61 protein-coding genes and 1 tRNA gene (1 of these 62 running past the window's edge) are annotated in these 55,718 nt (G+C 64.4%); 27 read left to right on the top strand and 35 right to left on the bottom strand.

What is annotated here, in order from left to right; translation table 11 throughout:
* From AB0N05_RS32545 to AB0N05_RS32515, 7 genes are all read right to left on the bottom strand, one after another.
* Positions 1–236 carry the 5' end (the start) of a salicylate synthase gene (locus tag AB0N05_RS32545; RefSeq protein WP_364701060.1) on the bottom strand. 1,093 nt of this gene lie to the left of the window's left edge, so 236 of the gene's 1,329 nt are visible here — the first part of the coding sequence; the start codon lies at positions 234–236; its stop codon lies beyond the left edge, outside the window.
* 184 nt (positions 237–420) lie between these two features.
* Positions 421–1,449 (bottom strand): ketoacyl-ACP synthase III family protein, encoded by a 1,029-nt coding sequence (locus AB0N05_RS32540; protein ID WP_364701058.1) that lies wholly within the window; start codon positions 1,447–1,449, stop codon positions 421–423.
* A gap of 44 nt (positions 1,450–1,493) precedes the next feature.
* Positions 1,494–1,991, bottom strand: coding sequence for a hypothetical protein (locus AB0N05_RS32535; protein WP_364701056.1), 498 nt, complete (start codon positions 1,989–1,991; stop codon positions 1,494–1,496).
* The gene (locus AB0N05_RS32530) at positions 1,981–2,373 is read right to left on the bottom strand and encodes a carboxymuconolactone decarboxylase family protein (RefSeq protein WP_364701054.1); all 393 of its coding nucleotides are present in this window, start codon (positions 2,371–2,373) and stop codon (positions 1,981–1,983) included. Before AB0N05_RS32530 ends, AB0N05_RS32535 begins: the two co-directional genes overlap by 11 nt.
* A 231-nt stretch (positions 2,374–2,604) precedes the next feature.
* Positions 2,605–3,117 (bottom strand): aromatic-ring-hydroxylating dioxygenase subunit beta, encoded by a 513-nt coding sequence (locus AB0N05_RS32525; protein WP_364701052.1) that lies wholly within the window; start codon positions 3,115–3,117, stop codon positions 2,605–2,607.
* Positions 3,117–4,409: an aromatic ring-hydroxylating dioxygenase subunit alpha gene (locus tag AB0N05_RS32520; protein WP_364701050.1), complete on the bottom strand. Its 1,293-nt coding sequence runs from the start codon at positions 4,407–4,409 to the stop codon at positions 3,117–3,119. The genes AB0N05_RS32525 and AB0N05_RS32520 overlap by 1 nt, the downstream gene beginning before the upstream one ends.
* Before the next feature lie 499 nt (positions 4,410–4,908).
* Positions 4,909–5,289, bottom strand: coding sequence for a response regulator transcription factor (locus tag AB0N05_RS32515; protein ID WP_364701048.1), 381 nt, complete (start codon positions 5,287–5,289; stop codon positions 4,909–4,911).
* 735 nt (positions 5,290–6,024) lie between these two features.
* On the opposite strand from AB0N05_RS32515, the gene AB0N05_RS32510 reads away from it, so the two are divergent.
* Together AB0N05_RS32510 and asnB are read left to right on the top strand one after the other, a co-directional pair.
* Positions 6,025–7,122 carry an oxygenase MpaB family protein gene (locus AB0N05_RS32510; protein WP_364701046.1) on the top strand — a complete coding sequence of 366 codons (1,098 nt, stop codon included), beginning with the start codon at positions 6,025–6,027 and terminating at the stop codon, positions 7,120–7,122.
* A 149-nt stretch (positions 7,123–7,271) separates the two neighbouring features.
* Complete coding sequence (gene asnB, locus AB0N05_RS32505) at positions 7,272–9,104, top strand: asparagine synthase (glutamine-hydrolyzing) (protein WP_364701043.1); 1,833 nt, start codon at positions 7,272–7,274, stop codon at positions 9,102–9,104.
* 12 nt (positions 9,105–9,116) lie between these two features.
* On the opposite strand, the gene AB0N05_RS32500 is transcribed toward asnB, so the two are convergent.
* The 3 genes from AB0N05_RS32500 to AB0N05_RS32490 all read right to left on the bottom strand — a co-directional run bounded on the left by AB0N05_RS32500 (position 9,117) and on the right by AB0N05_RS32490 (position 11,558).
* Positions 9,117–9,983 (bottom strand): alpha/beta hydrolase, encoded by an 867-nt coding sequence (locus AB0N05_RS32500; RefSeq protein WP_364701041.1) that lies wholly within the window; start codon positions 9,981–9,983, stop codon positions 9,117–9,119.
* Between the two features lie 84 nt (positions 9,984–10,067).
* A complete protein-coding gene (locus tag AB0N05_RS32495; RefSeq protein WP_364701039.1) occupies positions 10,068–10,616 on the bottom strand; it encodes a carboxymuconolactone decarboxylase family protein in 549 nt (182 codons plus the stop codon).
* 84 nt (positions 10,617–10,700) lie between these two features.
* Positions 10,701–11,558, bottom strand: coding sequence for a helix-turn-helix transcriptional regulator (locus AB0N05_RS32490; RefSeq protein ID WP_364701037.1), 858 nt, complete (start codon positions 11,556–11,558; stop codon positions 10,701–10,703).
* Positions 11,559–11,652: 94 nt separating this feature from the next.
* Between AB0N05_RS32490 and AB0N05_RS32485 the strand changes: the two genes are divergently transcribed.
* The gene (locus AB0N05_RS32485; RefSeq protein ID WP_364701035.1) at positions 11,653–12,765 is read left to right on the top strand and encodes a hypothetical protein; all 1,113 of its coding nucleotides are present in this window, start codon (positions 11,653–11,655) and stop codon (positions 12,763–12,765) included.
* Positions 12,766–12,855: 90 nt separating this feature from the next.
* Here the strand turns inward: AB0N05_RS32485 and AB0N05_RS32480 are convergent, their stop codons facing one another.
* The 5 genes from AB0N05_RS32480 to AB0N05_RS32460 all read right to left on the bottom strand — a co-directional run bounded on the left by AB0N05_RS32480 (position 12,856) and on the right by AB0N05_RS32460 (position 17,125).
* Positions 12,856–13,350, bottom strand: a complete 495-nt coding sequence (locus AB0N05_RS32480; RefSeq protein ID WP_364701033.1) for a hypothetical protein — start codon at positions 13,348–13,350, stop codon at positions 12,856–12,858.
* 9 nt (positions 13,351–13,359) lie between these two features.
* A complete protein-coding gene (locus tag AB0N05_RS32475; protein ID WP_364701031.1) occupies positions 13,360–13,995 on the bottom strand; it encodes a class I SAM-dependent methyltransferase in 636 nt (211 codons plus the stop codon).
* A gap of 105 nt (positions 13,996–14,100) precedes the next feature.
* Entirely contained in the window at positions 14,101–14,460 is a 360-nt protein-coding gene (locus AB0N05_RS32470) for a MazG nucleotide pyrophosphohydrolase domain-containing protein (RefSeq protein WP_364701029.1), read from the bottom strand.
* Positions 14,461–15,771: 1,311 nt separating this feature from the next.
* Positions 15,772–16,626, bottom strand: a complete 855-nt coding sequence (locus tag AB0N05_RS32465; RefSeq protein WP_364701027.1) for a helix-turn-helix transcriptional regulator — start codon at positions 16,624–16,626, stop codon at positions 15,772–15,774.
* Positions 16,607–17,125: a DUF6879 family protein gene (locus tag AB0N05_RS32460; RefSeq protein WP_364701025.1), complete on the bottom strand. Its 519-nt coding sequence runs from the start codon at positions 17,123–17,125 to the stop codon at positions 16,607–16,609. Before AB0N05_RS32460 ends, AB0N05_RS32465 begins: the two co-directional genes overlap by 20 nt.
* Positions 17,126–17,594: 469 nt before the next feature.
* On the opposite strand from AB0N05_RS32460, the gene AB0N05_RS32455 reads away from it, so the two are divergent.
* From AB0N05_RS32455 to AB0N05_RS32445, 3 genes are all read left to right on the top strand, one after another.
* A complete protein-coding gene (locus AB0N05_RS32455; protein ID WP_364701023.1) occupies positions 17,595–18,128 on the top strand; it encodes a hypothetical protein in 534 nt (177 codons plus the stop codon).
* Positions 18,129–18,205: 77 nt separating this feature from the next.
* Positions 18,206–18,703 (top strand): hypothetical protein, encoded by a 498-nt coding sequence (locus tag AB0N05_RS32450; protein ID WP_364701021.1) that lies wholly within the window; start codon positions 18,206–18,208, stop codon positions 18,701–18,703.
* Complete coding sequence (locus AB0N05_RS32445; RefSeq protein WP_364701019.1) at positions 18,700–19,596, top strand: aminoglycoside phosphotransferase family protein; 897 nt, start codon at positions 18,700–18,702, stop codon at positions 19,594–19,596. The genes AB0N05_RS32450 and AB0N05_RS32445 overlap by 4 nt, the downstream gene beginning before the upstream one ends.
* A 25-nt stretch (positions 19,597–19,621) precedes the next feature.
* Here AB0N05_RS32445 and AB0N05_RS32440 read toward each other — a convergent pair whose 3' ends face one another.
* Both AB0N05_RS32440 and AB0N05_RS32435 read right to left on the bottom strand, forming a co-directional pair.
* A complete protein-coding gene (locus tag AB0N05_RS32440; protein WP_364701017.1) occupies positions 19,622–20,500 on the bottom strand; it encodes a GNAT family N-acetyltransferase in 879 nt (292 codons plus the stop codon).
* 63 nt (positions 20,501–20,563) lie between these two features.
* The gene (locus AB0N05_RS32435; protein ID WP_364701015.1) at positions 20,564–21,286 is read right to left on the bottom strand and encodes a metalloregulator ArsR/SmtB family transcription factor; all 723 of its coding nucleotides are present in this window, start codon (positions 21,284–21,286) and stop codon (positions 20,564–20,566) included.
* A gap of 172 nt (positions 21,287–21,458) precedes the next feature.
* Between AB0N05_RS32435 and AB0N05_RS32430 the strand changes: the two genes are divergently transcribed.
* A complete protein-coding gene (locus AB0N05_RS32430; protein ID WP_364701013.1) occupies positions 21,459–21,905 on the top strand; it encodes a nuclear transport factor 2 family protein in 447 nt (148 codons plus the stop codon).
* Between the two features lie 26 nt (positions 21,906–21,931).
* On the opposite strand, the gene AB0N05_RS32425 is transcribed toward AB0N05_RS32430, so the two are convergent.
* Both AB0N05_RS32425 and AB0N05_RS32420 read right to left on the bottom strand, forming a co-directional pair.
* Positions 21,932–23,371 (bottom strand): carboxylesterase family protein, encoded by a 1,440-nt coding sequence (locus tag AB0N05_RS32425; RefSeq protein ID WP_364701011.1) that lies wholly within the window; start codon positions 23,369–23,371, stop codon positions 21,932–21,934.
* Between the two features lie 25 nt (positions 23,372–23,396).
* On the bottom strand, positions 23,397–24,317 hold the full coding sequence (locus tag AB0N05_RS32420) for an MBL fold metallo-hydrolase (protein ID WP_364701009.1): 921 nt from the start codon (positions 24,315–24,317) through the stop codon (positions 23,397–23,399).
* Positions 24,318–24,418: 101 nt separating this feature from the next.
* On the opposite strand from AB0N05_RS32420, the gene AB0N05_RS32415 reads away from it, so the two are divergent.
* The 3 genes from AB0N05_RS32415 to AB0N05_RS32405 all read left to right on the top strand — a co-directional run bounded on the left by AB0N05_RS32415 (position 24,419) and on the right by AB0N05_RS32405 (position 27,309).
* Positions 24,419–25,321 carry a helix-turn-helix transcriptional regulator gene (locus tag AB0N05_RS32415; protein ID WP_364701007.1) on the top strand — a complete coding sequence of 301 codons (903 nt, stop codon included), beginning with the start codon at positions 24,419–24,421 and terminating at the stop codon, positions 25,319–25,321.
* Between the two features lie 244 nt (positions 25,322–25,565).
* Positions 25,566–26,318: a tRNA(His) guanylyltransferase Thg1 family protein gene (locus AB0N05_RS32410; RefSeq protein ID WP_364701005.1), complete on the top strand. Its 753-nt coding sequence runs from the start codon at positions 25,566–25,568 to the stop codon at positions 26,316–26,318.
* A 61-nt stretch (positions 26,319–26,379) separates the two neighbouring features.
* Positions 26,380–27,309, top strand: a complete 930-nt coding sequence (locus AB0N05_RS32405) for a hypothetical protein (protein ID WP_364701003.1) — start codon at positions 26,380–26,382, stop codon at positions 27,307–27,309.
* Positions 27,310–27,327: 18 nt separating this feature from the next.
* On the opposite strand, the gene AB0N05_RS32400 is transcribed toward AB0N05_RS32405, so the two are convergent.
* Together AB0N05_RS32400 and AB0N05_RS32395 are read right to left on the bottom strand one after the other, a co-directional pair.
* A complete protein-coding gene (locus AB0N05_RS32400; RefSeq protein WP_364701001.1) occupies positions 27,328–28,191 on the bottom strand; it encodes a hypothetical protein in 864 nt (287 codons plus the stop codon).
* A 198-nt stretch (positions 28,192–28,389) separates the two neighbouring features.
* Positions 28,390–28,785 carry a helix-turn-helix domain-containing protein gene (locus AB0N05_RS32395; RefSeq protein ID WP_364700999.1) on the bottom strand — a complete coding sequence of 132 codons (396 nt, stop codon included), beginning with the start codon at positions 28,783–28,785 and terminating at the stop codon, positions 28,390–28,392.
* Positions 28,786–28,834: 49 nt separating this feature from the next.
* Between AB0N05_RS32395 and AB0N05_RS32390 the strand changes: the two genes are divergently transcribed.
* The 6 genes from AB0N05_RS32390 (at position 28,835) to AB0N05_RS32365 (ending at position 32,611) form a co-directional block, all read left to right on the top strand.
* Positions 28,835–29,191, top strand: a complete 357-nt coding sequence (locus tag AB0N05_RS32390) for a DoxX family protein (RefSeq protein ID WP_364700997.1) — start codon at positions 28,835–28,837, stop codon at positions 29,189–29,191.
* A 144-nt stretch (positions 29,192–29,335) separates the two neighbouring features.
* Positions 29,336–29,737: a heme-binding protein gene (locus AB0N05_RS32385; RefSeq protein WP_364700995.1), complete on the top strand. Its 402-nt coding sequence runs from the start codon at positions 29,336–29,338 to the stop codon at positions 29,735–29,737.
* Between the two features lie 77 nt (positions 29,738–29,814).
* A complete protein-coding gene (locus tag AB0N05_RS32380; protein ID WP_364700993.1) occupies positions 29,815–30,405 on the top strand; it encodes a WHG domain-containing protein in 591 nt (196 codons plus the stop codon).
* Positions 30,402–31,238, top strand: coding sequence for an alpha/beta hydrolase (locus tag AB0N05_RS32375; RefSeq protein WP_364700990.1), 837 nt, complete (start codon positions 30,402–30,404; stop codon positions 31,236–31,238). Before AB0N05_RS32380 ends, AB0N05_RS32375 begins: the two co-directional genes overlap by 4 nt.
* 52 nt (positions 31,239–31,290) lie before the next feature.
* Positions 31,291–31,650 carry a VOC family protein gene (locus AB0N05_RS32370; protein ID WP_364700988.1) on the top strand — a complete coding sequence of 120 codons (360 nt, stop codon included), beginning with the start codon at positions 31,291–31,293 and terminating at the stop codon, positions 31,648–31,650.
* A 130-nt stretch (positions 31,651–31,780) separates the two neighbouring features.
* A complete protein-coding gene (locus tag AB0N05_RS32365) occupies positions 31,781–32,611 on the top strand; it encodes an NAD(P)H-binding protein (protein WP_364700986.1) in 831 nt (276 codons plus the stop codon).
* Here AB0N05_RS32365 and AB0N05_RS32360 read toward each other — a convergent pair.
* From AB0N05_RS32360 to AB0N05_RS32350, 3 genes are all read right to left on the bottom strand, one after another.
* Complete coding sequence (locus AB0N05_RS32360) at positions 32,572–33,771, bottom strand: DUF418 domain-containing protein (RefSeq protein WP_364700984.1); 1,200 nt, start codon at positions 33,769–33,771, stop codon at positions 32,572–32,574. The genes AB0N05_RS32365 and AB0N05_RS32360 overlap by 40 nt on opposite strands.
* Positions 33,772–33,990: 219 nt before the next feature.
* Complete coding sequence (locus tag AB0N05_RS32355) at positions 33,991–35,037, bottom strand: ParB/Srx family N-terminal domain-containing protein (RefSeq protein WP_364700982.1); 1,047 nt, start codon at positions 35,035–35,037, stop codon at positions 33,991–33,993.
* Between the two features lie 130 nt (positions 35,038–35,167).
* Entirely contained in the window at positions 35,168–36,754 is a 1,587-nt protein-coding gene (locus AB0N05_RS32350; RefSeq protein ID WP_364700980.1) for an FAD-dependent oxidoreductase, read from the bottom strand.
* Between the two features lie 105 nt (positions 36,755–36,859).
* On the opposite strand from AB0N05_RS32350, the gene AB0N05_RS32345 reads away from it, so the two are divergent.
* On the top strand, positions 36,860–37,561 hold the full coding sequence (locus tag AB0N05_RS32345) for a TetR/AcrR family transcriptional regulator (RefSeq protein ID WP_364700978.1): 702 nt from the start codon (positions 36,860–36,862) through the stop codon (positions 37,559–37,561).
* On the opposite strand, the gene AB0N05_RS32340 is transcribed toward AB0N05_RS32345, so the two are convergent.
* From AB0N05_RS32340 to AB0N05_RS32320, 5 genes are all read right to left on the bottom strand, one after another.
* Entirely contained in the window at positions 37,542–38,516 is a 975-nt protein-coding gene (locus AB0N05_RS32340) for a hypothetical protein (protein WP_364700976.1), read from the bottom strand. The two genes, AB0N05_RS32345 and AB0N05_RS32340, sit on opposite strands and share 20 nt — an antisense overlap.
* 6 nt (positions 38,517–38,522) lie before the next feature.
* Positions 38,523–38,741, bottom strand: a complete 219-nt coding sequence (locus tag AB0N05_RS32335) for a hypothetical protein (RefSeq protein ID WP_364700974.1) — start codon at positions 38,739–38,741, stop codon at positions 38,523–38,525.
* Between the two features lie 202 nt (positions 38,742–38,943).
* Positions 38,944–39,510, bottom strand: a complete 567-nt coding sequence (locus tag AB0N05_RS32330; RefSeq protein ID WP_364700972.1) for a DUF308 domain-containing protein — start codon at positions 39,508–39,510, stop codon at positions 38,944–38,946.
* A gap of 96 nt (positions 39,511–39,606) precedes the next feature.
* Positions 39,607–40,557 carry a MerR family transcriptional regulator gene (locus AB0N05_RS32325; RefSeq protein ID WP_364700970.1) on the bottom strand — a complete coding sequence of 317 codons (951 nt, stop codon included), beginning with the start codon at positions 40,555–40,557 and terminating at the stop codon, positions 39,607–39,609.
* A gap of 80 nt (positions 40,558–40,637) precedes the next feature.
* Entirely contained in the window at positions 40,638–41,795 is a 1,158-nt protein-coding gene (locus AB0N05_RS32320; RefSeq protein WP_364700968.1) for a transposase, read from the bottom strand.
* A 336-nt stretch (positions 41,796–42,131) separates the two neighbouring features.
* Here AB0N05_RS32320 and AB0N05_RS32315 point away from each other — a divergent pair, with 336 nt between their 5' ends.
* Entirely contained in the window at positions 42,132–42,791 is a 660-nt protein-coding gene (locus AB0N05_RS32315) for a maleylpyruvate isomerase family mycothiol-dependent enzyme (RefSeq protein ID WP_364700966.1), read from the top strand.
* Positions 42,792–42,849: 58 nt separating this feature from the next.
* Here the strand turns inward: AB0N05_RS32315 and AB0N05_RS32310 are convergent, their stop codons facing one another.
* Entirely contained in the window at positions 42,850–43,500 is a 651-nt protein-coding gene (locus AB0N05_RS32310) for a 1,4-alpha-glucan branching protein (RefSeq protein ID WP_364700963.1), read from the bottom strand.
* A gap of 44 nt (positions 43,501–43,544) precedes the next feature.
* Positions 43,545–44,681, bottom strand: a complete 1,137-nt coding sequence (locus AB0N05_RS32305; RefSeq protein WP_364700961.1) for an epoxide hydrolase family protein — start codon at positions 44,679–44,681, stop codon at positions 43,545–43,547.
* 177 nt (positions 44,682–44,858) lie between these two features.
* Here AB0N05_RS32305 and AB0N05_RS32300 point away from each other — a divergent pair, with 177 nt between their 5' ends.
* The 4 genes from AB0N05_RS32300 (at position 44,859) to AB0N05_RS32285 (ending at position 48,383) form a co-directional block, all read left to right on the top strand.
* Positions 44,859–46,181 (top strand): cytochrome P450, encoded by a 1,323-nt coding sequence (locus AB0N05_RS32300; RefSeq protein ID WP_364700959.1) that lies wholly within the window; start codon positions 44,859–44,861, stop codon positions 46,179–46,181.
* Positions 46,182–46,259: 78 nt separating this feature from the next.
* Positions 46,260–46,332 (top strand) — tRNA-Glu (locus AB0N05_RS32295).
* Between the two features lie 376 nt (positions 46,333–46,708).
* A complete protein-coding gene (locus AB0N05_RS32290; RefSeq protein WP_364700957.1) occupies positions 46,709–47,161 on the top strand; it encodes a VOC family protein in 453 nt (150 codons plus the stop codon).
* A gap of 61 nt (positions 47,162–47,222) precedes the next feature.
* Positions 47,223–48,383: a DUF5925 domain-containing protein gene (locus AB0N05_RS32285; protein WP_364700955.1), complete on the top strand. Its 1,161-nt coding sequence runs from the start codon at positions 47,223–47,225 to the stop codon at positions 48,381–48,383.
* 61 nt (positions 48,384–48,444) lie between these two features.
* Here AB0N05_RS32285 and AB0N05_RS32280 read toward each other — a convergent pair whose 3' ends face one another.
* Entirely contained in the window at positions 48,445–48,861 is a 417-nt protein-coding gene (locus AB0N05_RS32280; protein WP_364700953.1) for a MerR family transcriptional regulator, read from the bottom strand.
* Between the two features lie 103 nt (positions 48,862–48,964).
* On the opposite strand from AB0N05_RS32280, the gene AB0N05_RS32275 reads away from it, so the two are divergent.
* The gene (locus AB0N05_RS32275; RefSeq protein WP_364700951.1) at positions 48,965–49,918 is read left to right on the top strand and encodes an MBL fold metallo-hydrolase; all 954 of its coding nucleotides are present in this window, start codon (positions 48,965–48,967) and stop codon (positions 49,916–49,918) included.
* 4 nt (positions 49,919–49,922) lie between these two features.
* Positions 49,923–50,537: a GNAT family N-acetyltransferase gene (locus AB0N05_RS32270; RefSeq protein WP_364700949.1), complete on the top strand. Its 615-nt coding sequence runs from the start codon at positions 49,923–49,925 to the stop codon at positions 50,535–50,537.
* A gap of 18 nt (positions 50,538–50,555) precedes the next feature.
* On the opposite strand, the gene AB0N05_RS32265 is transcribed toward AB0N05_RS32270, so the two are convergent.
* Positions 50,556–51,641 carry a serine hydrolase domain-containing protein gene (locus tag AB0N05_RS32265; RefSeq protein WP_364700947.1) on the bottom strand — a complete coding sequence of 362 codons (1,086 nt, stop codon included), beginning with the start codon at positions 51,639–51,641 and terminating at the stop codon, positions 50,556–50,558.
* A 224-nt stretch (positions 51,642–51,865) separates the two neighbouring features.
* On the opposite strand from AB0N05_RS32265, the gene AB0N05_RS32260 reads away from it, so the two are divergent.
* Positions 51,866–52,906, top strand: a complete 1,041-nt coding sequence (locus AB0N05_RS32260; RefSeq protein ID WP_364700945.1) for a methyltransferase — start codon at positions 51,866–51,868, stop codon at positions 52,904–52,906.
* Between the two features lie 349 nt (positions 52,907–53,255).
* Here the strand turns inward: AB0N05_RS32260 and AB0N05_RS32255 are convergent, their stop codons facing one another.
* Entirely contained in the window at positions 53,256–54,104 is an 849-nt protein-coding gene (locus tag AB0N05_RS32255) for a VC0807 family protein (RefSeq protein WP_364700943.1), read from the bottom strand.
* Between the two features lie 66 nt (positions 54,105–54,170).
* Between AB0N05_RS32255 and AB0N05_RS32250 the strand changes: the two genes are divergently transcribed.
* Complete coding sequence (locus AB0N05_RS32250) at positions 54,171–54,662, top strand: MarR family transcriptional regulator (RefSeq protein WP_364700941.1); 492 nt, start codon at positions 54,171–54,173, stop codon at positions 54,660–54,662.
* 103 nt (positions 54,663–54,765) lie between these two features.
* On the opposite strand, the gene AB0N05_RS32245 is transcribed toward AB0N05_RS32250, so the two are convergent.
* The gene (locus tag AB0N05_RS32245) at positions 54,766–55,335 is read right to left on the bottom strand and encodes a dihydrofolate reductase family protein (protein WP_364700939.1); all 570 of its coding nucleotides are present in this window, start codon (positions 55,333–55,335) and stop codon (positions 54,766–54,768) included.
* Between the two features lie 155 nt (positions 55,336–55,490).
* Between AB0N05_RS32245 and AB0N05_RS32240 the strand changes: the two genes are divergently transcribed.
* Complete coding sequence (locus tag AB0N05_RS32240; RefSeq protein WP_364700937.1) at positions 55,491–55,679, top strand: hypothetical protein; 189 nt, start codon at positions 55,491–55,493, stop codon at positions 55,677–55,679.
* Positions 55,680–55,718: the final 39 nt, after the last annotated feature.

Genomic DNA, 55,718 nt, shown 5'->3' with positions numbered 1-55,718 from the left:
AGCGGCTCAGACCCCCAGGCAAGCTCCTCCGACATCGCGCCCTGCACGCGGGCCCCATGCCGGTCCAGGATCAGTCGAGCCAGCGGGCCGCAGGCGAAAGACCAGTGACCGCTGTTCTCGTAGAGCACGAAGTCCTCATGCTCGTGGGCGGCGGCCAAACGTGCGGCCGTCGCCAGGGCTGAGGTCGAAAGCGGAACTGTCCGTTCCAAATACGCGACAGTGGAGGCAGCGAGCATGATCAGTCCTTCGCTCAGGGATGGAGAGCCGACGAGGCCAGAACGTCGGCGGAGTAGTCGGTGACGGCTGTCGCCTGGTCGGGGTTCAGCCGGGAATCGCAGGGACGCTCCGCGGCATGATCCGTGGCCGTCTCCAGGCTCGCGAAGCATTCCCCGACGCGGTCGGGTGTGACTTCTTGTGGAATCAGCTTGGGGTGGCGGTGATTTCGACGACGGCCGCAGCGCCTTCCATGCCGGGTGCGCCGGCGAACAGCAGCACCTTGTCACCGACGCCGACATGGCCTCCGCGCCACAGGTACTCCAGGCCACGCAGCTGGTCGAGTGGGCCGCCGTGGCCGTGTGAACGGGTGTAGTCCAAGATCCCCTTCTCTTCCTCGATGCCCAACGGATCGAGGAAGAGATCGCGGATCGCCCAGTGGGTGAAGCCGTCGTGCACGACGCGGGCGACGTCATCGAGCGAGATGTCGGCGTCCTTCAGCACGGCTTCGACAGCCTCGATCACGACGGAGCCGAAATCGGATGTCGGATGGAGGATTCCCTCCGCGACCTGTTGCCGGAACAGGCTCGATCGCTCCGTGAGGTTGAGCGATCCGCCGACCGTGAGGCCGGGCGGAAACAGCGTCTCGCCCATGCGGTGCTGCTCCTCCAGTTCGGGCGCGGAGACCGATCCGATCGACAACAGGCGCGCGAACCCCGGGCGGCGGGACAGCACCACTGATCCGCCGCCATCGGCGAGCACGAACAGACTCGACGCGCGCCAGCGGTCCACCGACGGTGTCCCGAAGTTGTCGGCGCAGGTCAGAAGCACCGCAGGACGGCTCGGCATGGCCATGAGATAGCACGACGCCAGCTGCAGGCTCGAGAGAAATCCGATGCAGCCATTGCGAATCTCCACCGACATGACCGGTTGGTTGATGGTCATGCGGTTGATGTAGTGCGGCGCTGACCATCCGTCCGGGCCTTGCGGATGCACATCGGCGTGGAAGTGGGCGCCGATCTCGTCGGCGCCGTGGCCGCATTCGGCCAGGGCGACGTTCGCCGCCTCGATGGCGAGGTCCGGCGCGGGCGTTGTGCCTGCTACCGAAATCGCCAGCTGCCCACTGCGATCGCGTTCCTCGGCCGCATATCGGCCATCGGCCACAGCGTCGGCGGTCTGCACCGTCCCGCATTTCGCCGTTCCGATGCCGACAAGATGGATGTCATCGACCTTCATTTCGACCCCTCTTCAGAGAATATTGATGACGAAGGTGGTGGGAGCTACCGGTGGGAAGAGTGAGGATTTTCCGCGCGCCAGGTGCACCCGTCGCCCGCCTGTTCGCACGACACCTTGACGTCCGGTTCCACGTAGCGGGCGGCGATGGCGGTGTTGAGTTCCTGGCAGTAGGGACACGGTGACGAGAAGGTCAGGACGACGCCGGCGCGGGCAGCTTCTTTGCGGTACCGGAGGATCCCGCAGTCGGCGTTACGCAGGACGGTGCCCGAGGGCTGAGGCTCAATAGAGACTGCCGAGTCGTACAGCAATAGCTGACGTTGCAGCCGGGTCATGAAGTGATCGGTAGCCGATACCCCGTCGGGCCGTTGCGCGCGTAGCAATTCCGCGGTGATGCGGGAGTTCGCCGCGATCCATCCAGCCAGGCCTTCTTCGCCGTGCTCTCCCAGGACGAACTCTTCCGCTGCCGCCTGGGCCTCGAAGAATCGCTGGCGCCACAGGTCGACCTTCTCCGCCGGGGCGAGAGGAGACATTTCACCGGTCATGGTCCGCGTCCTTCCCGGTGACGTTGTCCAACTCGGCGAAGACCTCCTGGGCGACGCGTAGTCCGTTGTTGGCGACCGGCCAGCCGCCGTAGTAAGCGAGCTGAATGATGACTTCGATGATCTTCTCTCGCGACATCCCGAGGTTCAGGGAGGCGCCGATGTGGCCCCGCAACTCCCAATCGGTCCGCCCGAGTGCGACCGCGGCCAGTGCGACCAGTTCGCGCTCCTCGAGGCTCAGGTGCGGGCGGGCCCAGACCTCACCAAATAAGTGGTCGACGGTGATGCGCAGGAACTCCGGGTAAGACCCCGGGCGCGGTTCGCGGCCGAAGACCTCCTTGAAGATGGCTTCACCCCGCTCGCGCCGGGCCGACGGCTGATTCATTGATTAACTCCTCCATATTGGGACGAACGGTTTTCGACGTCACGAAGACGAGGACCAGCCCGAGCCCCTGTCGAAAGCGACCGGAACAGCCGCCCTCTCGGCGATGATCCCCACGACGACCGGTCCGATGATTCGCATCAACGCGAACAGGCGACAAGCGCTCCAGAAAGACCTGGCTTGGCTGCGGCGGCAGTTGGGAAGCCACCAGGGCTGGCCGCTGTCATCGGCCCATTACAAGACGATGCTGAGCTTGCCGTGCTCGTACAACGTCTCGTGGTCGAGCACCACGACCCGTTTCCGGATCCGGAACGACTCGCCCTCAGGGACGAGTTCGAACCGATATTTTCCGATGTAAGCGTCGGAGCGCCCGTGCCCGATGCGGTATGCGACGACATTTGCCGCCACCTCGAGGTAGCTGCCCTGATCAGCCAGGATTTCCACGTTGCTGATCACGCGATTCGTTCGCGACCGAGGGTCCTCGCACCACACCTCACCATTGAGGAGTTGCTCGATCCGCTGGCGAAGCCGGGCAGCATTGTCGTCGATGAGCCCGAGTGCGCCGGCCGACTCGTCGCGGACGTCGGTAGCCGGCACCACGTAGCGGATGTCGTCGGTCAGCATCTCGTCGTACCACTCGATCAGACGCCACTCGTCAAGCAGCCGAGCCTCACGGAAAAGGAACTGGCTCACCCGGTGCCACAGCCTCACCTGGGCTGCATCGTCGACTATCAGCTCGCTGGTCATTACTTTCCTGCCTCTTGCGACTCGGCCTGGTGGGCGACCTCGACGTGACCATCGTCGCCGTGCATCAGCCGGTCCCACTGCCGCCAGAATGCGCGGGCAGGAAGCTCGTCGGTCGTCTCGGGGATCTCCTTGTTCATGCCGCGTGACAGATCCGAGTAGCGCACCGTGCGGTTGAGATAACCTCGCTGGCACGACTCGACGATCTCGATGTCGTCGGGAGTGGCGAAGCCAGCGGGACCGAGGAACGTCAGGTAGTGACTCTTGCGGAGTTCCCGGATCTCTGGATCTTCGTCCTTGGGGGCCAGCGCAACCGAGGTGATGGCCATCCGGTCGGCGCCGATCGGGTCAATCTTGCGAATCGTGATCGCAATCGCGTCGATGACCAACAAGTTGGGGAAGATCAGCACCGCACGATTGGTGCCGGTGATCCGTTCGGCGCGTTCGGCGCCGAATCGGTCGACGAAACGTGCGGCGGTCGCCTCGATTCGCGGCCGGACCTCGGGACCGAACATCGGTGTCCAGTGGGCGAGCGGGCGGGCGGCGGCCGGCGGCAGCTCGTTGGCTCCATGACCCAGGCCGAGGTCGCGGCCGAAACCACCTCGTCGTCGTGGTGGCATCGACCCGAGCGACTGCATATAGCTGACGTAACGCTTGTGCAGTGCTCGGAAGTGGTAGATGTCGACGCTGTTCTCCATCATGAGCTTCCAGTTGGCTCGAGCCCCGTGGAGTTGCGCGCCTTGGATCACCTCCATTCCGACCTCGGACTGGTCGTCGATCAGATCGAGGTACTCCGCGGCTCCCGCCAGGTACTCGGTCAGGGTGCGCGGCTGCTCCGGATCGAAGGTGAGGAAGACAAATCCGCGGTAACTGTCACTACGGTGCTGAGCCAGGCCGAGGTCCGCCTTCCGAAAGTCCGGCCCGTATCCGTCGGGAATCGGAACCCCGACCAGTTCGCCCTGGTTGGAGAACGTCCAGTCGTGATAAGGGCACCGGAACGATTTGGCCTGCCCGGCTGGCTGCGAGCAGATCAGAGCCCCGCGGTGAGTGCAGCTGTTGGCAAACACCCGGATCACCCCGTCGGCCCCGCGCGCCATGACCACGGGGCGCCCGCCGACATCGCGTGCCACGTAGGAGCCCAACTCGGGCACCTCCGATTCGTGCCCGACGTACAACCAGCAGCGATCGAAGATCCTGGCCATCTCTCGCGCGGCCAAATCGTCGTCGGTATAGGCGCGGCGATCCACCCGGAACGAGAGGCGCTCCAAATCATCGACGACGATCGGGTCGTCCACCAGCCGCTGCAGTTCGATTGTCACGGCTCCCCTTTCGCTGTAATTTCTGGACGGTTCTGACGACCACCTCGGTCGGCCGTGCGACAGCGTCACCGCAGTCCGGCTGCGCGGCGCATAGCCGGCCCCGACGTGTGTCTGAACAAATGCATTAATTCGGGAATGTAAAACCCAACCACCGGGAGCCATTCACGACTGTGCAGCTCTCCTAAGTGGTGGATCACAACCACAGGTAGGTTGTCAGATCGCCAAGTCGGCCGTACATAGGACTTAAGTCCCTGGGACTTAAGTCCCATCGCTGACTATCCCCATGCTTCGACGCCCGCCGGCAGCCTGGACTACCGGCGGGAGGTGAGGAAGCTACAGGGTGAGAGCGACCGCATGGCGTCGCGGATAGCCGGGAGCGGGTCGGCCGTTCCGCGGCTCTGGCGGCCATTGGCGACGCCGGGAACGATCGATGGTGCCACTGCTGCCCTGCGCGATGGCGACCGGGCAGCAGCCGTCATACCGCTTGGCTGCGCCGAAGCGCGTAGATCGCGGCTTGGGTCCGATCGGACACGTTGATCCGGGCGAAGATCGCGTGCAGGTGGTTCTTGACGGTCTTTTCCGTGATACCGAGTGCCCGAGCTATGTGGCGGTTCGTCATGCCGTCGATCAGCAGGTCGAGTACCTCGAGCTGGCGCGGTGTCAGGGCGTTGGAGAGAGACTTCTCGCCGGCCGGTTCACCGCCACGATCGCTCGTATCTCTCCCCTGGCGAGCGCGGGTGCTCCGAGCCTCTGCTCCTCGCGGACACAGGCGCATCGCCATCGAGTCCTGAGCGACAGGGGTATCCGTCTGCTGGTCCTTCAGAGGGTGTGTGCGGTCGCTGTTCAGCCCAACCATCCGCGTCTCCTTGCCCTCCTGAGTGAATGGGCGGTCCCGTGCCCGGTCGGCTCCTATAGCAGCCATTTCGCCCCCCCCCTTTCTTAGATGTTGATTACAAACAATCCTCGACACCCGACAGCCAGGTGAAGTTTCCGCATCATGGAAAATAAATTCCATATCTAGAACATAACAGTTGGATCTCTCAACATGTATCGGGTTGGCCGAAAACCGCTCGGACAGTTGAATTCCCAACTTCCAAAGGTGCTCTCAGCAGCTCACTTGCGCAGATGGTTCGCGCTTGGTCCGGAGACCAGGCGTGGATCGGGTTGGTGCAGTGGATTGTTCAGGCGAGGGCCTCGGCGCGGTCGGCGGCGGTCGTGGGTCGCAGGCTCGGCGTTGCGGTGAAGTACTTGCCGCAGAGGGCATTCGGTCCCATCGGCCGCCCTCGACCAGCCCACGTCGAGCCCTGAGTGCGGCACTACCGCTGACGGATTCGACTCGGTGGCTGCGCTTGCGACACCGATGACAGGTGGATTTTGGGCGTCACCGGCGATCCGAAGGTGTTGGCGCAAACGAATTTTGGCAGCACCGAGAGGTCGTTGCCGCCGCGTCAGTCGAGTGCGCGGTGCACTCTCAGCCCATCAATAGGACCAAGGTCCCATGTCGTCTTACGACGGGCGTGACTAACTTTCATCAGTGTCGTAAGTGTGTCGCCGAGCGGCAGCAGGATGGGATCGCTAGATGCAGGGTGAGATGGCAAAGAAACAGGGTCGGCGTGGGGTCGGGGCCGGGCGAATCCGGCGTTCCGAGGTCGAGCCGCACGAGGACTACGGCTTCTTCGGGCCGGGGTCCGTGGTCTGGAAGGTATGGGGGCATCCCAGCGCGCCGATCGTGGGCTTTCTGCGTGCGGTGGTCGTGGAGCCGCTGGATCCGTCGCTCATCGCGGCCTTGGACGGGACGCAGGACCTCTACAGGCGGCCCCAGACGCGTCAAGACCGCACCCTGCGCTACTTCTCGATGGTGGCCTTCGCCGGCTCGCGGGATGTGTGCAAGGCGGCGGACGTCCTCGTAAAGGTGCACTCCAAGGCGATCGGGAAGCTGCCCTACGAGGAGGGTACGTACGACGCCAACGACCCCGATTCGCAGCTTTGGACTCATCTGGTTGCGTGGCACTCGATGCTCTACGGCTACGAGAAGTACGGGCCCGGGAAGCTGACGGCTGTGGAGGAGGCGGAGTACTGGGAATCCTGTGCGGTCGCGGCCGAATTGCAGACCTGCTCTTCGGATGACGTGCCGCGGACGCGGGAGGGGATTCGGGAGTACTTCGCGGCGATGCGGCCGAAGCTGGAGGCGAGTCCGATTGCGCGGCAGGCCATGCGGCATCTGCTGAACACGGAGATGGTGGTACCGCCGCAGATGCCATGGTGGCAGCGGCCGATAGCGCTGGCGGCCGCGAAGTCGTTGCGGGTCGCGACGTTGGCGATGATGCCGCGGTGGATGCGGGAGATGGCAGGGCTTCGGCAGTCGCGAGTGTTGGATGTCCTGATCGTGCCGGTGATGCGGGTGCCTTTTGCTGTGCTGCGACGGCGGCCGCTGCTCGAGTTGAAGCTGATGGGGGCACTGACGCCGGGTACGGCGCAGGTGGTTGCGCCGGTGAAGTTGGGGGTCGCGGCTCGTACAGAGGAGGTGTTGACGCCGGCGGAGGCACGGGAACGGTACGGGTATGCGCGGCCGGCGGAGGCACATGTGGAGTGGCGGGAGCGGCAGGCTGCTCGGGTGTTCGGCGAGGGTAAGGCGGCCAGTGATGATGGGCTGGTCGAATCGCAAGACGTGCTGGGGTCGTTGGGGTAATCCCGCGGGGACTTTTACCGGTTACCGGGGAACCTGCAGCTTCTGAGCGCAGGCTCCAGGTCGGCACCCTGGTCGGCAGCGAGACCAATTAACTGCCCTCCGCACCGCCGCACGCGGTGCAGAAGGCACAGATGACGTAGCAATACAGCTTGGAGGAGAAGGACATGTGTGGAATTGCCGGGTGGGTCGACTGGGAACGTGAAATAAGCCGGCAGCGCACCACCCTGGAAGCCATGACCGCGACGATGGCGTGCCGCGGGCCTGACGCATCGGGAACGTGGATATCCCCGCGCGCCGGCATCGGGCACCGACGGTTGTCCGTCATCGACCTCGAGGGCGGGGCCCAGCCGATGACCGCCCGGGTCGGCGACGACACCGTCGTGCTCAGTTACAGCGGCGAGGTCTACAACTTCAAAGAGCTGCGGGCGCAGTTGAAGGGCCTGGGACACCCCTTCAGGACGGAATCCGACACCGAGGTCGTGCTGCGCGCGTATCTCGAGTGGGGGACCGGCCTGGCCCACCGCTTGAACGGCATGTACGCCTTCGCGGTGTGGGACGAGCGTACGCAGGAGCTGGTGCTTGTGCGTGATCGCCTGGGAGTCAAACCGCTCTACTACACCCAGCAAGGTTCCGCCCTGCTCTTCGGGTCCGAGCCCAAGGCACTCTTCGCCAACCCCCTTTTCCGGCCGCGTGTCGATCTGGACGGCATAGCCGATCTGTTTGTCCTTACGGTCAAGCAGCCAGGTGACGCGGTCTACCGAGACCTTCGCGAAGTGGCTCCCGGGACGATTGTCCGGTGTACGCGCGAGGGCGTACGGATCGAACGCTACTGGGAGTTGGAGGCACACCCTCACGAGGACGATCCAGACACCACTGTCTCCACGGTGCGTGAGCTGCTCACTGACATCGTGGAACGTCAATTGGTAGCGGACGTCCCCATCTGCAGCCTGCTGTCCGGTGGCTTGGACTCGAGCATGCTGACGGCACTCGCCGCCTCGCACCTCGAAGCCGCAGCCCGGGGCAAGGTTGTTACGTTCTCCGTGGACTTCACTCACGAGGCGCAGTTCGCAACAGGCGGTTTGCATTCCAGTCAGGACTCTCCGTTCGCCAGGGAAGCGGCCGACTTCATCGGCACCTCTCACCGAGAGATCCTGCTGGATGCGGGCAAACTGTATGACGCTCAGGACCAAGCGATCACAGCGCGGGATCTCCCCGGGATCGGCGATATGGACGCTTCGTTGCTGATGCTCTTCCGCGAGGTGCGCAAACACTCCACGGTGGCTTTGTCAGGCGAGGCCGCTGACGAGGTGTTCGGCGGATACCCCTGGTTCCAGGCGGAAGCCACCCGGCCTACCGAGTCCTTTCCTTGGGTGGTCGGGGCCGGCGACCGCAACGCCATACTCGCTCCCGACCTGCGGGCCAAGCTTGACCTCAACGCGTACGCAGCCGATCGGTATGCCGCGGCGGTGGCGGAAGTACCCACGCTGGCGGGCGAAAATGCGCAGCAGCGTCGCATGCGGGAGGTCTCCTACCTGAACCTCACCCGCTTTCTGCCGTTCCTGCTCGATCGCAAGGATCGGATGAGCATGGCCGTCGGGCTAGAGGTACGAGTACCCTTCTGCGATCATCGTCTGGTCGAGTACGCATGGAACATCCCATGGAGTCTGCAGGCCGCCGAAGGCATCCAAAAGAGCGTTCTGCGTAAGGCGGCGGCCGGTTTGGTACCGGACTCCATCGCGCACCGGCAGAAGAGCGCCTTCCCTTCCGGAGTCGGCTCGGCCTACCTAAAGGCGACCCGCGAACGAGCCCAGGCCCTGCTGGACGACCCAGGCGCCCCGGTGTGGCATCTCGTCGACGCCGATGCCGTACGCGGCAATGTCGATGCCTCGGCGGGACGGGGCATCTACGAACCGCCTGTGCTTCCTCGAATTCTCGAGATCGATGCCTGGTTGCGGCGATACCAGGTCCAGCTGGTCTCCTAGCCCCCAAGCCGCTCAGTCAGCGGTGTCGGATTGGTGTCGAGGCGATGTTGTTGCAGTGTCCTGCAAGACTTCCCGGACCCGTTTGGCGAAGGCCTCGGGGTCTTGCATGAAGCCGCCGTGACCGCCGGGGAACAGGACCGGCTCGATGCCGAGGTCCGTGCCGAGGGCGCGGGAGGTTCGGTCGCAGAAGAGCCCTTCGGATTGGTCGCCGATGCCGATGATGATGTGGGTGGAGGTGGAACGCAGACCTTCGAGATCGGGCTGCCAACCGGAGGTGGGAAGCAGTTCGTGCTCGTAGAAGAAAGCCTCCTCTGCGAGGGTGCGGGTATCGCGCTCGCCGCCGAACATCTGCTCCATCTGCACCTTCGGCATGGCCAGTCCGGTCATGGCGAAGAACTTGCCGATCGCGCCCATCACGTCGCCGGCCTGGTAGGTGGCCTTGATGTCATCGGTCATGGCGCGGAATTCGGCGCGATCGTCGAGCAGCTCGCGGACCGGCGGCTCGTGCGCGATCAGCGTGGGCGCGACATCCGAATCCGTAAGCGCCAGTGCGAGACCCGTGATCGCGCCGCCGCTGGAGCCGATCACCGTGGCCGGGCCGGCATCGACGTGGCGGATGAGTCGGGCGAGGTCGTCGGCGCGCAGTTCCGGGGTGGAATCCTTGCTGATATCGGTGAGCACGCTCTTGCCGTGCCCGCGCGGATCGAGGGTCAGCACGGTGTAATCGGTGGCCAGCAGCTCCGCGACCGGGAGGAAGGGGCCGTGATCCATGGGCGAGCCGACGAGCGCGATGAGTGGGCCGCTGCCGCGCACTTCGTAGTAGAGGGTGCCGTCCGGCACGGTGAGGGTTCCGGTGATGACGGGTGCGGTCGAGGCCATCTGGTTGCTCCAAGCGGGTAAATGACGCGGACACCAGTTCAGACGGTACGACCGCCCCGAAATCATCGGCGCGAATCCGGTGAATCAGACCGCTTTTCGCGGTTCTGGCAGCGCGCAGGCCATGCCGTCGGACATGCCGGTCGCGCGCACGCCGAGCGCCTGATTCAGGCGAGCTCGCTGGTTCTCCCACGCCACGGTCGCTGCCAGTTCCGCCACCTGCGCCTTGGACAGGTGGGTGAGCAGTTCGGTGCGCAGCTCTTCGATATCGATCGCCGGGGTCGAAGTCATGGCCTCGGCATACGCGATCACGAGCTTTTCCAGATCGGTGTACGCGTCACTGGTCTGGTACTTCGGCAGATCCACGATCTGCTGTTCGGTGATGCCGCCGTACTGCGCCAGCGTCGAGCCGATATCCAGGCAGAACTGGCAATTGACCAGCGCCGCGGCCTTGAGCTCGGCCAGCTCCTTGAGCTTTGGGTCGAGCCGGTTCGAGAACATCAGCATGGACTCGACGAACATGGTGCTGAGCAGCAACAGCGGTCGCCGGATCAGCCAGCCGACCAGATCTGCTTGATTGCGCCGGGCGCGCCGGAATGACTTGAGGTAGTGCCAGACTCGGGTGATTGCTCGCATAGAAACTCCCCTTTCGCGATTTCTCCCGATTCTGATCCTAAGCCCGAAACGACGCTGCGTAGTAGAAATTTGGCCGAATCGGACTCAGCGATCCGCGTCCACCGCGCCATTGCGCCGCACCGGAGCCTCGGCCGTCCAAGAGGCCAGAATCCGCAATGCCTCATGACTGGCCGATCCGGCGGGCGCGGTATAGGTGACCAAGGACTGCTCCGGAGCCGTGAGCACTTGCAGCACTTGCCAATCCAGCTCCAGATCACCGACCACCGGATGCCGCAACTGCTTACGACCACCCGCCATGGCCTGCACACCATGTCCGGCCCACCACCGCCGGAAGTCCTTATCGTGCACGGATAACTCCCCCACCAGTTGCGCCACCCGCGGATCGCCGGGCGTGCGCGCGGCGGCCATCCGCAATCGATCCACCGCCTCCGCCGCAACCTGCTCCCAGTTGCGGAACAGCGCTCGCACGCGCGAATCCATGAAGATCAACCGGACCAAGGCCCGTTGCTCAGCCGGGATTTCGGCGAAGTCCACGAACAGTGCGGCGGCTGCGGCATTCCAGCCAAGGATGTCCGTGCGCGGCCCCAGCACCAGCGCCGGTGTGGGCAGCGCATCGAGCAGATCCTGAAGCGGCGCACCCACTTCCGACTTACTCGTCCGCCCACGCACCGACCGCGCCTGCACCAGCATGCGCAGATATTCGTGCTCCTCCGCACTGAGCCGCAAAGCCCGCGCAATCCCGCCCAGCAAATTCTCCGAAGCCGCAGCAACCCGCCCCTGCTCCAACCGCGTGTAGTGATCGACGCTGACGGCAGCCAGCAGCGCCACCTCCTCGCGGCGCAATCCCTTCACCCGGCGCGGATTACCCACAGGCGGAAGCCCGACGTCCTCAGGCGACACCGCCGCCCGCTTCGCCTTCAGGAATTCGCCTAGTTCACTCACGGCGTCAGTGTCTCATCGCGCGCCGCCGGGGTTCCTGGGGCAACGGCCCCCAGTAACGCGTGGCTCCACCGTTTCCGCAGGTAGGTGTGGAAATGTGACCGCAGTGGCGATGACGGACAAGAGCCGACTGATTCTGCTGGCGTCGGCCATCGTTGTGAATATCGTGCTCATCTCGGCAGTCGTCGCATACCAGGCGAAGACGTCCCCCATTCCGGGCCAGGCGATGCCGGATGCGACCCAAGTCGGACTCGGCGCGATCGCCACCATCGATCCATGTGGATTCGTCACCTCCGAGGTACTGGCAGGTCCGGGGATCGAGGTGCGGTGGGCGCGACCCATCGCATTGCGGAATTGCAATGCGATGGTGGGAAAACCCAGCGACCCCGGTCACGGCATCCTGGTCGATGTAGAAGTGACGAACGATTTGGACCTCGGAAGTTACCGCTCCGCTGGATTGGCATTCCGAGATTCGGGCAATGTCCATCGGGCGACGGGAGGGAAAGCCCCTTCACCAACACCCATCGGCGGGGATGCCACGGTCGATCTCGTCTACCAGGACAGTCGAAACGCCGTCATCACACGAACATCGTGGGTGGATACCTCCGCCGATCCGGGCGAGGGTGATCGTGAGGGTATCGACCTGCGGGAGATCGCCGCCAGGGTCGGCGACACGGCCGAGCGGGCAATGGCCACAGGCACCTTCCGGCATTTGACCTACCCGGCGGATTCGGCAGCGTCGGTAGACCTTTGCCACAGTGTCCTTGTCTCGACGCTCGACATTGTTTTGAATATCCCCGGTACCCGATCCACGAAGTTCTCGCGGAACAACTGCCGGTGGACGGTTAATTCTGGCGAGGTTCATCCAACGGTGGGCATCAGTGTTCGCCTGGACGTACAGCGGGACCAGGGGAAATACCCAAACGTACCGAACACGGTCGTACACGACCGCCCCACAATGGTGACCCTGCTCAACAACATCCCCTACGAGACGGATATCGCGAAGGCATGCGTCTACACGACGAACGCGAAGATCTGGAACCCATGGCTCGGCTACCGCATCATCCCCGACACCCCCGATCATCGGGATCCGTCACTGGTGGAGAGAGTCGTGGTCAGCGTCGGTTGGCCCCCCGATGCCCCCGAAGCGTCGCAGGCATGTGATTCCGCCGCCCGAATCGCATGGGAAGTGTGGCAGTCGATTCCATAGGCGCTTAACCGGGCCGTGAGGTCTTCGATCGCGAAAGCGCCGGTAACTCTAAAGGCTGCCTTGCCCTTTTCATCAGCACGGAGTCGATCATTAGGGGTGTTGGCTCATCGGCCCGGCATCCTCGGTGTTCCCATTCGTGGCTGGAGGGATGTTGTCGATCGCGTGCATCAGCCGTGACACCGCTTCGCTGTCGTCATGAACCGACAAGGCCTGGTTGATGATCAGCCAATCTGGGACGTCGTCGCGGAGGACGTACTTGCGAAAGCAGTTGTAGATCGCGTAGTAGGCGAACTCGACCGGAACGGGGAAGGTCAGATCGTCGTCTTGCAGCGCGGCGATGGGCTCGAGGTATCGGTTGTCGATATCCGCAAGATCCACACCGGCGCGGGCGGAGTGGAGGGCATCGGCCGGAAGGACGGTATCCACGTTGTGCCGCATCCCAACAACCGAGTCGCGGTAGCGAAGCCGGGCGCGTTTGCCTTGGATATAGCCGCTCCAGGTCGCCAGGGCATCCTCGCACAGCGATAGGTGAACCTGTCGCCGGTGATCGGCTCCCAGTTGGAGGAAGCGCTGCCAAGGCGCCATCGGTCCCACCTACGACGCGAGAATGATGCCGCCGAGTTTGCTCTCGGCGGAGGTGAGAGTTTTGTGTGCCTGAACCGTGAAACCAGCATCGCTGAGCAAGGTAGACATCTGGCTGAGCTGGCGGAGGTGAACGTAGAGATTCATCGGATGCCCGCCGTAGCCCTCGGTCTTGAGCCGTGACTCGTCTCCGACGTGGAAGCCGAGCAGAATCGGGCCGCCAGGGCGAAGCACTCGCCGGAAGTGTGCGAGGACAGAACTGATCTCGTCGTCGGGGATGTGAATCAGCGAATACCACGCGAGCAGACCGGCTATCGACGCATCTGCCAGGCCGAGGTTCGTCATAGAACCGACTTCGAAACGGAGGTCCGGGTGATCACGCCGGGCCACCTCGATCATCCCGGGCGACAGATCGATTCCGAAAGCGTCCACGCCCAGTTGGCAAAGGTGAGCCGTGATCCGCCCCGTTCCACACCCCACGTCCGCAACAAGCCCTCCCCCTTGGGCCTGTACCGACGCGGCGAATGAGGCGAAGGCCGCACGCTCTTCAGGCGTTTCGTCCAGAAAGTGACGAGTCAGGTCTGCGTAGGCGACAGCGACGGTGTCGTAGGACGCGCGCGTGTCTTCCAGCCAGCCATCAGCGTTCATGGCCGCAGATTACCCGAGGACTCAGACACGGGCGCAGCCCTATATTCAGCCTGGGATCAGTTGGACCGCAACAGAACCCAATGCTCGCTGATGTCGATGAGCGTTCTATTCAGCAGTGTTGGCTGTTGTCCCGTGCGGATGCTTGGCCAAGCGTGCACCGATAATCTCTCGAAGCTCGTTCATCGTTCTCGCAAACGCAGCTTCGATGTCGACCTCGTACTTGTGAGCAAGTATCAGGATCGACCATAGACAGTCAGCGAGTTCGTGTTCGAGCGCCTCACTCCCTCCCGGCATAGTCCGTGTTCCTTCAGCTGCCATCACAAGCTTGGCGAGGTCGCCCACATCGCCGACGAATCCGAGCATGAAGTCCTGCCGAGTCCACGTGCGGCCTCGGTCGGCGAGGTTGAGCGAGTCGTACAGGTCATGTACTTCGAGGGCCCGTGCCTGAAGATCTTGAATGTCCACGGATTCAGGTCTACCAAGATGCTTCGGACGGTGCGATCTCCGGTCTGCTGCGAACAAGCGAGGCCGAGGTGTCGAGTCACTTTCTGCCACAACCTGATTGCCAGCCCGCGTAATACTTGCTTCCCACAGGGTCGCTCGAGGCGGATAGAGGTCGAGCACTATGTCGAGGCCCAACCTTGCGACATCGGCAAGCAGGGTGGCGGAGGTGGGGAGGTCGTCGTGGCCGATGACCGAGACGTCGTCGGGGATGGAGAGGCCGAGATGGACACTGCGAGGGCGCGGTGGGTGCATTTGTCCTGCGCCGAGCGGCGACCGTGGACATGTATAACTATCGCAGGAGTCGCTGGAGCAGACTTTCCTCGGATCCACGGGTAGGACGGACGCGGTGCCGTAGGGCTTTCTCGTACTGGGCTGCTGCGACAACAGTTGCCTTGACCAGCAGGGTTCATTGGGCGACAACAGTTCGGTTATCGACGCTGTGTAGCTTGCGCACATGATCTTCTTCAAGAGGCCGACCGCCGGGCGGGTTGTGCGATCGAAAGTTACTCGCGCCGTGGCATTGGTCTGCCTCGGAGGTGGTGTGATCACTGCCTGCTCGGCTCACGACGGACCGGCAGTAGCGGACACGAACCCTGTTGGCCAGGTTCAGCATGCCGTTGACCCAACCGGGGCGGCAGGCAATGGGGACAACGCGATACCGGCCGACCCGTCGACGTATCAGACCGGTCGCACCCCGAACAACTACTACTTTCGCAGTCCCAGCGGCAACTTCTCGTGCGGCATCTACATCCCGGGGAACGGGGTCACTACTTACACTGCTGCATGCAGAGGCAATACAATTCCCTTGCCGGACAATCTCGAGCCGTGTGAATCGCTTGACCGCGCGGCGGAAGTCAGTAAAGACGGAGCGAAGTTGGGCTGCTTTGTCGATGGCCCGATTGCCTCCGACAGAGCACTGCTATACGGGACGAGCCTATCTGCCGAGGGCTACACGTGCACCTCACGCACTGAGTTCGTCAGGTGCGTTTATGATAAGACCGGTCATGGCTTCGAGATAGCCAGAGAGCTTCACCGGCTGTTCTGAGATGAGAAGATCCCACGTTCGCGACACCTCAGCTCTCGTGCCAATGCCGCGACGAGGCCAGTGGCCATTAATGGTTGGCTATTTCGTGCCTGCGCTGGCCGGGCTGCTGCTCGTGCACGTCGCGGCAGGAACAAGCCGCGACGGGGGTGCACCTGATGGAATTTCTAGCGCATTGGCCATCGCGAGGATGCTCGGATGCTCACGAGCGAGTCTGGATCCGCAAACGATCAAGCGTCGAGTTCGGCGAGCACTTTCAGCACCAGGGCGCGGGCGTCGCGACCATATACCGCAGACTGCTTGAGAACCTCGAACATCCGGGCGTACATCTCGCACTCGGCGGGTTGTGTGACTTGAATGCTCGCGGTGGGAGTTTCGAGGGCTACCAGGTCGTCATCGAAGATCCAGAACCCGGCCGACGCAACGGCTGCGCGCTTGATCATGAGCGGGATTATTCCGATCGAGATATTCGGTGCCGACATCAGCTCGAGCAGTCTGCCCAACTGGCCGACCTGAACGGTCGCGTCCCCGAACCACGTGCGCAGCGCCTGTTCCTCGAGCACTACGACGAACCGTTTCCCGCCGCGATGCAGGATGCGCTGACGTTCCATCCTGATAGCCACTGCGTCGCCGATGTCGTTCGGAGCACCGAGGAATCGAATCCAGAACGAAAGCATCGCACCGGAGTACTCGGCAGTCTGGAAAAGACCGGGGATCACGTTGTGCTCGTAGATCCGGAACACTTTCGTCTGCTGGTAGCGCTGCTGGGTATGCGCGCCCAGAACCCGTTTGAGACCCGCACGGCTTTCGCGTCGGAACTCCAGGTATGCCGAATCAACTACGCGCAGTGCGGCTGTAAGGTCAGCGATCTGGTCTTCGGCCGCGCAGGCGTGACACCAGTCGCGGATATCCTGATCGGTCGGCGACTGAATACCGTTTTCGATCTTCGAGACACGGGTGAAATGCTGTCCGGTCACCGCAGCGAGTTGGCGGGCGCTGAGACCGGCATCCTTGCGCACGTCGCGCAGCCGAGCCCCGAGCGCCCGCCTGGCCTCCTGGGCAGAACTAGAGGGGCTTGTAGTCACGGTGAGGAATCGCCAGTTTCCATACCGCCTCGAACGCCCCACGACACAGTTCAATGTCAGCGGGATCGTTGGTTACGGTCTTGCCAGTACCTAGACCATTCCCCGCATAGTGCAGGAACACCGCCAGCTCCCCGTCGAACAGGTAAAAGTCGTTGCCCGGAATCGCAACCGATGAGACCAGACGCCGGGGTACCCAACGAATGTCTTCTCCGGCGTCAACCATTGGTTGCGCAATGCTGTACGACCACCGTTGGTATTCGCTGAGCGGTTCGGACACGATGCGTGCGCGACGTACCGAACGCCCCGCCGCTATGTGTCCGTACAACGTCGTACACCAACCTTGAAGCCACTCGAGGTCGTCAGGTTCACCAGCAGCCCACTTCGCCATGTACGGGAGTTCGACAGCAGTGCCGTAGGCGTCGCGGGTCTCGAGGTGGATTGCCTCACAACCAAAGTCGGTCAGCAGGTGCTCGAACTCGTCATCCGTTATCGGTCTCACGGGCTCCCTGCTCAAAGAAAGGCACCAATCGGTCTGGGATCTCGACGCACGATTCTCCCTCGGGGATGCCCACCTGCGCGAGCGCTTCCGGATCGGTGAACACCCATCCCTGGACGACCCAGGAGCCCCGATCGGTGCGGTACAACGTCGGCGAACCGGTCGGATTCGAACCCGGATCCTTGGCAATGAACGTTAGACGCATGACGACAAGCCCCCTGGTGGTTGCGAACTATTGCGTCGAATAGATACCAATCGTCGCGCTGCCTGAAGCACGGGTCAAGAGCCAAGCGTGCCCCGAGGTGCCGTGAATGCAGCTGCACGGCATTGCTATCCGGATGCTCGCAACTTTTCGCAACAACCTTTCCTCGGCAGGGCATTGCTCCATAGCGTCAAGAGCAGGCGCTCAGGGACGGCCGATCGCTAGGCATCCCGATCCTGAGTTGCCGCACCAACGGCGGACAGGGCAGTCGTGACCAATGAACCAGACGAAGCGGAGGCCGCACCACGTACGCGGCTGTTCCAGTTCCCGGGCGGCGTACTGGAGCTGCAGAGCGCCGGGGACGAGACCGAAGACTACGCAGGGTTCTACCTGGAGATTCACGGACACATCGCACTCGACGGCCACGAAGACAGAGGGGCGGTAATGCGCTACAAGGCAACGGCGCTGGGATACCTCCGAACCGATGTATCCGGGATCAGTCAGCAATGGGACGAGACCGAGATACGCAGACTTGCAACCAGGTACGGCTACGACTTCGCGGGCATAGTGATCTATGACCCCAACTCCGGGCGGCCTCCGTTGGCGCGACTGAAGGCGCAAGCGACGCGGTTGGATGCCGAAGCGGTGTTTGTGCCATCCCTCGAGCACCTCGAGGAAGGTGAGGCCCCGGGCTCGCTCGTGCAAAAGCTGGATGTGGTCACGGTTCACCCCGAAGAGACGTACGCCCGACGGGCGATACCTCCGCTTCGGGACCTCCCGCCAGCTAAGGCGGACGGCGCGTAAGCCATTCCGATACTCGGAGACACCGAAAGGGGGGCGGTTCGTCGGCGCAGCATTTCCCGATACCCCGATGGCATTGCTTGACAACGTATTTCGCGATAGACCCGGCAATCCGCAATCGTGCCGGGGTTCGGGACCCGGGCCGGGTCGCACGTGCGGACGACTACTTCGCCGACAGCATGCCCGGCGAGGACGCGCCCTGGATGTGCTATTACGACGAAGCGGAACATTTGGGCAGCACAGGCAAGGCACTCATCCCGGTCGCGTTGGCGCGAAGCCAAATGGAGTTGGCCGCACCCCGGATAGGCCAAGCCATTCGTCGGCAGGGTCAGAGCTACCCTCGGTCACGAACTTTCTCACTGACACGACTGGCCACGCTGACTATGCGAATAGGTAACCCCCGGGAAGCCGCCGAGCTCGGACTGCGAGCCGCTGGCAACGCGAAAAGGCTTCATTCCCAACGCATCCGCGATGAATTGCAAGGGCTGACTCGCGCTTCGATCAAGCACCTTGACATCCCCGAGGTGAATCGCCTGTACAGCGTGCTCACGGGCGGCCACGTCGAGGCGTCCTCGTGAACCGGCGACCTGGATCGCAGATCACCGCTGCCGAGGTGCTTTCCCGGGCGGCGACACTCGGCAACGTCGATGCACGCGGAGCGGTGACGATCCGTGACGGCTCACACGCGATCTTCGAACTACCCAACGGGATCGTGGCACGGATCGGCAAACCGCACAGCTACAGAACGGCACAGCGAGAACTGTGTATCTCGCAATGGCTCAACAGAAATGGCATCAAGACCGTGGAAGCCGTGAACTCGATTCCACAACCTACAGTGGTCGACGAGCGTCCCGTAACCTGGTGGGCTCTGATCCCCGACCATCGGCCGTCGACACCCGAAGAGCTCGGCAGAATGCTCCGCAGGTTGCACGCGCTGACACCCCCGATCGAGTTCCCCCTGCCGAGCTACATGCCTTTCGATGGATTACGAGAATCCATCGAGTCCGCAATCATGATCGAGGAAGACGATCGCACATGGCTTTTGGAGCAGTACGCACGGCTTCACCAGCGGTACGACGAACTCGACGATTCATTGCCTCCCTGCGTCATACACGGTGACGCCTGGCAAGGAAATTTGGTGGTGCCGACCTCTGGTGATCCCACCGTGCTCGACCTCGACAAGGTGTCCGTAGGTTGGCGAGAGTGGGATCTTGTTCAGTTGGCGGTCGACTACACCGATTTCCGACGGATCACCGATGACCAGTATCAGAGCTTTGTTGACGCGTACGGCGGCTACGACGTGACCCGATGGCCGGGCTATCGGGTGCTCGCCGATATTCAAGAGCTTCGATGGGTCGGCTTCGCACTCGCCCGATCGGGTACGAGTCAGGCAGCCAAGACCGAAGCCGCGCACCGCATCGCATGCCTTCGCGGCCTGGTGCCGAAACCCTGGACTTGGCAAGCGCTCTGAGCCCCAGTCGAGTTCGACTGGTGTTTCAGAGGAACTGTCCGCTGGCCAGGTATGGGGCGGGGGTCGGCATGTTGCGGGCGGCGAGGTAGCCCTCTTGGCCGATGTGGAGTCTGGCTGCCAGTCCGACATCCACTGCCCATTCGTTGGCGGTGGTGATGCAGTTGACGAGTGTGTCGGATTGCGAGGATGCAAGCGCTTCCCAGAGCAGGATTTGCGCGGTTCGGTGATCAGTGGCGGCCAGGAGGGTTGGGCGTCCTCGCGGGTCGAGGTAGACGTAGCCGTGGTTGCCGTTGGTGCGGGACACGATCAAGCGGTGATCGTTCAGCAGGTACTGGTGATCGGGGCCGTGACCGGCTCCGCGAAGTCGTTGGTCCAGTTGGTCCATCCAGTCGAAATCGTCGGCCGATCCGTCGGACAGTCCGGTGACCGGCGGGAGGGTGGAGCGGTCGACGGTGCCGATCATGCGCATTTGGGGGTGCAGGGAGAAACCGGCCAAGCGGTAGCGGCGGGTGGCTGCGGGATGCACGGTGGAGGAGAACATTCCCCGGCGATTGTCGGCGTGGGTCAGGACGGCGTCGATCAGCCGTTTCCCGATGCCGCGCCCCTGCTGGCCTGGCAGGACGCCGTAGGTTGCCAAGTACCACAGGCAATCTCGATTCTGCGAGATCGCGAATCCGACTATCTGTTCATCGTCGACCGCAACCCAGCAGCCGTGCGGATCGGCCTCGAGGAAATAGCGCATGCGGTCGATCCAGCGTTTGGCGGCCTCGCGGGATCGAGGTTCGGGCTCAGGCTCGCTGACACGTCGATCACGGCGATCGCTGTCGAGGAATACCGCGTCGGAAGTGCGTTCAGCGCTGGGCAAATCGTCGGCGCGCATGAGCCTGACCTCTACAGAATCCATTCGCCCACGGTACGAACAACTCCACGCGCAGGGAAACCGATTATTTGGCGGGCACGGCTGGTCCTAGACGCTGGCGAGGCCGAAGGTGTCGCGCAATCCTTCGAGTCCGGCGGGGGTGAGCTTGACGACGCGGCGAGCGTGGCCGTGACGAATCCAGCCCAGGTCGAACAGTCGGGTGGTGAGGGCGCCGCCGAGTGGTCCCGCCAGGTGGGGGCGTTGCTCGGCCCAATCCAGGCAGTAGCGGACGGTGAGACGGGGCGGGAGGACGTCGTTTCCGATGAACTCGGCTAATGCCGCCTGGCCCATCGTGGTAACTCGATAAGACGCGTCACGCATACGAGCGGCACCTTCTGTCGCTGCGGGCGCGTCGTTGACGAGGATGCCGCGGTCGAGCAGGGCTGCCATCAATCCAACCCCGAGTCGACCGGCCAGGTGGTCGTAGCACAGCCGGGCCTGCAATAACGCCTGGGTTCGGGTACTTTCGCGCAGGGAATTGATCGGTAACGGCCGGGCTATGCGGGCGAGGTGTTCCAGGGCTTCGGCGACTTCCGTGGTCGCGAGCCGGTAATAGCGGTGGCGCCCATCGCGTTCGACGGTCAGCAGGTTGGCGTCCATCAGTTTGGTCAGGTGCCCGCTGATGGTCGAATTGCTCACGCCGGCTTCCGCGGCCAGTGCGCTGGGAGGCAGCGCCCGGCCGTCAGCGAGGGCGAGCAACACCTTGGTGCGCGACGGATCGCCGATCGCGGCAGCCACATTGGCGATATCGGTTTGGGCCAACTGAACCATGCAACCAGGGTAGGAGCGAATCGATTCGGTGGTTACCGAACCGTTCCTCCGCGCCGCTGACTCGAGTAGCCGATCAGAACGTTTCGGCGGATACCGAAGTCGATCGCCGACACGATCGTAGTGGCGCGCCGACCGGACGTGCCACACCTGACCATCGAGGATGGGAGTATCCATGCGCAGTGCAGATTCTTTGTCGCACACCGAGATCGAGGCGATCACCTACGAATGGGAACGAGCGCTCGCCGCACACGATGTCGATGCCCTGCTGGCCTGCTACGCACCCGACGCCACCTTGGAAAGCCCGCTGATTCCGCATGTTCTGGGCACCGAAGGTGTGTGTCGGGGGCATGAGCAGTTGAGATCGTTCCTGACCGAGGTGCTTCGGCGTACCCCGGTGGCGCGGCATTACCATCGCGGCGCGTTCTTCACCGACGGGCGACAAGTGATCTTCGAGTATCCACGGTCGGGCCCGGATGGCGAACAGATGGATTTCGTCGAGGTCATGGAGATCGAGCACGGTGTGATACGGGCGCACCGCGTTTACTGGGGCTGGCGAGGTGTCGGAATCCTCGCCAATGATCAGTACTACCGCGACAATCGGCCCGACATCGACAGGTGACAGGAGTACGGGTCGGCTGGGGAGGTTCAGCTTCCGAAAGTCTCCGGCGCGGGTCTTTGCGGGTCGTACGCGGCCCAGCCCGGGTCACCGGTACGGGCGAATGAGATCCAGGCCGCGTGCATTCGGGCCGCGAGGTCGTCTGGCACGGGTGCAGGGCCGAGCAGGCCTGTTTCTCCGTGCAGCCAAGGCTTTTCGGCGATGTCGAAGACGAAGGGCAGTTCGACAGTATGGGCGGCGCCGAGTCTCCCGTTCAGGGCCGTCGAGCGATAGCCGAACGAGTAGGTGTGCGTGCGGCCGCCCGAGATCTGTGCGTGGGCTTGCGCCATGCGGGCCGTACCGGCCCCGAACAGGGCCTCCCCGAGCACGGTGGAGCGCAGCTCGCCCGGTGTCGCGTTCGGCGAGGCCGTGCGATGTGCGGCGAGGGCGGTCTCGGGGGCTGCATACACTGTGGCGGCGAGGGCGAGTACGTCTGCCGTGGTGGAGGATTCGAGGTTTCCCTGCGGCACGACATAGAGGTGCCCCTCTTCGGTGTTGGTGCCGATCAGCAGGTCGACGTCGCGGGCCGGGCCGTCCGCCAGACCGTCGGTGGGTTGGACCGTGCGGACCAGGCTGAAGGGGCTGAGGCCGACCAGCGGGTCCGCGGCGGTGCTGGTGCGCAGGTCGAGTCCGGCGAGTGCGGGCAGGATTTCCAGGAAGCGCTGGTCCGGGATCCCCGCGAACGCTTCGACGGTCGGTTCGACGCCCAGCGCGGCAGCCGCCGTGGCAGTGACCCGTTGCGCCTGTTCCGGGGTGAAAGCGCCGGTGCCGCTTCCGCTTTGCATGATCGCCCGCCTGAACAGCCCTTTGGCCTCCGGCGTCGCGAGTAGCGCTCCGACAAGTGTGGCGCCCGCGGACTGGCCGAAGATCGTGACATCATCCGGGTCGCCGCCGAACGCCGCGATGCTGTCGCATACCCAGCCGAGCGCGGCCAGCACGTCGAGCAGTCCGCGGTTGGCCGGAGCACCCTCCAGGTCGAGGAAACCGGGGATGCCCAAGCGGTAGTTCACCGTCACGAGAACGATGCCGTCGCGGGCGAACGCGCTCCCGTCGTAGAGTGCCGCGCGAGTCGAGCCGGTGACGAATCCGCCGCCGTGCACGAAGACCATGACCGGTCGCGTGCCAATGTCAGCGGCAGGGGTGCGGACGTCGACGGTCAGGTACTCCTCGCCCCGGACCCAGCCCGGCCCGAAATAGGGAGCCATGTCGAGCCTGCCGAAGTCGCGGACCGGTTGGGGCGCTGTGGGAGAGGGTTGCGTGCCGTCGCGGACCCCGGACCAGCCCGGGTGCGGCGCGGGCGCGGCAAAACGGCCAGCACCGATAGGTGCTGCCGCATAAGGGATGGCACGGTAGAACTCGCCGGAGTCGTCGCGGCCGCCGCGCACCGCGCCCGCTGCGGTTTCGACGACCGGATCTGCGTGTTGGTTCACGGAGATGCTTCCTTTCCAAGGGGTTTCAGGAAATACGGGAGAACGCCGCCCACTCCTTGAGCGCGAACTTCGACCCGCTGCGCTCGACCTCCACGGCGCCCGACCCGGCGAAGTGCGCGGGGAACAGGAGAGCGTTGTTCTCGGCAGCGCGACCGAGCAGCTTGTGACGGGTGGCCCGGGACTCGACCGGGTCCTCGCAGAAGCAGGAATTGGTCTCCGGCTCCACGATCTGCAGCGCGGTATGCACCAGGTCCCCGACGAACAGTGCCTGCTCGCCGCCGGACTCCAGGGCGAGCACGGACGAGCCGGGGGTGTGCCCGGGAGCGAGCTCGAGCCGCAGGTTCTTGTCGATCTGGTAGCTCCCCTCCCACAGGTGCGTCAGCCCTTCCCGGTGGACTGGCATGACGCTGTCCTCGAAGACGTTCTGGTTGCCGCGGCCGAACACCGTCTTGTTCTCATTGGCCGGATCCCAGAACTCGAAGTCCCGCTGCGTCATCAGATACGTGGCGTTCGGGAAGGTCGGCACCCAGTCACGGCCGTCGAGGCGGGTGTTCCAGCCGACATGGTCGATGTGCAGATGCGTGTTGACCACGATGTCGACATCCTCGGGCCGCACACCCGCGGCCGCGAGATTGTCGAGGTAGGCGGTGTCGCGGCGGCTCCACAACTGTGCGTAGGGCCGCTCCTTGTGGTTGCCCACGCCGGTGTCGATGAGGATCGTGCGCCCTTCGCTGCGCAGCAGCCAGGACTGGATCGCCGACTGGCATTCGTCGGTCTCCGGATTCCAGAAATCGGGTGCCAGCCAGTCACGGTGGTCCTCCCACGAGCCATCGGGACTGTCGGGGAAGAACACACTCGGGGGCATCTGGACTGAGCCGTAAAGCTCCTTGACGCGGGTGACGGTGACATCACCCAGGGTGATCTGCTCGGGCTGTTGTTGTTCCATGAGACCAGCCTGGACATGTCGGCGGGCTCGAACCACTCCCGCGTTTTCCTACCCCGCGCAGGGTGTGGCTGGGACCGCGGCGTGCCCCGGATACTGGAGGCATGGACGCACCCGGCCCTCTCGGAGACTTCTTGCAGGCCAGACGGTCTCGACTGCGACCGGAAGACGTCGGTCTGCAAGACTTCGGCTCTCGCAGGCGTGTGGCTGGGCTCCGGCGCGAGGAACTGGCCCAGCTGGCAGGCGTCAGCGTTTCCTACTACACGAGGCTGGAGCAGGGCTTATCCCGCGGAGCCTCCGCCGAAGTGCTCGAGGCGATCGCCCGCGCCCTACTGCTCGACGACCACGAGCGCGAGCACCTCGAGCGACTCGCCACCGCCGCCCGCCACACTCCCCGCCCGCGCCGCCCTCGCCCCGAAAAGCTCACCGACGAAACGCGAGACCTCCTACGCGCCGTGAACGGAGTCCCGGCCCTGGTGCTCGGCCGACGCACGGACGTGCTGGCGTGGAACACCCTCGGACACGCCCTGCTGGCCGGTCACCTGGACTTCCACAGTCCCGACAACCCGGCGGCGCGGCCGAACATGACCCGAATGCTGTTCCTGGACCCACACTGCCGGGAGCTGTACACGGACTGGAAACGCAAGGCCCGCAACGTAGTCGGCAACCTGCGAATCACCGTCGGCAGGCATCCGCACGACCCACTGCTCGCGGAGCTGATCGGCGAACTGACAATGCAGAGTCCGGAATTCGTCGCACTCTGGGGCGACCACCGCGTGGCACCCTGCGACGCCGCGTCCTACGAACTGCACCATCCCGTCGTCGGCACGGTGACCGTGACACAGCAATCATTGTCGATCGCCCGCTCCCCCGACCAGGTGCTGATCGTGTGCACGACGCCCACTGGCAGCCCCTCCGAGGAGGCACTCGCGCTACTCCAACAGACGAGTAGCGGCCACGCACCTCACGCAGAGGCCTTCGGCACGCGCAGTACCGTCCATCCCTGACGGTTCAGCCGGGCCGTGTCGAAGACCTACGACGCGAGAATGATGCGGGCTGCGGCGAACCGAGTGCCTGCCGTCGGGAACCACGCGAGTCCGACACGCAGCAAAGACACTCCTGGGCGGGCATGTTCGCCCGGCTGGACGCGTTGATCGTGCGTACAAGCGCTGGCTGGATTGGTGAAAATCACTCGCCTGTACCACGGTCCGGGCCGGATACTGTCTGGGTCTGCGAAGGAACGGAGAAGCGATGCGTTTCGGTGAGCTCGATGCGGTCCAGCGTCGCCGGGAGCGGTATCACGGTTTGACCGTGCTCGCTGGTGATTGGATCGTGGTGCGAGTCGACGGACGTGCGTTCACCACGCTGACCAATGCGCACTTCACCAAACCGTTCGACGACCGGTTCGGTGCGGTGATGGAACAGACTGCCGCGATTCTGATCGAAGAATTCGAGGGCCTGTACAGCTATGTGCAGAGCGACGAAATTTCGGTTCTGCTACCGCGAACCACAACACTGTTCGATCGGGGCGTGGAGAAAATTGTCTCGGTCGCCGCCGCCACCGCTGCGGCGGCGTTCACCGAATCAGCAGCTCGGCGAGCGGTTTTCGACGGCCGATTGTGGATCGGTGACACGCGTGACGATGTCGTAGATTACTTCGCCTGGCGTCAGGCCGACGCCGAACGCAACGCCCTCAACACCTGCGCGTACTGGACGTTGCGCCAACAGGGGCTCTCAGGACGTCAGGCCCAGCACCGCATGAGCGGCATCACCAATGCGGACAAGCGCGACATCATCGCAGCGCACGGTACTCCGTTCGATGAACTTCCGCTGTGGCAGCGGCGCGGTGTGGGGATCTGGTACGAATCGTTCGAGAAGACCGGCTACGACCCGAAGTCGCAGCGTCAGGTCACCGCTATTCGCCGGCGTCTGCGACACGAATCTGCCCTGTCTTCCGGAGCTGACTACCGCGACCTCATCACAGCCCGCACTGCGGACCGTTGATCCTGAACGGGCGGTTCATGTGTATCGTCCTGTGCTGGTGCGGGATTCGCATGCAGTCGGGGTGGATCACGACCATCGTGTCGAAGGGGCTGTGGAACGTATGAGAATCGCCGCGAAATTCGCGACCGGACTGATCAGTGTGGGCATGGTCGCACTGATGGCAGCACCTGCTGCCGCCGGGCCGGACGCCGGTTCCGGGTCAGCGGCCGTTCCTACGGGCGGCACGATTGAACCGTCGATCGACTGCACTCCTGACTCCGCGCACCCTCGTCCGGTTGTGGTGTTGCCAGGCGCGGACGGAACCGTCACCGATACCGCGGCTCAATGGAGCACCATGCTGACCACGTTGCGCGAAGCCGGATACTGCGCGTTCCTGTTCCAGGGCGGGGTCATCAGCGGCAACCGCTGGTCCGGCGATATCCCCAGCGCTGCACAGCAAGTCGCGGATTTTGTGAACAAAGTACGGTGGACCACCGGCACCGATCAGGTCGACCTCGTCGCGCACTCGGCGGGCACGATTGTCGGTAACTACTTCCTCAAGGTTCTCGGTGGAGCCCCTGCTGTCGCGCGAGCGGTGCTCCTCACCCCGGAGGTCCGAGGCTGTGACGGTGCCGGATTCCTTGGCGCATACGGCATCAAGAACTCACCCATCAGCCCGGTGCAGGTGGTATCTGCCCTGCCGTTCCTGGGCACCGTTCTCGCGGTCATCGCACCCGACAAGGCCAACCTTGTTCAGTTGATGCCATCTTCACCGGTCTACCAGGCCGTCTTCGATGGCCAGGTCACTCAGCCCGGTGTCCGTTACTCGGTGCTGTCGACCCGCAACGACGAACTCGCGACACCGGCCACCGTTTGCACGAATCTCACTGAAGCGGGTGTGAACATGAACTTCTACGAGGACCTGTTCCCCAGCGCCGCGCCCGTGGGGCACTCCAGCTTGCGATCGAGCCCGGACACCGCGAATTGGGTTGTTCAGCAACTCGATTCATGAATCCGTCCAGCACCGATTTCAGGATGGGTCGAGCCGGTTCGGTTCGGTCTTCTCAGGTGCGCCGGGGCTTTCGGCCATCGCCCTCCCGCGGGCTGTGACCTTTCCGCCGAAGGCTTTGCCCCAGGCTCTGACAGCGGCCGACTGCTCCGGGGTGAACATCCTCCAGCCGCGCCGCACGGTTTCAGCGCGCATCCCGTGTGCGGTGAAAAGCCGTGAGAGCTCGTCGAACTGGGGCGGAGTTACGAAGACCAGGTAGTAGTCTTCGCCGGAACTCAGTGACGCCAGGACAGCTCCGTGGGCGAAGGCGTGCTCACCAATTTCTGACAGGAACGCTTTGAGGTAGTCGGCTCGATCCTTGTTGGCATGGTCGGCGTCGAAGGCGGGGAACCAATCCCAGGGCAGCGCTGCGGGATAGGACCTCAACGATGTCAACTGCTCGCGTACGGACTGGGGATCCTCCTCTGGGGAGATGATGGCCATACCCGCCATCCCGTCCGGGGATTCGGCGTTGCGAATCGATTCGGCGACACCCGGGCTGAGGTGTGCCAGTCGTTCAGCCATGATGGACCGCACGTTGAGCTCGAAATCGGATTCCTTCGAAACCGCTTCCCGGCGGTAGATGCCGTCCGCGTCTACCTTGTCCGCGAAGGCCTCCCAGTCCAGGTTCACTTCGTTGACGTTGTTCTCCACGCTCGACAGCTGGGCGGGCACGACCCGGAACGGTCTGTAGTCGCCCTTCTCGAAGTCCTGGGGTGGCAGGACCCGGACTGCCAGGATGGGGTGCTCGGGATCGGTGAGGGTGGTCTCGTCCGCGAGGAAGGACACTGTCGCACCGCTTGGTTGCTTCGCCTGCAGCGCTTCGGGACTCAGGCCCTCGAACACCGGATCATTCACCAGAGTCACATAGGCCAGGAACCCGTCTTTGCTGGGCGTCAGAACCTCTCGGACCAAAGACCCCCACGCCCTGTCATCACCGAACCACGTGCGGACGAGGACTGATTTGCTCGGTAGATCTGCCATGTCCGAACCATAACGACGGGGCCCGACACACATCGCCGGGCCGAGTGTCGTTGGGGCTGACTAGGATCCGGCGCGAACCTCTGCGAGACCACTAGATTCCACGGCTAGGGATTCCTGGAAATCGACGAGTGCTTCTCCGTGCGTCTGCGCCCACTCCGTCAGCATCGCTATCGGCTCCTGCAGCGTCCGGCCGAGGGGGGTCAGGTTGTATTCCACGCGCGGGGGGACTTCGGCGTATCGCTGACGGTCGATGAGACCGTTGCTCTGCAGGCGGCGCAGGGTTTGGGTCAACACCTTTCGGGAGATCCCGCCGGACACGGCGACAAGTTCGCTGTGCCGCTTGGGGCCGTCTTGGAGCGTGTACAGGGTGACTACCGACCACTTGTTCGCGATGACCTCGAGTGCCGTGCGCGCGGGACAGTCGGACATGAACATGATTCCGGCGGGGTTGCTCACGGCCCGTAGGTTACCAAAAGGTACCTATTGGATTCCTAGCGTTGCCCCCATGCATATTGCAGCTTTGATCCTGTCCGTCCTGCTCGCTGTGGCGATGCTCCAGTCCGGAGTGATGAAGTTCGTCCGCCCGGCGTGGATACGCGAATTCGCGGAAGCGGTCCACCTCACCGATTCCCAGCTCGTCGTGCTCGGGAGTTTGCAGATCGCCGCGACGGCCGGTCTTATCTCGGGTATCTGGTTCCCGCCCTTCGCGGTCGCCGCCGCGATCGGGTTGGTGCTCTACTTCGGCGGCGCGATCGTCGCCCACATCCGGAGCGGCGACCCGAACATGCTGGGAGCCATGATTTTCCTCGCGTTCTCGATCGCGACGTCCATCGTGCTCGGTCTCACCGTGTTCCTCGCCTGAGCGGAGAAGTTCCCCGCCCGGTTCCTGGGGCAATGGTCCCCAGGAACGCCATCTCCAGGTATGACAGCGCCCTGTTTGTGCTTGTCGCGAGGGTCCAGGCTCGGTGGCGGAACGGAAAAGCCTTACCTCGAACGGAGATTCACCATGACTACGCTGACGCTCGATACCGCCGCCCGACTCGCCGAAGCCGGGTTGAAGGCGGCTGCGGCGATCGATACCCGCATGAATATCGCGATCGTCGACGCCGCGGGGTATCTGCTGCACTTCATTCGGATGGACGATGCCCTGCTCGGGTCGATCGATCTCGCACTGCGAAAGGCGAAGACCTGCATTCTGTTTCGCATGCCGTCGCATGCGCTCGGCGAGATCTCGCGCCCCGATGGGCCGGTGTATGGCATCGAGTGGAGCAATGGCGGGCTGATTTCCTTTGTCGGCGGCCTGCCGATCTCCGATGCCGAGGGGCGGGTGATCGGCGCGGTCGGCGTCTCGGGTGGTCGTGGTGACGAGGACGTGGTGGTCGCGGAGGCGTGTCTCGCGGCGCTGTAGGTGAATTCGGCTTGGCCCGCTCGGCAAACCTATGTATGTTAGGTAACAACCTAATGATCTTAGGAAGGAGCGTGACCATGTCTCCCCGAGCGGGCCTCAATGCCGAGCGCATCACCCTGGCCGCGGCCGAACTCGCCGATGACCTCGGCTTCGACAATGTGACGCTCTCCGCCGTGGCCAAGAAGTTCGGCGTGAAGGACCCCAGCCTGTACTCGCACGTGCGCAACCTGCGGGATCTGCGCACACGGGTCGCCATCCTGGGCTCCCTCGAAATGGCGGATGGGATCGCGGCGGCGGTCGCGGGCCGGGCGGGCAAGGACGCGCTGATCGCCTTCGCCGGTGCGTACCGCGACTACGCCAAGAAACATCCCGGCCGCTATGCCGCCACACAGAGGCGCATCGATCCCGCCGATGTGGCCGACACCCCCGAATACCTCCGCGGCATTGAACTCACCGCCGCGATCCTGCGCGCCTACGACCTCGAAGGCGACGACATGATCGACGCGAGTCGCTTGTTGCGCAGCACCTTTCACGGCTACGCCACGCTCGAGACGAGCGGCGGCTTCGCCCACGGACGCGATACCGACGTCTCCTGGGCCCGCATTCTCGACGCACTGCATCTGACGTTGTCGCAGTGGCCGAACACGAAGGAGAAGAAGACCCGATGAATTCCGATACCCTGCGCGTGCCCGGTGCGACCCTCTTCTACGAGGTGCGCGGCAGCGGTCCGCTGCTGCTGCTACTCCCCGGCGGCGGAGGCGATGCGGCCGTATTCGATCCGATCGCCGAGATTCTGGCCGAGCATTTCACGGTGGTCGGCATCGACCCGCGCGGCTACTCGCACAGCATCTTGGACAGCGGTCACCCCGAGGAACAGCGCGTCGATGTGCAGAGCGAGGACGCCTACCGCCTGATCACCCACCTCACCGATGAGCCCGCATACGTCTTCGGCGGCAGTTCGGGCGCCATTGTCGGCATCGACCTGCTGACCCGGCATCCCGAGCGCGTACGCCGCGTGGTCGCCCACGAACCTCCGTACTTCGCCCTCCTCCCGGATGCCAAGGCCCACCGGGAATTGGTCGACGAGGTCTACACCCTGTTCCGCACCGAGGGCCTCGCCGCCGCGGGCGCACGCTTCCTCGAAGGCATCGGCAGCACCATGAAACCCATGCCCAAACCGGCGGATCTCCCGCCGCGAGCCGCAGCCATGATCTCCCGGCTGATGGCCAACCAGCCAGCCTTCATGGAACACGAACTGCGCCAGTTCACTTCACACATCCCCGATATCGAGTCCTTGGCTCGGGTCTCCGATCGCCTGATCCTGGCCGCGGGCCGCAATACCGGCACCAACCTGCCCGCCCGTCCGGCCCGCGAACTCGCCACCCGTCTGGGCGTCGAGGTCACCGAATTCCCCGGCGGCCACAGTTTCACCGATGAGCCGGTCGAATTCGCGGACCTGTTGATCGAGGCGTTGCTTTCGAGCAGCTCGGTCAACAGCTGAGAACCGCGCGCGGTTGCCTGTTTCGACACGGATCCGCTGTTAGCGTCGGGTCATGATCAACGGTGCACACACCATCCTCTATGCCGAGGACGCCGACGCGGCGCGGGCGTTCTTCCGGGACGTCCTCAACCTGCCGAATGTCGACGCCAATGACGGCTGGCTGATTTTCAAGTCGCCGCCCGCCGAACTGGCAGTACATCCGGCGGAAGGCCCCGACAGCGCGCGAGCCGAACTCTTCCTCATGTGTGATGACCTCGACGCCACCATGGCCGAACTCGGCGCGAAGGGCGTCGAGTTCACCACGGGTGTCACCAATGCGGGCTGGGGTCTGCTCACGCACTTCCAGATCCCGGGTGCGGGCGAGATCGGGCTGTACCAACCACGGCACGCCACGGCCTACGACCTTCCCTGAGGTCACCGACTGCGGACTCAACCCCTCAGCACTACAACGGTATTCGATCAACCCGCGCTGTTTTCGTGTATTCCTGAAGTGGGGCGACCACCGTGGCGTCACCGGTTAGATGAGGGCGAAAATGATTCTGGTGACGGGTGCGACCGGCAATGTCGGGGCCGATCTGGTGCAGGCGCTGGCCGAGGGTGCGGAACCGGTGCGGGCGGCCGTGCGGAATCCGGAGCGGGCGCGGCTTCCCGGCGGCGTGGAGGCGGTGGCCGCCGATCTGACTGTGCCGGAGAGCCTCGCACAGGCACTCGAGGGTGTGCGCGCGGTGTTTCTCCTGCCCGGTTATCCGGGCGTCGCGCAGGCGGCGGCGAAGGCTGGGGTCGAGCACATCGTGCAGCTTTCGGGTGTTTCGGCGGGCACCGGGGATACGTCCAATGCCGTCACCCGCTACATGGTCGCTTCGGAGCGGGAAGTCACCGAATCCGGTGCGGGGTGGACGATTCTGCGGCCGTGCGCCTTCGATTCCAATGCGCTGCGCTGGCTGCCGCAACTGAATGCGGGTGATGTGGTGCGGGTTCCGTTCCCGGAGGTGCGCACCGCCAGCCTGGATTCCTACGATCTGGCCGCGGTCGCCGCTCAGGCATTCCAGGACGATGCGCACCGCGGCGAGATCTTGTGGCCCACCGGACCGGAATCGCTGCTGCCCGCCGATCAGGTGGCGATTCTGGCGCAGGTGCTGGACCGCGATCTACAGTGCGTCGGCCTCACGAACGAGGAGGCCCACGCGGACATGCTGAAGAACACGCCGGTCGAGTACGTCGATGCCTTCTTCGATTTCTATGTGGATGGCGCTATCGACGAGTCGATCGTGCGTCCCACCGTCGAGCAGGTCACCGGCCGCGCCCCGCGGACCTTCGCCCAGTGGGCCGCTATTCACGCCGACGCTTTCCGCCAGGCAGGCACGGACAAGTAGGTCGCCGCCCGCAAGAGCCACTCCACCGGCCCATAGCCGTAGCGGCGCAGCCACCACGCACTCAGCTGAAGCTGCGCCGCATAGGTCACCAGCGCGATCACCACCACCACGACCGGCGGTACCCGATCGGCCAGTGCCAGACCGTATCCGGTGTAGACGACCATCAGCACCACCGATTGCAGGATGTAATTCGATGCCGCCATCCGACCGGCCGGCGCCAGCCGTGCGACGGCCGCGGCCCACCGAGACCGCGTAAGCCACACAATGCCCGCCACATACCCGAGCGTCATGAACGGATTCGCCAACTCCTGCACGCCATACCAATACGACGGCATATGGCCGTTGATGGTCTCGAGCGCCACGGTCACCAACGAAACCGGCAGCCCCACCCCGAACCCGAGCGCCAGCGCACGGGTCGTCCAGTTGCGCTGAAGATCCTCATCTTCGAACACCCGCCGCTTCCCGGCCGCCATTCCGATCAGGAACATGCCGAACGCCGGTATACCCTGCCCGACCCAGGTGAACAGCATGAACTTCGGCCCGGTTGCCACCTGCACGTCGAAGGTGTCCGCGAAACTGCCGGTGAAGCCGGAATGCAGTCGCTGCAAATCGAAGATACTCCCCAGCCCCGCGACACCATCGCCATTGCTCGGCAGAAACGCCAGCAGCGAGAAGAGCACATAGAGAACGAGACCCGCGATGAATGCGGTCCGCGGCCGAATCTTCCGGAACAGCACCAGCCACGTGCACAAGATGGCATACAGCGTGAGAATGTCGCCCAGCCACAGAAACATCACATGCGCGAGCCCGATCAGGAATAGCGCCAGGCTCCGCCGCAGCAATCGCGGCACCGGAGCCGTCGCTGCTCGCTGCGCCGCCGCGATCTGCAAGGTGAACGAGTACCCGAACAGAAACGCGAACAGCAGATAGAACTTCCCCAGGAAGAACCCATCCATGACCGCGTAGACGAATCGATCGAATCCCCCGTCGAATCCCTGAATCGGGTCATCGGCGGTGCCGATGAACGAGAACAGCATGGTCGCCACCAGCGTATTGGTGACCAGAATCCCGAACAGCGCGAACCCGCGCAGACTGTCGACCGTCTCGATTCGCCGCCCCGAAGCGGCCACCACCGGGCGCGATTCCACCTGATCCGACATGCCGCAACGCTATGACGCCCAGCAGTCCTGCCGCATCCCCCACAAGCCCTGATCCCCGCGGCTCGCACGTCCTCCGCGAGAACTATCCCCAGCCATACCGTAAAGACCTGCGCAGTATTGACTTTCACGCCAGGGCGGCACTCCCCCGACGTGCGTCGCCCGAGCTCGCCGCATGACCGCAATGGCTGCAATCATGCGGCGAGTGCATCGAATTGGTGCTCAGCGCCCGTTGCGAAGACGGTATTCGACCGCGTAGGCGACCTTGCCGGGCTTGGCATCGGAGTACGGAAGGGCCAGCTTGCCGAATTCGCCCTTGTCGGCGGCCTTACCATCATTCCAGGCGGCGAGTACGCCGAGTTCCTTGGCGGTCTTGCCTTCGGCGACAACGGTGTCCGGGCCGACCGCGACCTGCGCCTTGGACACCGTTTCGACGGTGTTCAGGTAGGCGGTGAAGTCATTGCGATTCCAGTCGCCGCCCACATTGTTCACACGCATCCAGTCACCCCAGAAGAATTCCTGGAAGGGCAGGTCGCCGACTTTGTAGCCGATATCGCGGGTGAAGTACATCATGCTGCGGAACTTGTCGTCGGCGAAGTTGGCCAGGCCCAGCGACTTCGGCAGCTGGTCCGGGGATACCGCATTGCCGTTCACGTCCTCGAGCCACGTCCAGCCATTGGCCTTCATCTGATCCCAGAACGCCGTGTCCGACAGCGAGCTCAGATTGCCGAGCACCTTGAGTCGCACGTGCATGTCCGCGCCGCCGTCCGGGGTTTCCAGGAAGGATGTGAGGGTGTGGTGGCCGTCGGTCAGGTAGGGCTTGCCGCCGGGGCCGATGACCACGGTCTTCATGGCGGCGGTGCTCTCGGCCGTCTCCTGGCCGAGGGCGACCTTGCAGGTGAAGGAGGTGGAATCGCTCAGGCGCGCATCCGGTTTCACGGTGGCGGCGCTGACCTGGCCATTGGCCTCACACCAGTCGTCGAACTTCTTATTGATCTCGTCCTTGCCGAGCGTGTAGCGGCCCAGCTTGTAGTAGACCTCGTCGTAGCCGAGCGAGGGCTGAGTGGCCAGCACATCGCCGATGCGCACATCCAGTAGGTCGCCGGTCGCCGCGCACGCATACGACGTCCCGGACGAACCGGTCTGTAGGAGACCGCAGCTCCCGGCGATCTCATTCGGCGCGGCGGCGCTGACGCCGCTCGTCAATGCCATCACCGTGCCCGCGATCGCCGCGACCCAGCGGGTACGCCCGACAGTGGTAGTCCTCATCGAAACCTCACATCCTGCATGACTGCACAAACCGCATCACCGTGAGCGCCGCCGATGACCGACCGGGATTACGGCGGCGTCCACATGCTGTTGTGCGAGCCAACAATTGGTGAACAGGTGCGCACAGGCGCTAAAGATCACCCCGGGACAGGACGCGATCGAGCACGGAGGCCAATTCCTTGCCCGGATTGTCCGGAAACTCCGAAATTCGCCAGGCCACAAACTGATCCGGGCGCACCAGAACGGCACCGTCTGCATTGATGCCGACACTGCGCGTCCACGCAGTGTCGCCCACCGTGATTCGATGCACAGTCATACCCGGATACAGTGCCGCCACCTCGCGGCCCGTCCGCTCCCACTGCTCGCTCGCGGTCAGCAGGGTGCAGCCCGGCCCCACCAGATCGAGCGTGGACACCCGCGAGCCATCGTGCTCGATCCACAGATGTGGCAGGCGTGAACCCGGGCTGCCGTCCAGCAGTAGTGAAACATCCTCGGTGGATACCAATTCCACGTGTGGATCGATTACCGCCGTGGAGTCGTAGCGGTAGCCCAGATGTACCACGGGCGCGTTCAGTACGCCGCCCGCGATCCGTGCCGCCACCGTCTCGGGGCTGCTGTCCCAATGCAGCTTCGCATCGGCGAGGCGTCGCATTGCCTGATCGGTTGTCATGAGTGCCACCGGACGCCGCTCGGCCTCGTAGGTGTCCAGAAGTCCATCCCCGGCATGACCGTGGATCACGGCGGCGAGCTTCCAGGCGAGATTGTGCCCATCGGCCACCCCGGTATTGAGCCCGAACGCCCCGAGCGGCGGCACTCCGTGCACCGCATCACCGACCAGGAACACTCGCCCCACCCGGAATCGGTCCGCCACCAATCCGCGTGGCCGCCACGGCAATGCGCTGACCATCTCCACCTCGACGGTGTCATCGCCGATGGCCGCGAGAATCAATTCCCGGCAGTGCTCGTCGGTGAATTCATCCGCATCCCCGCACGCGGTGTGCAGAATCCACTCCTTGGCCCCATCGACCGTGACGAGCATTCCGGTGACACCGGGATTCTCGATATTGCAGGTCACGAAGCTGCGGCCCTGGAGGTAGGACGTCAGATCCGCGCGAAACAGCATGCTCATCATGGGTTTTCCCAGCGGGCCCGGGCCGGTGACGCCGATTTCCAGCGACTCCCGCACCTGGCTGCGCACCCCGTCGGCGGCGATCAGATAGTCCGCGTGCAGCACCTCACCGCTCTCGAGCACGGCCCGCACCCCGTCGTCGTCCTGCGACACCGAGTCCACCCGGGCCGAATATCGCACCACCGCACCGCGTTCGCGGGCGGCGGGCAGCACCACCGAATCGAGTCGATGCTGCGGGCAGGTGCCGCGAATGATTCCCGGACTCGTCTCGACCGCGTCCCAGGTCCGCTTCATGGCCTGATCCGGTTGCATCGCGGCGAAATCCGTCTCGGCCAGGCTGCGCGCGTACACCTTCCCCAGGCCCGCGACCATATCGACGCACACCTCGTTGATCGCCTCCTGCAACCCCAGTGCGCGGAACATCTCCATGGTCCGGCGTCCGAGCCCGGTGGCCCGGGGATGCAGGGACGGCCCGTCCTGCGCCTCGACCACCAGCGTCTGAACGCCTCGATCCGCGAGGAACAAGGCCGTGGCCAAGCCGACTGATCCACCGCCGACGATCAGCACCGAAACTCTGTTCTCCGTCATTGCCCACTCCTTATGGATACACCGTAGCCGTTATGGCTACACCGTAACCACAGTGTTAGGCTGTGCGCAACGAACAGGGTTCGAGCCGCATGAGGAAGGCAGGCAATGACGGACGACGCACCGCTGCTGGTGTGGAGCAAGGAACTCCGCACCCCGGCCCGGCAGGCCCCCAGCGTGGACCGCATCGTGCGCGCCGCCATCGCCATCGCGGATGCCGAAGGGCTGGAGGCGGTTTCCATGCGCCGCGTCGCCACCGACCTCGGCTCCGGCACGGCCACGCTCTACCGCTATGTCGCCAACCGCGACGAACTTGTCGACCTCATGGTCGATACGGTCCAGGGTGAGGACGAGCTACCGGCCCTTTCCGGTGATTGGCGCGCGGATCTCACGGCCGTCGCGCATCGGGTGCGCACCACGTTGCTGCGGCACCACTGGCTGGCCGCGGAACTCTCCGGCCGCCCCGCCATCGGACCGAATTCCCTGCGCCGTCACGAACTCGCCATGGCCGCCGCCGCACCGCTGTCCACCGATATCACCCTGACCTCGAATATGGTCGGCACTCTGATGTCGTTCGTCTTCGGCGCGGTCACCCAGGAACTGGCCGAGATCCAAGTCCAGCGCCGCACCGGACTCACCGAGGATCAGTGGCGGGCCAGCGTCAGCCCCTACATCCGCGAGGTGATCGCCACGGGCGCGTACCCCCACCTCACCCGGCGCATGATCGAGGCCGAAGACACCGCTCCCGCAGACCTTTTCGACTTCGGCCTGTCCTGCGTCCTGGAGGGCGTCAGTCGAGCTGCTCGGTGATGCCCAGTTCCTCGCTGACGCCCAACTGCTCCGCGATCTCGGCAATGAGCTCCATCAGCTCCGGCGACCGGCCGCTGCGCTCGCCCGCGAGCTGGATCTCGGCCAGCATCTCCTCATCCCATACCGGGAGTTCGAACACCGCCAGCCGATTCTCCGGCGACATGGTCGCCACGACCGGAATCAGTTCCGCCCAAGCAGCTTCCCGCTGCACCGACAGGATCATGTGGGTGAGTAGCTCCGGCCCCATCGACACCGCCACATCCGAGATACGGCCGAGCGTCTGATCGCTGACCATGGGCAGAAAGGTCAGCATCTCGATGAACCTGTCCTGGTCATGCGACACCTGGAGCACATCGCAAAGCTGCTCCTCGGGCAGCTCCGCCAGCACGATCTCGAATCGGTCCGCGACCGCGTCGAGCTCGGCATTGAATGCCACCATGAGCATGTCCTCACCGGAATCGATGAAGGGCATGACGTCCAGCAGCTGCTGATCGGTGGTCGCCACCAGGAAACGCGCCAGCGTGATGTAGTCCTTGCGCCGCAACATCTCCTGCATTGCGGGCACCAGCACCTCGGTGTCGAAGGCGCGCACGATAGGCGTCGCCGCATCCGGATCCACATAGGGTGCGACATCGGCCAGGAAGTCCACCGGCACCTGCCCGATCAATGCCACCGCCCGCTCCGGTGACAGCGAACTGGCGATCATCCCGCACAGCGCAGGCCCGAAGAACCTGGTCGCAATCGCAATCGCCAGCGAATTCGGTATCAGCCCACTGACTCTGGCCAGCCGATCGAACATGGGCCGATACCGCGAATCCAATGTCCGATGCATCTGCTTGCGCACCCGCCGAATCGCCACTGGATCACTCTCCAGCAGAAACGCCAGATCCTCAGGCGCAGTATGCAACTCCCGCGCCAACTTCACGACTTCCGCCCGCGCCGCAAGATTAGTCATGTCGCCTCACGGAAAGAGAATTCGCCGGGCGGCCACCCGCATGAACCGCGGCACCATGGTCAGCCCATTATCGATAGCCGCCCCCAACTCAACCTCCCGCTGATCCCGAGCATGCTCGAACGCACCCCGCAACGTGGCGTACTGAGACTCATCAAGCTCCCCCAGCGCCTCGACATCGCCCCGCGAAACCCGACTGTCCCGGCATAACCGCTCAATCTCCCCCATACCTTCACGGTATCCGAATCCCCATACCACAACAGGCAATTCAGGCATACACAACCAACTCCCACCCGATGAGCATGCAATGGCTGCGCCATAACCCCAGGAACCCCCTCCACCAGTGCATGCTCGTCACCGCCGTCGAGTGTTCAATGGTGCAGGCGACACGCCGTTGGCGGGCTGCACCATTGAACACTCGACGGGTTGGTTAGACCGGCTGGGGTACGGACCGCTCGACTCGGGTGGCCATGAAGATTTCGCTTGCGCCCAGGGCTATTACGAAGAGGCCTACCGCTACCGATAGGGAGGTCATGGTTTCGAAGGGGCCTACCGCGACTATCAGGCCTACCGCGGTTGTTATCAGTCCGATTATTTCCTGCCGTCCGGCCCCGTCGAACTGTTCGGACCAGGCCGCGACGATGGCTTGCACCACGCCGCGGGTCATCCAGCCCATGCCGATCCACAAGGCGAGCAGCAACACCCATTGCCCGCTGTTGAAGCACCATAGGGCGAGGACCAGGGCGGCGGCGCCGCTGAGAAACTCCAGCACCTTCAGTGGGGTCGAGATGTGTGCACCGAATGCCACGATCAGTTGTGCGCCCGCGCTGGCGAGCAGTATCAGGCCGCAGAGTGTGCCCGCGACCGTAACCGATTTGTTCGGCCAGACCGCCACAACCAGCCCGAGCAGCACCGAACAGACACCGGTCACCAGCAATGCCTGCCAAGCCCAGTCGGCAAACACCGCAGTACGCCCCTCGATCCGATTGGTGGGCATGGGCCAATGATATGACCGATAAGTCCCGATACCAGGCAGTTCGAGGCGATACCGGCATGTCTGCACGCGGTGCAGCGGGTCGTGGACCGCGTTCGGCTAGGCATCCACAGGGTTCACAGCGGCCGAAATGGACTGTCCCAAGGCTGTGTACAGCCACAGATGCGCGTCGCCGGACGTGATCGGGGAATCGAGGAGGCGGCCGGTGACATCCCAGTAGCGGCGCACCCGGCGATCGGTGTCCACGCCACCGCTGAACAGGCGGCGGCGGAGCATCGGGGTGTCGCTTTCGCCGCGCACGGTGGCGTGGGCGGCGACGAAGCGGTCCAGCTCGGCACCGGGACGGGGAGCGATGCCCGCGGCCATCAGCAGTCCGGATTCCTCGCAAGCCTCGGCTACCTCGGCCATCAATGCCGTCGTATTGCCGAGCCGGGACTCGGTGCCGCACCGCACCTGCTGTCGCATGAGCGCTGTCATGGTGGGATCCGCCAGCACGGTGGCGAGTTCGGCGTAGGCCAGCACGCGCTCCGGGTCCGGATCGGCGGGCAGCTCCGGCACATTCATTTCGATGAAGCCATCCAGCATCTCGGGGGCCATGCCCGAGAGGACGCGCCGCCAGAAGGTGATGATCGCGTCCCGGGTGGCGGCCCGGTTCGCGACGGTGGCCAGCATGGCTAATCGCATGTCCTGGACTGCGGGCGTTCCGGTCTCGGCCGCCTGCAATAGCGCACGCCGCCAGGCGAGGGCTGACAGTTCGGCGTCGACGGCCGCGCGTTCGGCCGCCACCGCATCGGCCAAGGACCGTGCACCGTCGAGTACCTCGGAGATGGCAGGCAATCCCAGTCCCAGAGCCCGCAGCCGCCGCACCATATTCAAGCGCTCGACGGACTCGCGCGGATCGAACGTGCGATGCCCGCCGACGCTGCGCCCGGTGTCGAGAATGCCCGCGTCGCAATAGAACCGGATCGTCCGCACCGGCACACCGGTCGATTCGGACAGCCAGCCGATGGTCACTCGTCCGTCGCGTCGAGTGTTGTCGGTCACTTCCACATCAACTACTCTGCCCTGAAGGGCCAAGTTTGTAACTCCATTCCCGGGCGGGATGCCAGGGAGCAGGCTACGTCCAACACCTAATCAGGTGCAGGGGCGGCTGACTGCGCCCCGCTACCCCACTGTTTCGCCGCGCGTGCGGCGATGTTGTGGGAAGCGTTCCGGTCGGCGTGTTCAACGAAACCGCACGCCCGGCAACAGAATCTAGCTTGGCTCGGACGGTTCGCCCGCTCGATGTGGTGGCATTTCCGGCATTCGCGAGAGGTGTTGCGGGCGTCCACGAACACGACCGCGACACCCGCATGGCGTGCCTTGTATTCGATGAACTCCCCGAGCTGCCGGAACGCCCAGGAGTGCAGTGTGGCCCGTTGGGGCTTGCGGAGCCGTACCCGCTCACGGATACCGGTCAATGTCTCGAGACCGATGCCGTGGGCGGTGCGTTGAGCCTCGACCACAATGCGTTTACTGATCTGATGGTTGATGTCGGTGGCGTGGCGGAACTCTTTGCGCCGCTGCCGTTTCAAGACGCGTTTGGCGGACTTGGTGCCTTTCGCCTGTAACTTCGCGCGCAGTTGCCGCTGTCGGTCGCGGTGGCGGCGGAGGCCGCGCCCGGCGGCCCGGTATCCGGTGTTGGTGGTAGCGATGTTCGCCAGCCCGAGGTCCACTCCGATCCAGCCGCCCGGTTCTTGTGTGTCGGGTTCGGGGATATCGCAGGTGGCGTAGAGGAACCACATGCCGTCGCGGTGAACGAGGTCGGATTCGCCTTGCCGGTGCTGCTCGAGGGTTTTCAGCTGATCCGCCGACCCGATGTAACGGAGGCTTTTCATTCGGCCCGCTGTCGTCCAGATGGACACCGTTCGGACGTCGTGCTGCCAGGACAGGCACCGGTCGTCGAAGGGTTGGGCGGCGGTGGGCCGGAACCGGATCGGGGTGTTCTCGATCCGCTCGCGACGGCGGCTTCCTTTCGGCCCGTAATTTCCCGCTTTCAAGTTCGCGGCGCGGGTTTTGTAGGCGTCGGCGACCTTTCGGATCACATGCAGCGCGGGCTGCGCCGACAGGCCCGCCGCTTTGATCCACGGGTAGTACTCGCGTTGCAAATCTGCCCGGCTACGCCTGACGGTGGTCTGGGCTTGTTCGGCGAGCCAAGTTGCCGCGGTGTTCACGGTGCGAAGAGTGCCGGCCAGCGCAGCGGCTTGCTCCGGGGTGGGGAGCAACTTCACCGGCACAATCAACTTCACCCCGACAGGATGACATGTGCCTACGACACCTCGAGGGGTTCCAGATCCGGCTGAAACGGTTATCGGCGCGGCGATTGCGGCAGGAGTTCCCCGACCACATCCGAAAGTACGTGTAGGGGGAATCATTTCTGATCGCCGTCATACTTCGCCGGTTCGTGCGCAGTGGCACCCCTGTCAGTGGTCAAGGAGTACATCGAGAACCAGAAACGACCGGGCTAGCGCCCAGTCCGCGATTCTCCCGAGCCCTCAAGGGCCGAGATTCCATGCGAAAGGGGTTGAACCTCCACCTGGGTGGAGTTCATACCGTACCCGGAACGACGACCAAGGAGCGGACCGATGACCGACACCACCATCCAGTCCAATGACGCAATCTGGCGCGCAGTCGCGGCCGAGCGACTCAGTCTGGCGATCATGCTCGAGCAGTTCACCGAGCAGCAGTGGGATCACGAAACCCTGTGTGAGGGTTGGCGAGTGCGCGATATCGTCGCGCACCTGGTGATCGCCGCCGATTCCAATTTCTTCCAGCTGCTGTTCGAGGCTGTCCGTGCCCGCGGCGATCTTGCCAAGATGGTGTTCGATACGTCCATACGCCGGGCGAACCAGCTCTCGACGACGGAATTGCTGGCACAGTTCCGCGGCACGTTCGAATCCCGGTCGACGCCGGTGAGCACCATTCCGGCCGATCGCCTGATGGACATCCTCGTGCACGGTCAAGACATCGCCCTGCCGCTCGGCATCGAGCGCGAGATGCCTTTGGCCGCCGCGCATTCGGCGATGGAACGCGTGTGGGAGATGAAGCATTTCCGCGCGAAGGAACGCTTCGCGGACTACCGCCTGGTGGCCACGGACACCGCATGGTCGGCCGGGAGTGGCGCGCTCATCGAGGGGCCGATTGCCGCATTGCTGCTGCTCACCACCGGTCGCAATGTCTCTCTGCCGCAGCTCAGCGGTGCGGGCGCGGAGACGCTGCGGGCGAACTCGCGCGGAGTTCGATGAGGCGAAAATGCCTGGTGGCCAAGCCGACTTGACCACCAGGACGGATTCGGCGGATCGCTCAGCGGGTGGCGCTCAGGACGACTCCGCGCAGGAGCGCACCCGCGGCGGTGGTCCACTGCGCTCCGGCGCGGCACGGCAGTTCGGCGGTGTCGCTGCCGGTCAGCACGCGGTGGATGCGCAGCAGGTCGGTTTCCGGGGAGTCTCCGACGCCCAGCTCGATCTCCGAGCAGCTGTCGGACTCCCGTACGCTCGCGTCCGTGAATCCCTTTGCCGGGGTGTCGATCTCACCGAACACGATGTGCACCGAGGAATCGGGGATGCCGCTGATGTTCTGATCCTGCGGATCCGCCTCGCCGGTCAGCAGGCCCACGGCCTGTTCCACGAATACCGGGTCGTGTGCGGCGTCGTAGATCCAGCGCGTACCGAGGACTCCGTGTTCGGAGGTGCCGATGAGGCCCGCGTCCGCGCCGTCGAGGGGTGCACCGCGGTAGGTCATGGGGACCAGGTAGGTGACCGGCTCCGCCTCCGAGGTGTCGGTGACGATCATGACCTCGATGCCGACCTCACCGGCGGGGTCGTCGAGGCGGAAGCCGCCGGACTTGGTCAGCGACGGCGATTGCCCACCCGCGAACCAGTGGCGGGTGGGCAGCCATTGCGCGAGCAGGTCCAGCTTTCCGGGGGTCATGGTGGTGCTGTGGATGATCGCCATGGCGGACATCTTCGCAGACCGGAATCAGCCGGGCCGAAGGACATTCAGCGGAGCTTTCGGAAGAAGTCGCGAAGGTCGGTGGTGAGCAGGTCGGGGGTTTCCATGGAGGCGAAGTGGCCGCCTCGGTCGAATTCGGACCAGTGCACGACGGTGTTCTGCTTCTCTGCGATGCCACGAATGGTCCCGGCCCCCGGGAAGACCGCCACACCCGTGGGAACGCCCGAATTCGGGAGGTCCGCGCCCCATTGCCGGGATTCCTTGTACAGGCGCATGGAGGATCCGGCGGTATTGGTGAACCAGAGCACCGACAGGTTGGTGAGCAGCATATCGCGGTCGATGGCGTCATCCGGAGTGGACTTCGCCGGATCCTTGAAGGTATTGACCACATCCAGCACCCAGGCCAGCAGACCGGCCGGGGAATCGGCGATGGCCGGGGCGAGGGTTTGCGGGCGGGTGGAGTGGATGCCCGCGTAACCGGAGGTGTCCTTGCTACTCCAATCCTGCATGGCGGCCAGCTTCTCCTGATCGCCTGCGCTGTAGGAGGATCCGTCATCGCCCCAGGCCGGGATGGTGATCGGGTCATTGATATGGACACCCGCCACATGCTCGGCATCGATGCGGCCGAGATTCGGGGCGATGAACGATCCTGCGTCGCCGCCCTGCGCACCGTAGCGGGTGTAGCCGAGACCCGCCATGAGTTGGGCGATCAGCTCGGCACTGCGTTCGGTCGAGGCGTCACCGGCGCGATGGGTCGGGCCGGAGAAGCCGAAGCCGGGCAAAGTCGGGATCACCAGGTGGAAGGCGTCTTTCGGGTCGCCGCCATGGGCGCGCGGATCGGTGAGCGGGCCGATCACTTCGGTGAAGTCCGCGAACGGCCAGCCGTGCACCAGCACCAGCGGGAGGGCATCGGGTTCCGGGGAGCGCACATGCATGAAATGGATTCGCTGGCCTTCGATTTCGGTGACGGACTGCGGGAATCGGTTCCACGCGGCCTCGTGAGCGCGCCAGTCGTAGGAGGTGCGCCAGTACTCGCACAGCTCGCGGACATAGCTGGTCGGAATGCCGTAGCTCCAGTCGACGCCCGGCAGTTCCTCGGGCCAGCGGGTCGCGGCCAGGCGACTGTTCAGGTCGTCGATATCGGATTGCGGAATGTCGATTCGGAAGGCTTCGAAATTCGTCATGCCTCCACGATAGAAAGCGACTAGGTCAGTTTCCGTCCTAATGAAATGGCGATCTGGAGGCATGCTCGAACCGAGCTGACCGATTTTGCCGCTCCCTCGCACCGACCCCAGATCTACTCTGTTAGACAGTGCTTCCGGCTGCCGCGCCGACGCGGCCCACGCGAAGGGATCCTCGTTGTGACCACCGCATATCCGCCCGGGCCCCGGCTGCCGCGCCCTATTCAGACCCTCATGTACGCGAAGTGGCGTGGTGCGTTGCTCACGGCGGCGGCGAAGCGGTACGGCGATGTTTTCACCCTTCACCTGGTGGAACCGTATGCAGACAATGTGGTGGTGTTCTCGCGGCCAGAGCATATTCGCGAGATCTTCGCCGGGGACCCCGCGGATCTGCATGCGGGAGAAGGCAATCGGCTGCTGGTGTACATCATGGGTGAGCATTCGGTGCTGCTCACCGACGAGGCCGAGCATGCGCGGGCCCGCCGTCTGCTGATGCCCGCCTTCGCCGGTTCCTCCCTGCGCGGGTACCGCACGCTGGTCGAGGCCATCACCAAGTCTCATATAGACCGCTGGGCGACGGGGTCCACGGTGAACACATTGGACCGGATGAACGACCTCACCCTGGACATCATCATGCAAGTGGTGTTCGGCATGACCGATGAGCGCCGCCGCGGTGACCTCGCGCCCCGACTGCGTCGCATAGTGAATATCAATCCGATCATCTTTCTCGGCTGGAAGTATCCGCGCCTGGCGAAGTACGGCCCGTGGAAGCGCTTCGATGCCAACCAAGCCGCCATCAATGACCTGCTCTACAACGAGATCGCCGAGCGTCGCGCCCGCCCCGACCTGGACCAGCGCGCCGACGTCCTCTCCCGCCTACTGGCCGTGGGCTCCGGCGAAAACCCCTCCGACACACCGCTGTCCGACGAGGAACTCCGCGATCAGCTCGTCACGCTCCTGCTCGCGGGCCACGAAACCACCGCCTCCGCCCTCTCCTGGGCCTGCCACGAACTCGCCGCTCACCCCGATATCCAGGCCACCGCCCGCAAAGCCGCCCACGACGGCGACGACAAATACCTCGAAGCCGTCCTCAAAGAGGCCATGCGCCGCCACACCGTCATCGCCGCGACCGGCCGAAAACTCACCCGCGACATGACAATCGGCGGCCTCGACCTCCCCCGCGGCACGGTCGTGTCCACCTCCATCCTCCTGGCCCACAGCCGCCTCGACTCCTATCCGGACGAGGCCACCTTCCGCCCCGACCGCTTCCTCGACGGCTCGGTCTCCCCCAACACCTGGCTACCCTTCGGCGGCGGCGTCCGCCGCTGCCTCGGCGCGGGCTTCTCCCTCATGGAAGGCACCGCCGTCCTCAAGGAACTCCTCACCCGCCACACCCTTTCCCTCCCCACCGGCAACCCCACCGAACGTGCCCGAACACGCAATATCACCCACGTCCCAGCCCACGGAGCCCCAATCCTGCTGACTCCCAACCCTTCCCACTGACGCATCCGAAAATTCAGTACCGCATCCCGAACCCCACTGTTAGCGTTGATCGCAACAACGACGACGAAAGGCGCTCCCGGCGCAGTGCTGCGATGGTTCGGCACCCTGATTTTCACTCAGGACTACGTCGGTTCGATTCCGACCTGCGTCACTTCGGCTTTAATCCGAAACAGTGCCGCTATTAATCTGCGGATGCGGATGCCTGCCCTTGCGAAGAATCGTTTCGACAGCCACAATTCCTGCGTCAAGATCATTTTTCGCCGCCCTCGGGCGGCCGGGGAGGGTAACCATGAACACCAAGAACACACTCATCCGTACGGCAGACTCGGGCAGCGCCTCAGGCTCCGCCTACGCCCTCGGCAACGTGATCGGCAGCCTGCTGTCCTTGCTGCTCCCGGCCCACTACTGAAACTGCTCGGCCTTCGAAGCCATATCGAAGCCGACTTCGACAGGCCCGGTCCTCGAGGACCGGGCCTGTCGGCATTCCGAGCGAATACGTGTCACCCAAGAGGGATAGCGTTGCGCGTATGGCATTGCAATGGAAGCTGGTTATCGACAGCAGGGACGCCGCCACGCTGGCCGATTTCTGGGGTGCGGCGCTGGAGTATGAGGTCGAGGATCCGAGCGCGCTCGTGGGACAGTTGCTGGGGGCCGGTCATCTCAGCGAGGATGCGGTGCTCGAGCATCGGGGGCGGAAGACTTTCCGGGGATATGCGGCGATCCGGCATCCCGAGGATCCGTTCGATCAGGCCAGTGGGGTCGGGCAGGGGCGGCGGGTGCTGTTTCAGGATGTGCCCGAGGAGAAGTCCGGGAAGAATCGGCTGCATATTGATGTGCACAGCGGGGCCGGAGATCTCGAAGAGTTGGTTGCCCGGTTGGAAACGCTTGGGGCTAAACGGGTTCGGGAGATTGATCGGGGGCCTGCGGGGCATTGGTGGATCATGCGGGATCCCGAGGGAAATGAGTTCTGCGCGGCGTAGATCGGCGGCGTAGATCAAAAAATGGGTGGACTGGGGAGTGGAATGTCCGGATTATCGTCGGGTGACTTCAACTCCTCAGGAACGCCTTCGGCTTGTCGGTCGCGAGGAGCCCGCGGCTACGGCCGTGCAGGCGCTCTCGTGGGTGATGAACCTCGATGATTCGGATTCCCCGCGCGACGTCATCGATGCGCTCGGCCTGGCACCGTACTTCAGCGGTGAGCAGCCGCATGCGCTGGCCGTGGAGCTCGAGCGGGTGAAGCCGGACGCGCCGCTGCGGCCGGACGAGGCTCGCGTGGTGCGGACCAGCGACGATGACGGCATGAAGGCCATGCTGTACGCCGGTGACGGGTGGACGCTGCGAGTGGTGCGGCGCACGAACGGTAGCGCCATGCTGAGCGTGTGCGCGGGCAGCGAGGCGCTGGCTCGCGCGGTGCTCGACGTGTGCACCGCCGACGCCACGGTCGAACCCGAATCCGACGAGAGCCAGGTGTCGATGGGGTTCTGGCACAACGGGGCTCACGGCCCGGTGCGGCGTGAGCGCACCATTTCCGCCGCGTCTTGGACGGATATCGCGGGCAACTACGGCACCGGGGTCAGCGTCGCCATGCAGCGGCTCATGACGTTGAAGGCCGAGGATGTGCGCGGGCGGCTGCTGCTGCTTCATGGGCCGCCGGGCACCGGTAAGACGTCGGCGCTGCGGGCCCTGGCCCGCGAATGGACCGACTGGTGCCAGGTCGATTGCGTCCTCGATCCGGAGGCGCTGTTCTCGAATCCCGGCTACCTCATGGAAGTCGCCATGGGCGTCGACACCTATGACGAGGCCAAGCGCCGCTGGCGGCTGCTCGTGCTCGAGGACTGCGATGAACTGATTCGCGGCTCCGCGAAAGAGTCCACCGGGCAGGGCCTTTCGCGACTGCTCAACCTCACCGACGGCATGCTGGGCCAGGGCCGCGATGTCCTGGTGGCGATCACCACCAATGAAAACCTGACCTACCTGCACCCGGCGGTGATCCGCCCCGGCCGTTGCCTGGCTCAGCTGGAAGTCGGCGCGCTGACTCCCGCCGAGGCCCGAGCCTGGCTGGATCGCGAACTCGGCGACCGCCCCCGCCCCATGGTGGGACCGGACGGCATGACGCTCGCGGAACTCATCGAATCCCGCGACGACCACTCGCGCATCCAGGCCGCGCCTACGGTGTCGATCGGCGACGCGGGTTATCTGTAAGCGAGTCGTTCGAAGGTAGTGGATTTCATGAGTTCCACGCTCGGCCAACGGTATTCCAATGTCAGGTAGCGCTCACTCGTGGATGCCGGGGCGGCAATAGCGTCGCGAAATCCGAACACAAGGGACAGTCGGCGATGATCGGGTGACTGCATGCGGTGAGGTGCTCGAGGAAGCGATCCGTCGCGCCCAGCAGGGCGATCTGCTGTTGAACCTCGGCACGCTTCTGCTCGATGAGGATTTGGCGTGCGTCGCAGGAGCCGCCACCGAGTCGGCGGATCTGGGGCAGGGACAGGCCGGTTCGTTGCAGGATCTGAATGATTCGGGCCTGGTCGAGGGTCTGTTCGTCGTAGCTGCGGTGGCCCGACGGGCTGCGCGGTGGGGCGAGCAGGCCGACGGACTCCCAGTGGCGCAGGACGTGCGCCTCGATGCCCAGGATGGCCGCGGCGTCGCCGATTTTGAGTTCTCGGGTGGTGGTCATGGATTTTGCCTCTTTACTTCATGTCGACCTTAAGTATTAGCGTTCCATCGATCGCGGTGATTGACCAGTGCATCGCGGCACGATTGGTGAACGGAGAACGGACATGTCCGATCCATCACGTCAGCCCAGTTTCCTCGAATGCTGTGGTGCGGTAACGGGTTTGCTGATCGGCGCGGTGCGACCGCGGCGGGTCGACGAACGATTCCTGCGGTCCATCACCGATGCGGGACTGCCGAACGCGCGGCACACCGTCAAGGTGACCGCGCTCGCGCAGGTGCCGCGCTCGGTGCCGACCGCGGCGGTGGTCGAAGGGACATTCAAACCGAGGCGAATCGGCAGTTCGCTGACCTCATTCGTGGTCGAGCATCCGCAGGCGACCTTCATGGTCGATCCGGCCGTGTGCATCGACGCCGAGAATCGCGCCATCGCGCAGCTTCCGGCCCTCCTGCGCAGGGCGGTGCGGCCACCCGCCGACACCATCCCGACGATCACCGCGCTCGGCCGCGAATCCGGTCTCCCCGCACTCGATTTCGCCCTCCCGACTCATGCCCACTGGGATCACATGTGCGGGCTCCTGGATCTGCCCGGCCTCCCGGTCCACATGCACAGCACCGAGCACAGCTGGGTCAGCCAGGGCCCGATCGCCCCGGTCGGCGGCGTCCGCGATTCCCTCATCGACCGATCCGTTGTCCAATACGAGCTCGACGGTCCGCCGGTGCTCACCTTCACCCGCAGCCACGACCTGTTCGGCGATGGCAGCATCGTCCTGGTGGATCTGGCCGGTCACACCCCCGGCAGCATCGGAATCCTCGCCCATACCGAGCGTGGCTGGATTCTCCTTGCCGGTGATGCCGCCTGGCATGCGCTGCAAATCACCGACCTCCGCCAGAAGTCCGCCTTCCCGGGCGGTCTCGCCGATGAGGACCGGGACCAGACCTTCAAAACCCTGCACCGTCTGCATCTGGCGCGCCACTTCGCCACCGTGATTCCCACTCACGACCACGATGCGGCGGGTCTGCTGTCCGCGTCCTCCGATGCGGCGCACCCAGTACCGTGAACGTATGGACGTCACCGTTCGACCGGCACTGGCCTCCGATATCCCCACCCTGGCGCGCGTTCTCGGCGAAGCCTTCGCCGACGATCCGATCATCGCCTGGCTGATCCCCAATGAAGCCGCCCGCCCGCAGCGGGCGGCAGTCATGTTCGGCGCGCTGGTGCGCCACCATTTCCTCGCCCAGGGCGGTGTGGAAGTGGCTCTCGACGACACCGGAACCATGGTCGGCGCGGCGGTCTGGTCCCCGCCCGGCCACTGGCATACCTCCGATGCCGACTCCGTGCGCATGCTGCCGAACCTGGTCCGCGCCTTCCGGCTCCGACTGCTGCAAGCCGGGCAGATGACCGAGCGCATGGCGGCCGCCCACCCGCAGGATCCGCACTGGTACCTCGCGATAATCGGCACGCTGCCCAGCACGCGCGGTCGCGGCTTCGGGCATGCCCTGCTCTCCTCGCGTCTGGACCTCTGCGATGCCGAGGGCGCGCCCGCCTATCTGGAGTCCAGCAAGCCCGAAAACGTCCCCTACTACGAACGATTCGGCTTCGAGGTGACCGGCGAACTCGACGCGACCAAAGGTGGCCCGCTGCTCTGGCCGATGTGGCGCTCACCCCGCGCGTCCTGAGCCCCGGTCGATCGCGATTCAGGATGTTGCGCACACTGCGGCATCGACGACCTGTGTCACGTGGTCGATTGCCTCGTCCGTCTCGGGAATCTCGTTGACGCTCACGGTGACCGAACGACCATCGGCGGTGACGCCGCCGCGGGTTTCGAATCCGTCGATATCACCACCGTGCCCCCAGAACTCCTTGCCACATGACACTGCCCGCCGCATGAGTCCGAGCCCGTACTCCGCTCCGGGAGCCGGTATCGGAACGGTCCGTTTCATCTCGGCCAACTGCGCGGGCGGCAGCAGTTTTCCGGACAGTAGCGCGGTGAAGAAGAGATTCAGGTCCGCACCGGTGCCCACCATGGCTCCTGCGGCTCCGCCCACGGACGGGTCGAGGGATGTGACATCGACGCGCTTACCGTCGAGGACCTCGTACCCGCTCGGATGCGGATCGCGAATGGCGGCATCACCGGCGGCCGGATAGTAGGTCGCCCGCAGTCCGAGCGGTTCGATGATCCTGCGAGTGATCTCGGCATCGATCGAACTGCCGGTCACTCGCTCGATCACCATTCCGGCCACCAGATAGTTGGTGTTGCAGTAGTTCCACTTCTCCCCGGGCTGGAATTGCGCGGGCAGCGTCAATGCGCGTCGCACGAGTTCCGCGGTCTCGAGATGCGTCAGCCGGTTCGCATCCCAATCCTTGATCAACTCCGCGTAGTCGGGCAGTCCGCTGGTGTGCTGCAACAGATTTCGGATGGTGATTTGCTCGGGATCGATCCCGTCCCCGCGCACGACACCGGGCAGGTAGCGTTCCACCGAGGTATCGAGGTCGACCTTTCCCTCGGCCACCAGCTGCAACATGACGGTCGCGGTGAACGCCTTGGTATTGCTGCCGATCCGCACCCGGGCATCGTCGGGGAAGGGCGTGCGATGCTCGAGATCACCCACCCCCGCGCTCGCGGTCCAGGTCCGCTCCCCCTCGGTCACCACGGCCTGAGCACCTGGTAGTCCGTCTGCGATCAACCGGTTCAAGGCATCGGTGACCGCGGCGCGTCCCATCCCAGCCGGGGCGGGTCCGGTGGCTGCGGAATTCTCGACCGAACAGGACGCCGTGGCCACCAAGGCCACCAATCCCCCGGATACTACGATTCGTGTCAGCAATCCGTGAAACACCCTTGCGCGCAAAGCAACTCCCCTCATGCGGACGACCGCGAAAACCCGTTCCGCGGCCCTGAAATCAACCTAGAAAAGCCGGATCATCCTTCCAATACGGCTGGCACGTCGATTGCGAGTAGCGTCAGCACTACCTCGAATCGGATCGGCCTTACCCGCGGGAGGACATCGTGGCGGCGATATCGGACGACGACGAAAAGCAGCCCTCGGCCTGGCAGCAGATGGCCCCGGTGATCGATCTGGTGACGCCGCTGGCCGTTCGCGCGGTGGCCTCGCTACGACTGGCCGATCTGCTCGCGGATGGTCCGTTGGCGGTCGAGGAGCTGGCTCAGAGATCCAGCACCGATCCCGAAGCGCTGCGCCGGGTGCTGCGCCACCTGGTCTGCCACGGGGTTTTCACCGAACCGAGTCCCGACACCTTCGCCACGAACGAACTTGCGGCACTGCTGCGTTCGGATCATCCGTCCGGCCTGCGGGTCGGTCTCGACCTCGAGGAATTCGGCGGCCGCATGGACCTGGCCTTCACGGGCCTGCTGCACACCCTGCGCACCGGCGGCCCCGCCTGGGAAACGGTCTTCGGCGCGCCATTCTGGGAATACCTCGCCACCAATTCCGCCATCAATGCCTCGTTCGACGCGGCCATGGCGGCGGGCGACGAGTACGCGCACGATGCGGCTGCCAGCTACGACTGGTCCCACGCACGGCATGTCATCGATATCGGCGGCGGCACAGGCGAATTGCTGATCGCGGTACTCACCGCCCACCCAGACCTTCGAGCCACCCTCGTCGACCTCCCCGATACCGTGCGCCGCGGCCGCCAACGCATGGCCGCGCGAGGCTTACAGGCCCGCACCAACTTCGCGGGCCAGAGCTTCTTCGATCCCCTCCCGACCGGCGGTGACGTCTACGTGCTCAGCAGCGTGATTCACGACTGGGCCGACCCGGAGGCAACCGCGATCCTCCGCCGCTGCGCCGACGCGGCAGGCGATAACGCCCGCGTGGTCATCATCGAACAACACAGCTCCGAAGCCGCCGACCGAACCATGTACGCCGAAATGAACCTCCGCATGCTCGTCCTCTGCGGCGGCCGTGAACGCACCCTCGCCGACTACACCACCCTCGCATCCGCAGCAGGCCTCACCGTCATCGATGTCCACACCACCCCGCTGGGCCAGATCCGCATGGAATGCACCCGAAGCGATTCAGCCTGAACGAATCCCGCTGTGGGCGAGTCGGCGCGGAGGGGGCGCTTCGGGCACGAAGGTCGGCACCGTGGCCAATAGCGTCGAGACAGGCGGCCAGGGCTTCACCACAACCGGCAAGACCAGCCCATAGTTCCCAATCGACGCGGGCGACGGGTCATACGAAAAAGCCATCAACCCCGCGATGACCAACGTGAGCGCCGCAACCATCCCGGCCGCCGGTCGGAGAAGCCCCCTCCATGCCAGTCCCGCCAACGGGTTACGTGCGTTGTTGTCGGTAGGCATGTTTCGCTCCCTGCCGCGTAAGGCATACACCGATCAGGTCGCTGCGCAAGCACCTCCCGTTACGCGCGCACTGCTACGCGCGCACTGCGAGCTCGGCCTGGATCATTCGCTCCGAGCGCGGTTTTGACCAGGTGCGGCCCACCACGAAGTAGATGGCCATCAGCACGACCAAGGGCAACTGTGAGGTGAGTGCCGACTGCCCGACCTGCCCGGGCGGGTAGCTGTAGATCACGACGATGCGCAGCACGGCATCGGCCAGCCAGACGACACCGAGTGCGGCGGACAGGACCCGGTAGGTCGTGCGGAACGGGGCAGACGTATCCCACAGGCGGTCGAAGATTTCCGATCGATGCGGATCGTTCTCGGTATGAATGGGTTTCAAGGCCACCTTCATGACCGGCCGATCGCCCCGAGCGGTTGCGAGGAAGAACAGGCCGCCCACGGCGATATAAATTGAACTGCGTGCCAGCACGAAGCGAGCGTCGCCGCTGATCGCGGTCACCGCGATCCCCACCAGCACCTCCAGCAGCACCAACGCGGCGAACCCGTCGACAGCTCGAGACGAGCGGCGGCCCAACCGGGTGTAAACCGCGTCGCCCACCATGATCACCCCCGCGGCCACCGCACCGACAACCATGCTCGTGGTGTCGCCGCCTCCGCGATAGTGGCAGACCAGCATGGCAGCGGTGGGCACCAGCGCGACGGCCAGCGCGATCCGCCACCGGAACTCCCCGGTGTGGATCGGCCCGCCGATCGCCTTGGCCGCGACCAGTGTTCCGCCCACCGACAACCGCAGCGCACTGGGCAGCCCCGTCGGTGCGAGCAGCGCATACGCCAGGTACGGCAGCAGGATGTCGGCAGCAATATTGGCCACACCAACCAGGGCCCGGAACCGTTGGGCGCGTGTGTTGATCTCCAGCATGTCGAAGTGCCCCTCCCTGAATATCTTAGCTTCCAAGATAATTAGAGACTAAGATAGAGTGTGGATATGACGCAAGAGGATTCGATGGAGGGTGCCGGACAGGCGCTCGGCGCGGAATTCGCGACGGCGATGGTGAACTTCCACACGGCAACCGGAAAGCTGTTGGGGCTCAGCGCTTCCGATCGCAAGACCATGGACACCCTGAGCCGCCTGGGCCCGGTCACCGCCGGCGCCATCGCCGAACACACGGGCTTGACCACCGGAGCGGTGACCGGACTCGTCGACCGCCTGGAGAAGGCCGGATATGTCCGCCGGGTCCGCGATCCACACGATCGCCGAAAGGTGGTGGTAGAACTCGTCCCGAATGCTCAGGTCGACGCCCTGCTCGCAGCGGTGTTCATCCCGTTCGGCCAGGATCTGGCGGCGCTGGCGCCCCACTACAGCCCCGAGGAGTGGAAGGCCATCACCGACTGGGCGCAACGCGTCACCGAAATTCTCGTCGACAACACCCGCCGAATCTCGGACCCCGATTTCAAGCGAACCGCACTGGGCGAGTGACCTACCGACGATGCGCGCGCGTGCAGTCCCTCACGCCACAGAGGTAGATCCGGATCGGCTCGGCGGCCGATCCGGATCATCACGGACGTACCCGGCATCGGATCTAACGGACGAATTCGTAGGCGTAGAAGACGAGGCCTTCACCGAGTGCGCGGACATCGACGAGGTGCATGGGTTTCTTGTCGCTGATCTGGTCGAACAGAACCTCACCTGTCCCGAGCACGACGGGGAAAACAACCAGCCGCAGTTCGTCGGCGAGGTCGTGTTCGATCAGCGTGCGCACGAGCTGGTAGCTGGCGTAGACGATGATCTCACCGTCCACGGTCTGCTTCAGTTTCGAGATCTCGTTCACGACATCGCCTTTCAGCACTGTCCCGCCCCAGCGTGGCTTATCGAGCGTCGAGGACACGACGTACTTGGGCATGCTGTTCAACTTGTCCGCCCACACCCCGGTGCGCTCGGCCCACCGAGTCGCGAACCATTCGTCGCTGCGCCGGCCCAGCAGCAGGGCCTCGGCGCCCAGCGCCTCCTCGGTTTCGAGCTCGGCCCATTCCGCGAGGTCCTTGCCCCCGAACTGGTTGAACCAGCCGCCCGACTTGAAACCCTCTTGCCCGTCCGGGTCCTGGACGACGCCGTCGAGTGTGACATTCGTAGTGATCACGATCTTGCCCATATCAGTTCTCCCTTGTTGGTGTTGGGGACTATCACTGGTGTAGAAACCGCGGCATCGGAAAAGTGGGCGCGCGCCGGCCGCCCAGTTCGTTGCTCAGCCGGGGTCTATACCCGATGCAAGTGCCACAAGGTGTGAGGAAGAGTGAGGCGAGAGTGGTGACAGGCGATCTGATGTCGCTGGCGCGGGCCGGGGACGGCGGCGCGTTCGAAGCTCGGATCGCCACCAACCGGTGCCTCAACGCGCGTCGCTCGGCGAGTCGACGCGCAGCCAAGGAGTGGGATGTGCTCACTCCGCTGCCGTTGAAGTCACCACCGGTCGGGATTTTCACCGAAAAGTCCCAGTGAACGTGCGTTGGCGCGCCCCAGCGAAATATTGGCGCGCCC

It is taken from the genome of Nocardia sp. NPDC051030 (genome assembly GCF_040683015.1).
Lineage (GTDB): Bacteria > Actinomycetota > Actinomycetes > Mycobacteriales > Mycobacteriaceae > Nocardia.
This window is presented reverse-complemented; position numbering and strand designations above follow the sequence as displayed.

Coding starts and splice junctions, on each gene's coding strand:
- AB0N05_RS32335 (WP_364700974.1), bottom strand. CDS start 38,741: ATGGGGGAGATTGAGCGGTTATGCCGGGACAGTCGGGTTTCGCGGGGC.
- AB0N05_RS32535 (WP_364701056.1), bottom strand. CDS start 1,991: ATGACCGGTGAAATGTCTCCTCTCGCCCCGGCGGAGAAGGTCGACCTG.
- AB0N05_RS32410 (WP_364701005.1), top strand. CDS start 25,566: ATGCGTTTCGGTGAGCTCGATGCGGTCCAGCGTCGCCGGGAGCGGTAT.
- AB0N05_RS32315 (WP_364700966.1), top strand. CDS start 42,132: ATGACCGACACCACCATCCAGTCCAATGACGCAATCTGGCGCGCAGTC.
- AB0N05_RS32495 (WP_364701039.1), bottom strand. CDS start 10,616: ATGCGAGCAATCACCCGAGTCTGGCACTACCTCAAGTCATTCCGGCGC.
- AB0N05_RS32275 (WP_364700951.1), top strand. CDS start 48,965: ATGTCCGATCCATCACGTCAGCCCAGTTTCCTCGAATGCTGTGGTGCG.
- AB0N05_RS32245 (WP_364700939.1), bottom strand. CDS start 55,335: ATGGGCAAGATCGTGATCACTACGAATGTCACACTCGACGGCGTCGTC.
- AB0N05_RS32440 (WP_364701017.1), bottom strand. CDS start 20,500: ATGGATTCTGTAGAGGTCAGGCTCATGCGCGCCGACGATTTGCCCAGC.
- AB0N05_RS32360 (WP_364700984.1), bottom strand. CDS start 33,771: ATGTCGGATCAGGTGGAATCGCGCCCGGTGGTGGCCGCTTCGGGGCGG.
- AB0N05_RS32430 (WP_364701013.1), top strand. CDS start 21,459: ATGCGCAGTGCAGATTCTTTGTCGCACACCGAGATCGAGGCGATCACC.
- AB0N05_RS32530 (WP_364701054.1), bottom strand. CDS start 2,373: ATGAATCAGCCGTCGGCCCGGCGCGAGCGGGGTGAAGCCATCTTCAAG.
- AB0N05_RS32290 (WP_364700957.1), top strand. CDS start 46,709: ATGGCATTGCAATGGAAGCTGGTTATCGACAGCAGGGACGCCGCCACG.
- AB0N05_RS32540 (WP_364701058.1), bottom strand. CDS start 1,449: ATGAAGGTCGATGACATCCATCTTGTCGGCATCGGAACGGCGAAATGC.
- AB0N05_RS32375 (WP_364700990.1), top strand. CDS start 30,402: ATGAATTCCGATACCCTGCGCGTGCCCGGTGCGACCCTCTTCTACGAG.
- AB0N05_RS32390 (WP_364700997.1), top strand. CDS start 28,835: ATGCATATTGCAGCTTTGATCCTGTCCGTCCTGCTCGCTGTGGCGATG.
- AB0N05_RS32345 (WP_364700978.1), top strand. CDS start 36,860: ATGACGGACGACGCACCGCTGCTGGTGTGGAGCAAGGAACTCCGCACC.
- AB0N05_RS32370 (WP_364700988.1), top strand. CDS start 31,291: ATGATCAACGGTGCACACACCATCCTCTATGCCGAGGACGCCGACGCG.
- AB0N05_RS32480 (WP_364701033.1), bottom strand. CDS start 13,350: ATGGCGCCTTGGCAGCGCTTCCTCCAACTGGGAGCCGATCACCGGCGA.
- AB0N05_RS32330 (WP_364700972.1), bottom strand. CDS start 39,510: ATGCCCACCAATCGGATCGAGGGGCGTACTGCGGTGTTTGCCGACTGG.
- AB0N05_RS32420 (WP_364701009.1), bottom strand. CDS start 24,317: ATGGAACAACAACAGCCCGAGCAGATCACCCTGGGTGATGTCACCGTC.
- AB0N05_RS32500 (WP_364701041.1), bottom strand. CDS start 9,983: ATGGCCTCGACCGCACCCGTCATCACCGGAACCCTCACCGTGCCGGAC.
- AB0N05_RS32475 (WP_364701031.1), bottom strand. CDS start 13,995: ATGAACGCTGATGGCTGGCTGGAAGACACGCGCGCGTCCTACGACACC.
- AB0N05_RS32525 (WP_364701052.1), bottom strand. CDS start 3,117: ATGACCAGCGAGCTGATAGTCGACGATGCAGCCCAGGTGAGGCTGTGG.
- AB0N05_RS32515 (WP_364701048.1), bottom strand. CDS start 5,289: ATGGTTGGGCTGAACAGCGACCGCACACACCCTCTGAAGGACCAGCAG.
- AB0N05_RS32380 (WP_364700993.1), top strand. CDS start 29,815: ATGTCTCCCCGAGCGGGCCTCAATGCCGAGCGCATCACCCTGGCCGCG.
- AB0N05_RS32510 (WP_364701046.1), top strand. CDS start 6,025: ATGGCAAAGAAACAGGGTCGGCGTGGGGTCGGGGCCGGGCGAATCCGG.
- AB0N05_RS32340 (WP_364700976.1), bottom strand. CDS start 38,516: ATGACTAATCTTGCGGCGCGGGCGGAAGTCGTGAAGTTGGCGCGGGAG.
- AB0N05_RS32355 (WP_364700982.1), bottom strand. CDS start 35,037: ATGAGGACTACCACTGTCGGGCGTACCCGCTGGGTCGCGGCGATCGCG.
- AB0N05_RS32310 (WP_364700963.1), bottom strand. CDS start 43,500: ATGGCGATCATCCACAGCACCACCATGACCCCCGGAAAGCTGGACCTG.
- AB0N05_RS32270 (WP_364700949.1), top strand. CDS start 49,923: ATGGACGTCACCGTTCGACCGGCACTGGCCTCCGATATCCCCACCCTG.
- AB0N05_RS32435 (WP_364701015.1), bottom strand. CDS start 21,286: ATGGTTCAGTTGGCCCAAACCGATATCGCCAATGTGGCTGCCGCGATC.
- AB0N05_RS32415 (WP_364701007.1), top strand. CDS start 24,419: ATGGACGCACCCGGCCCTCTCGGAGACTTCTTGCAGGCCAGACGGTCT.
- AB0N05_RS32305 (WP_364700961.1), bottom strand. CDS start 44,681: ATGACGAATTTCGAAGCCTTCCGAATCGACATTCCGCAATCCGATATC.
- AB0N05_RS32250 (WP_364700941.1), top strand. CDS start 54,171: ATGACGCAAGAGGATTCGATGGAGGGTGCCGGACAGGCGCTCGGCGCG.
- AB0N05_RS32350 (WP_364700980.1), bottom strand. CDS start 36,754: ATGACGGAGAACAGAGTTTCGGTGCTGATCGTCGGCGGTGGATCAGTC.
- AB0N05_RS32385 (WP_364700995.1), top strand. CDS start 29,336: ATGACTACGCTGACGCTCGATACCGCCGCCCGACTCGCCGAAGCCGGG.
- AB0N05_RS32255 (WP_364700943.1), bottom strand. CDS start 54,104: ATGCTGGAGATCAACACACGCGCCCAACGGTTCCGGGCCCTGGTTGGT.
- AB0N05_RS32280 (WP_364700953.1), bottom strand. CDS start 48,861: ATGACCACCACCCGAGAACTCAAAATCGGCGACGCCGCGGCCATCCTG.